We start from the raw sequence: 57,671 nt of genomic DNA, 5'->3' as shown, positions 1-57,671 counted from the left end.
TGTGAAGCTTTAACTATGGTAGCTGCACAGGTAATGGGAAATGATGTAGCAATAACGATCGGAGCCACACAAGGACATTATGAACTAAATGTCTTTAAACCTTTGCTTATTGCTAATTTCTTACAATCGGCCCGATTACTGGGCGATGCTTGTTTATCGTTTACTGAACATTGTGTTAACGGTATTGAACCCAATTATAAAAGGATAGATGAATTATTAAAAAATTCACTGATGTTGGTTACTGCTTTAAATACTAAAATAGGTTATTATAAAGCAGCAGAGATCGCGCAAACAGCACATGCGAACGGAACTACTTTAAAAAAAGAAGCTATTCGGTTAGGATATGTTTCAGAAGAAGATTTTGACCGATGGGTCGATCCGAAGAAAATGGTTTGATTAATTTATTTTTAACATGGAGTGAAGAGCCTTTTATTGCATCAAGGCTTTTCATTTTTATTTATAGAATTAGAATTCTCAATCTTAGCTATAATATCATTCATCATATCAATTTGAATTTTCTGAATTTCCAACATAGATTGTTCCTGGTGTAAAATTAAATGGTCGATCTTTTCATGCAACATCCGAATCTCTAATTCAGATTTCAAATTAATCATATAATCATTTTTGGCCCGTTCACGGTCTTTTTCTTCCTGACGATTTTGGCTCATCATAATGATGGGTGCCTGTAAAGCCGCTAAACAAGATAAAATCAGGTTCAGTAATATGAACGGATATGGGTCAAATCCTTTATTCAGTAAAAAGAAAACATTAATTAGTATCCATGCAAATAGAAAAAACATAAAAGACAAGATAAATGTCCAGCTGCCACCAAATTCAGCTACTTTATCCGCTATTTTTTGTCCAAAAGTATATACCGTCTGTTCTTCTATCAACTGACTCAAATTACTTCTATTAGTCATCGAATCTAATACTGTTCTCTCTAAACCGGATAACTCTCCCTCTTCATTTAATAATAAGGACCCTATATACTTTTCGCGATAATAATTCAACTCAGATACAGAAATAACACTACTCTTGGTAAATGTCGGATATTCCCCTAAGATCAGATCAAATATAGGTTTACGAACAGATCTTCCATAGACTTTTTCACTTAAAGGAAATTCTTTATGTGAAATAGAGCTGGTAAAAATATCTTTTTTGGACATGACTAATCAATTAAAACCAACGTTTCTTTTTAAAATAACGAATCATTACGAATACTAACAAAGCCATTACAGTTAGTACTACATAATAACCATAACGCGTGCTGAGTTCCGGCATATTGTGGAAATTCATTCCATACAAACCTACGATAAATGTCAAAGGCAAAAAGATAGATGATATAACCGTTAATGTTTTCATCACTTCATTCATCTTGTGATTTTGTGTAGTGTAATAAAAATTACTGGCACTATCAAGCGAGCTCATATCGTATTCTATCTGATCTAAAAGTTCAATTGTTTTTTGATGCAACCTGCTAAAATACACAAAATTACTCTCCTGTATACTGTTAAAATCATCGTCTTCCTTGATCGTCTTGATCGTAAATAAAGCTTCTTTTAATGGTATTAAAGAACGTTTTAAGAAGTGAAATACTTCCCGTAACTGTTCAATTTCTTCTACTATTTCAGGTTCATCTGATGTCTTGGATCTTTGTTGCAGGTTTTCAATTCTTTCTTCCTTCTTCTCAATAGTGATGTAAAAGTTCTCTATTACGGCGTCGAGCAACAGAAAAAGTAAATAATCTACTTTCTTTTTGCGTACCACACCACTATTCGTTCGCAGCCTTTCCCTGATATGAGTAAAAAAATCTCCTCGCTTTTCCTGAAAGGAAACCACTAACCCTTCCTGAATTAAAAAACTGATCTGCTCTATGGAAATGCTTTCATTGCCTTCAGATGGCAAAATAGATTTTATACTGAAAAACAGAGACTCATCAAGCTCATCAAGTCGGGTTCCCCGAGTTATATTTAAAATATCAGAAATAATAATACTGTTGAGCTGTAAATAATCTGTAAGTTCCCTGATCGCTTCTACATTCGTTAACCCGTGTAAATTTAACCAATTACATTGCTCCGAATCTCTGTTTTTTATAAAATCAGCTACGGAAACATTCTGGTACTCCACTATATTGTTCTCATTGTACACAAACAACTGCATTTCAGTTTTTCTGTCAGTGTAAATACCATTGTATTCCAGTGGTTGAAAGTTAACTTTTCGTCCTTTTTTATATTTTAATTTTCTCAAAGTCTCAATTTTTGTCTCTATAAAGATAGGAGTTTTTAAAATTCGGGCTTATTTTTACCCAAAATATTTTCTATGCTTATACTATTCAAAAACATAAAAGAACTATTACAAGTAAGAGAAAGTCATATTGCCTATGTCGCAGGTGAAGAGATGAAAGAACTTCCTAAGATTGATAATGCTTATTTATTGATCGAAGATACTATTATCAAAGATTTTGGCCCTATGACCCAATGTCCGAATCCGGAAAATACCACTGTTGTAGATGCAAGCGGTTGTGTTGTTCTGCCTACCTGGGTTGACAGTCATACTCATTTGGTCTATGCCGGAGACCGGGTTCAGGAATTTGCCGATAGAATTAACGGTTTGTCCTATGAAGAAATTGCCGAACGAGGCGGCGGAATCCTTAATTCAGCCAAACGATTGAATGAAACTTCAGAAGATGAAATTTATGAACAATCAAAAAAACGTTTGGAAGAGATCATCAAACTCGGTACCGGAGCAGTCGAAATAAAATCAGGATATGGTTTAACTACAGAAGGAGAATTAAAAATGCTCCGCGTTATAAAACGTCTAAAAGAAAACTATGATCTTCCTATTAAAGCCACTTTTCTGGGAGCACACGCTTTCCCTGCCGAATATAAAACAGATCATCAGGCTTATATTGATCTAATGCTCAATGAAATGCTACCTGAGATTGCCAAAGAAAATTTAGCCGACTATATTGATGCCTTTCTTGAAACCGGATATTTTTCTGTTGACGAAACTATTCAGATCATGAAAGCCGGTAAACAGTACGGCTTAACTCCTAAAATTCATGTGAACCAATTTACAGCGATAAACGGTATTCAGGCTTGTGTTGAAAACGGTGCTTTAAGTGTAGACCATTTAGAAATAGTAACTGACGAAGATATTGCTGTTTTAAAAGAGAGCAACACTATGCCGGTGGCTCTGCCTAGCTGTTCTTACTTTATCAGTATTCCTTATACTCCTGCCCGAAGAATGATAGATTCCGGTTTGCCGTTAGCATTAGCTACCGACTACAATCCCGGTACTACTCCATCAGGCAATATGAACTTTGTAGTAGCAACAGCTTGCATAAAAATGAAAATGACACCTGAAGAAGCTATTAATGCTGCTACATTAAATGCTGCTTATGCGATGGGGATCGAGAACGAAACCGGAACTATAAGCAGAGGAAAAAAAGCGAATGTAATGATGACAAAACCTGTTACTTCATTTTACCAGATTCCTTATGAATTCGGGTCGGTGTTAATTGACAAGGTTATGATCAACGGAATGTTTATCGAATAAAAAAAGCGCTTAGTAAGCGCTTTTTTTATTTTTATAAATCGAAGAGTTTTATCTCAAGTTAAAGCTTGTTTTAGAAACATTTTCTCCGGATGCAGTAAATACATTTACAAAGTAAGTTCCTGCCTGAAAATCTTCACCTGAAACTTCTTCATTTACCTGAACCGTTTTATTTTCATATTTTACTGTTGTAGTGAAACTATAGGTCAGTGTTTTATCACCTACAGGAATTGTTTGTTTCTCACCTAAAATATTGTTTTTGCTATCAATTATCTGAACATAATAGGTTTTATCTTCAGATTTCGCTATTTGGTTTTCAGCAATTAAGAAGCTTACTTTTAACTTATTAGCTCTGCTTGCCTTATCTGTTTCAACTTGTTTACCTGAACTTTTTTCTTTAACGGCTAATACATTTAAGTTCAATACCGCTAATTTCGACCCTTTTTCTACTGTTTGAGCCAAACCTTCATTTTGCATTAACAAAGTGTCAGAATATTTTTTAGAAGCATTTAATTCCGTTTGAGTACTGTCTAAACTCGATGTTAGCGCAACATTCTGCTCTTTTAGTAATTTATTTTCTGCAACTAAGTTATCCATCTCTCTTTTCAAGCGGAAATATTCATTTTTATAACGCGATAAATCCCCTTCTGATTTTTTTACCTGCTCTAATAACTTTTCCATTTCAGCTTTCTGATCTTTGATCTCATCCTCCAGTCCGTTTTTTTCCTTAGACATTACGTCTAATTCTGCAATTCTGGCTTCTAAATCATTAGCAATAGAATCTTTTTCTGTTAAAACTTCGGTTTTTTCTTTTTTCAATCCGGAGATATCCGAACTTAATTTAACAATGTAACCAACACTGGCAATTAGTAACAATATCAATACTAAAAAGACTGCTTTTAGCTTTGAATTATTAGGCTTGTTTTCCATAGAGATAAAGGTTTTAATTATGATTAGATAATAGCAAATCTACAATTTATTAAGTATTTTGTCAATTTATTAGGTAACTAATTTTAAAATAGTAATTTTGGTTATGGAATTACTATAAAAGCGCAATGGAAAATATCAAATTGTTAACCTCACAGGAGTTAGCTAAAATTACCCATCACAGAAGCGGTGAAATAAAATTCGGAGAACGTATTCAAGTGGTACCTGAAAACACTGATATTCTTGACTTTATTAAAAATTCTACAGCCTCTTTTGTCCTTTTAGGCTTACCGGAAGATATCGGTGTAAAAGCAAACTTCGGGCGAACAGGCACTGCTTCTGCATACGAAAATACCCTTAAAAGTCTTGTTAACATCCAACACAATAAGTTTTGTAAAGGGAGTGATCTGTTGATCTTAGGGGCTTTGAACCTCGATCAGGAAATGCAGGAAGCACAAAATTTATCCATCTATTCTAAAGAAGAAAAAAAACGTTTATTTCAGTTAGTAGAAAAGATTGATAAGGAAGTATCTCATATTATTCATCAAATTATAAATACCGGTAAAACGCCTATCATTATCGGTGGTGGTCACAATAATGCTTATGGTAATATTAAAGGTTTGGCATTAGCCAAAGGAAAGCCGGTAAATGCTATCAATTTTGATGCCCATACTGATTTCAGAGTCTTAGAAGGTCGTCATTCCGGAAATGGTTTCAGTTATGCTTTTGAAGAAGGTTTTCTGAAAAATTATTTTGTATTCGGTTTACATGAAAACTTTGTCTCTAAGAGTGTTTTCAATACGTTAAAAGAGTTGAACGAGCGTGTTCGCTATGTTACCTATGAAGAGATTGAAGTCAAAAGAGTAAAAGAGTTCAACTCTCAGATGGCAGAAGCTTTGAATTTTATAAAGAATGATCCTTTCGGAATTGAATTGGATCTGGATGCTATTCCGGGAATCTATTCCAGTGCTATGACGTTAAGCGGTTTTAATGTACAGCAAGCCCGGGAGTATGTGTATTACTTCGGCAACCATAAAAATGCTTCTTATTTGCATATATGTGAAGGAGCTCCTGACCTGGATCATACAAACAACAGTCACCTTACAGGGAAGCTGATTGCTTATTTGGTTACTGATTTTATGAAAAGTAAAATGTGACTTTTTTGACGGAAATTCGCAAAAAGGTTAGCTATGTCTTATAAAACAATAGAAGCATTATAAAGAACTTATTTTAAAAGGCGAAACGGTTAGGAATCGCCTTAATTTTAATTACATTTTATAAATTTAACAATATCATTTTCATTCAAAATCAATTTAATTTCCATTCTATCACTTTGATTGTAAACTTCATTATCATCATTATAACCTGATAAAGTAAAAAAAGGAGAACTTAATTTTAGTACATAGTTTCCTTTTTCAATTTTTGATAAACTAAAAACAGAGCTTTTAAATGTTCTTTTTTCATCAAAGTTTATTTCTACAACTTCTATTTTTTTAGAAATTTTCTCTAAGTCTTCTTTTTCACTTATTAGTAAATATTAACAGATCTGGTCCAGGACCATCTAATTCTCTTTCAAACTGCATATTTAAAATGCAATTACTTGGTGATTTGCAATTTAAAAACAAAAGAACGAAACTAAGTAAAATCACTTTAGTTGTCTTCATAACTATTTCTTTTAAATGTTTTTAAATTATTTATTCTATTTCAATAGGTTAGAATTCTGAAATCTTATATCACTAAATCTGAAACCTTACCTTAAAAATCATTTATTTCATCAAAAAGAAAATCATACCCTTCAGTTTTTCCTAATTCCCCTATTTTAAAAAAAATTATTTTAAAATTGTCTAGTTCTAAAGCTTCTTTTACAAATTCTAAAATACTTCTCTTACTTAAATCTTTTATAATAACCATATTATCTGCCCAAAAAAAAGAGAGTAAATTTTTTTTCATTAAGAAGTCGATATTTTTTATAGTAAAGATTGTACAGAAAAAAATTTCTCCATTTTCTAAGATTACATTTATATCTAAATTATCATTATCTTCTTTTTCAATCTGATAACCTGTTGGTAAAAATACTTTAAACTTCATAATTATTTCCAAATTTTCATTAATTGATTAATCACTGTTTGTTGGTTTGCCTTATTAGAATATGCTAAAATTTCTACTGTATCACCTATTTTCCGAAAATAAACTCTAGCACCACCACTTGACCTTGCTTCAAAAATATTTTTAAATATATTTTTTGTTCCAATACCAGGATTCATATTGCCCTTCGAAAGTTGTTCAATCAAAGAATTAGCCTCTCTAGTTAAAGTCTTATTACCATTAAAGGTTTCTTGTGCAAGTTTAAACAGTTTTGAATCACCTTTAACTAAAGAAAGAAGTTTTATTGATGAAGCCCCTACATTAGCATACCCCAAAACTCCTAATCCATATAAAGGTCTTAATCCGCTAATTGTCCCATCTGCATTAACTTGGTAAACTAATCCAGTTTCAGGGTCAGTCCACTCTCTTTTTTGTAAACTCCCCCAAAGTTTCCCAAAAAATGTTTTTTTAGCTTCAAGTACTTTTTCACCTGTCTTATCAACTGATTTTAGATTTTTAGGATCGCCTTGTTCCTCTTCTTCCTCATCATTTCCCCTTTTTGGAGTTTCATTTGAACTTGAAATACTTGCCTGCAGTTGACCAAAAAAACTTTGAGCCTCTTCTCCAGTATAACGAGTTCCCCAACTATATTCCTCAACTGCCATTCCATCGGGATCTATGAAATAAATTGGATTATCCATTGCATAATTATATGGCGTCCATTTTCTCGATTGCTCCGCCAGCGGGTCAATATTCATCCAACGCCCTAAAGCAGAATCATAATTCCTTGCGCCGTAATCATACCAGTTTAACCCCAGTTCATCTTGGTACTCCTTCCCATTATATTTCATTTGGTAGAGTTTTCTACTACCGGCAGCTACCGGGTCTATCCCTACATAATACCCGTCTCCGGATTGCGAATTGGTTACTATAAAATCATAGGTGTCGCTGTTGTATTTGGTATGCTTCAACCCAAAAGGATAGTAATGGTTTTCTTCCATGATAACCGGTACCGTACCGGCTCCTTTTGCATAGCTCAATCGTATATTTCCCAAATGGTCTGTGTAGTTAAACACATAATTGTACGCATTGGCACCTGATTTTGTAGGTTGTGTTACGTTAACATAACCCTCTGCATGCGGAAAAAAACTTAGCTTAGCCCCTGTATACTGAAATCCCTGAAGATAATCCGTAGCCGTATTCAAATAAGATACAAAACTGATCACATGTTTTTGTACCTTTTGTCCTGCTGCACTATAAAGGTATCCAATTTTTGCACTAGTTCCAAATGTAATTTCTACCGGAAGGTTTAAATGATTGTACGTGATATTGGTTATACCTTTGTTGGCATCTGAGGTCATGTTTCCATTAGCATCGTATGTAAAATCATCGTCAGTGTCGTTGATTCCGTCACTATCGTCTTTCAGTCCGAACGGGTGGTTGGAAGCGTCAAAAACTTTTACCAGTTGGTTCTTATTCTGGTTGTGATAGGTGTAAGTAAGATCATCTACCTCAATCGCAAAATTGTCGGCATCTAAATCTCCGTTTCGTTTAAGGGTTTGAATGTTCCCGTTTTTATCATAGGTCATGTTCTCCCAATAGCTGTTAACGGAACTGGTTGCTTCCGGTTTAAGGTAATCTGCATTGGTCAATCGATTCAGCTCATCATACGAATAGTTGTATTTTCGCAAGACGTTATCGTTAGCCGTTCGCCAATACGTAGCCGAGATGTTTCCGTTATACAAAGCATTGGGTGCAGTGTCATTGGTTCCCGAAGAGGTAAAATCATTATAATTGATCTTGAACGCAAACAAATCGTTTTCCGTAGCCAGGTCGTTTATATCATTGATGCTTTTAAGCCAACCGCGAACATTATAGGCGTAATCGATCTTTTGTAAACTGGCTGTTCCGGTAATTACATCATCTCCACCAACTTTTTTACTTACCAATTGCCCCAGTTCGTCATAGGTATTTTTACTGATCAATTGTTCGGGTAACTGGTTAATTTGTTGTTTGTGTAGCAACAAGCGGTCTTGGTAAGTATAGGTATACATATCTTTAACCGTTACAGGAGTTGCTCCGGAATTGTACTGATGCGTAGTCAGGGTATAGTCTACTTTTCCTGCCCAGTCCAGTTTGGTGTCTACCTGGGTATAACCACCTAAAAGATTGGTTGTATAAGTCCGTACCGGTCGGTATCTGTCATCGTATAGGGTATAGGAAGTCTCTGCGGTAGAGCTTCCCGGTGTGTCTAAAACCCGTACCCATGTTCCGGTGGGTAATCCTTTGACATTAGTCGCCAGTGTTTGCCCTTCTACGTCATTAGGTAAAGTAGGGGCTCCGGCAAAGGTATAATCGTCGTAATAATTCTCTGTTAAAACTTCATTTTGTGACAACGTAAATGGGGTACCGCTACTATTAATACTGCTTTGATTGGTGTATCGGTTATTCGCATCGACCGTCATTTGTTTCCATCCGGTTTTAGCCACTCGTCCGAATACATCGTATTCCGTAATTAACCAACCGATGTCGGTTCCTCCGTAAGGCGTAAATGCCGGTCCGGTTGCTACAGGTCGGTCCAGTTTGTCATAAATGATAAATTCCCACTGTTTACCAGGTAATTTTTTTTCTGCCATTCGGTTGCGATCATCGTATTTGTATTGGTAACATAAGGGATCTAAAACAGTGCTATCGGTTGAAGGAGTATAAATCGTTTCATAACCTAGATTAATACTAATAGGCTGAGTCAGGTTTTGGGATATTCCGGGCAGTTGTGTAAAATATAAAGTGGGATCATTTGGTGTATAATCTTCAAAAAATAATTTATTATTTTGAATTTGAACTATAAATTGATGATTCCCATTATAATAAAAATCCACATAACCAAGAGTCATGTCCGGAATAGGTTCAGGGGCATTGATTTCTAATTGTTTAGTTAAATCAAAAGTTGCTGAACTAAAACCGCCGCTAAATTCTAATCTTATCGTATTATTCTCAATGATCAATCCCATACTCCCCCACCGGAAGTAACCGGATCTCCATTGGTATCAATTAAAAATTCTGATATATAATAACTTTGACTATAATATGTAACCGGATCTTGTGTAACGGTAACATTTGCTACGGTATCAGAGGCTAGTGGTGGAATAACATAGATCAGGTTTCCTATTTTATCATAAACATAATTCGTGTCATATTTTTGCCCGTTATTATACGTTCTTTTTAAAATTACTCTTCCTAAATCGTCTATATATTCTTCTATGGTATTGTTTACACCTGATGTCCAGTTTTCATTTTTGGTTATATTTTTATAGAGTGTTCCGGGAGCATAGTATCCTATACAGTTTAAAGAATAAGCATATAGTTCTGTGCTACTAACATAGCTTCGGTTGACTTCAAATTGAAATACCTCGTCTGACGTTGAATTAAGATCATAAGCAAACTGAACTTCATGACCATTGTCTTTTTTCCAGATCTCTCCGGGAGCAGCTTGTTTTAACAATCTATTCAAAGGAGAATCATCAAATGTTTTTTCACTAAAAGGATAATCCGTCGTTTCAAAACCGGGGTCGGGATTACTACTGTAATAATTTGCCTGATTTATATCGGAACTTAAATCGAAATCTAAACTGGCTGCCTGACTGACATAAGGCAAAAATTCTTTCGTTTGCCTGCCGAACTCGTCATAGGTTATGTATGTAATGATATCTTTTCCTGTACCCGATTGTTTGTGACTAATCTGTTGTATAGGATACCCTAAACCATTGTAATAATTTACCTGAATAGTTGCCACATCTATATCCGGGTTTGCTACCTGATTTTGGTTCGCTTGTTTATATGTGGTTTGCTTGATGTAATTCTGATCCTGACTTTGTCCTAGAGCAAGAACAGGAACCATTGCAAGAATAAACCCTAACTTTTTAGCCATAAGTTTATCTTGTATCTTTTTGAACTTGTGTATCTTCGTTTTCATTTGTCCTTGCTTTAGTTTTGAGGTCTATAGTGATATTCATATTCGTTTAAGATATTTCCGTCTTTATCTTTTACATATTCCAATCGGTTATTAGTGTCGTAATAATACATTATTTTATCTCCTTTTGAATCTGTAATACAACTGATGCCAACAAGTGGTTTATGAGTATACGTGGTAACCATAGCATCAGGAAGGGAATTTCTTAAGTTATCCAGAGCTATCTGTAGTTGAGCTTCGGTACCTGTGTCCGAAGCACTTTGAACAGCCTGAATCAATGACGATTGAATTTGTGAATATTGTGCATTTTCTATTTTAGCAACAATCAAGGTTTTATTATATCCCCAGATGACAGAGGTATAAATATCATTTTCTCTGTGAAACTGGATTAGATTACTTTTATCATCATATAAATCATAGAATGTATTTATCTTTTTAGACGGGTCAGGGTTACCTCCCGGTAATTCTTCTATCGTGCTAGGCAAAGTAACCGTATTAACCTCTTGGTATACATAATTAAAATGTTTTTTAACAGATCCGTTTTCTGAAATTGAGGTACTTGACGGTAGATCTAATATATTTTTATTGATTAAATCTGTTGTAGACATCATATTTGTTGATTCATTGTAAATGGTACTCCCGTTAGCATCATTTATAGTCTTTCCTGTTGGAATATTATTGCTGTTATAACTGTAATACGTTTTTAACTCTTTATTTCCTGAAGGAAGATATTGTGTTGAATTTTCTTGAGATAATAAATAAGTATTAGCGAAAATAGGATATGAGGTCAATAAAAACCTAGGGTGTATGAACTCTTGATCTCCGGTTGAAGTTGTATGTGGCATAAAAAAATAGGTTTGGGCAAAAAAAGAAAAATTAACCCCATATCGTTGAATATTTGACGTTCTTAAAGAATAATAAAATTGTTTTTCTTCCTTAAGCTGATTAACACTATTATAAACTTTTTCACTTTTTAAAGTGCCATTAGGAATATAATCTCTATCTCTATAAAATGAAGGTCTAAAACTTAGTTTTTGGTATGGAAAAATTAAATTATATGGAACATTCACAAATTCTTTTTCTGTTTTCCCTATATTCTCCATATTTCCATGTTCTTTGATAACGACTCTGTCGTAACCTATATAATCATCCATTTCATCTATAAAAGTTTTCCCTAAATTACCATTGCTCAGATTGGCTTCTATCAAAGTTGTATTGTATTTATATACGTTGACAGACGGAGTATTTAAGCCCACACTTTGTACCGATTTAACTCCGGTGATCTGTCTTGCTAATCTCTTTTTAAAAATTACTTTACCATTATAATATTCGTAATCAACCTGTTTGAAAAGATTTCCCGAAGACGAAAAACTTTTCGTTGATTTAACTCTAAGTCCGCCACCACTGGTTATTAATGGCGTATAATTATTCATATTAGAATGTAAAACCAAATCATCAAAACTATGCAGTTCATACTCAAATTCTGTATACCCTCCGGTCGGATAAAAGATTCTTTCCAAAGAACCTGCCTTACAAGAAGACAAATAGCTGTTAAAATCGTTTTGAGAATTATCGTTATAATTAGGAAATCCTAAATGACTCAGATTGGGTAAAAAACTGGTATTTGGTTTTCCGTTATAATACCCCAATAATCAATTGAAAAAGAATCTTTTGCCGGTAGTTCGGTGGAGTTATATTCAAATTGATAGGACGTATCAGAATTAAAAGTTACTGAATTTAATTTTAATCTTTTGTTTAAATAATCAGAAACATTTCCAAAATAAGTATAACCAAAATCAATAGCTTTAACGACATCTCCTTTATTATTATATACTGAGATATTGTCCAGTTTTCGCATTCCTTCATAATCTATCCTATTACTATAAGAAAGACTTACAGTTTCTTCAGAAGTAGTTATAGAACTTAAAAAAGAATAGGTCTGTGTTTGTTTTTCGGTTGTAAATGAATTTAACGATGCCTGATTAGTATTAAAGGTTTGCTGGTTTATCCCTTCTACATCTTCAGGAGCACTATTATAGCTACCACCACTTTGAAAAGAAGTTGTGGACGTGCTTATGTTTTTATAATAGACATAACTTTTTTTCTCCAAATCTTTAACTGTATCATTAAAATAGCTAAATAAGATTTCCTTATTTTTATGTGTTATGATTTTACTTAATCTGTGGATCTTTGAAACGATCGTATTAGCGGGATCACTACCTTGTAAAAAACCATTACTGGATACTGTACTGGTTATTGAATCAACTGCTCCAAAAAAATATTGGTTCCCTTTATAATCTGTAATCTTAATACCTTCAGCAGTTCTATCTACCTTATATCCCGAATGACCGTTAATAACCTTAAGAGGCAATGTAACATTATCAATGGCTCCGGGAGTATTCAGCCCTATGTCATCACGAATTATAATCAAATTATCTCCGTTGATATTTACGCTAAAAACATCCGGCTCTGTATCAACATAATTATATGTCATTTCAGAAAATTCGGAACCACAAGGATAATTACCGTCTTTATCGATTAAAAAGTAACCACTCGAAACAAAGTATTGCGGTAGATTATTATATCCAACGGAGGCTCCCGGGTCACAAGAAGGTGCTATTATTGATGTAGCTGAAAAATAGCTCGGACTCCAGTAATCAGGATTCAATCCTCCGACGCTTGGTAAAACCGTACCTCCGGTACTACCGGGTAACGTTTGAAACTTTGTTGATGATTTCAAATCATCTTCATCTTTTATATTTTGTATTATTGTAGGAAGATTCAAACTCCAACCAAGTCCCACTATACCGGCTTCTTCAGCTACTTTTATTCCTCCTGAATAATAACTTAAGGTTAAAGGTATTTCAACACCGTCTAAACTAAGGTTGTATAGTGGGATGTTAATATTAGCGATTCCCCTGTATTCATTTAACGGCACATTACCATATTTTGTAAAATCATACATCGTAGGATTGGTGGGAAAGCTTAAATCCTTTTTTGTAGCTTCTAATTTAGTAGGTACAACTTGTGAAAAACAATAAAAACTGTTTAACAGTAGTAATAAATATTTTATTTTCATTTCTTATCCGTATTTATTTCTTAATCACTTTAACCCCGCCGGTTTCGGTATCGGTCTTTATTTCTACTACATAGATCCCGGTTGGTAGGTTGGTCAAATCTACCGGTATCGTTTTTTCGCCTTTGATCTCCGTACGGCTGATCGTTCTTCCGCTCAAATCGTATAAAGTTGCTGTTCCTTTGCTGTAGTCAAAGCTTACAATTACATTGGTAAAATATTCCGTCGGGTTCGGTACCGCTTCCAGATCAATTCGGGCTTTCTCTTCCTTGTCCTTGTCTTTGAGCTTTACCACCCAAAAGTCATTACCGCCTTTGGCTGTCTTTTTGTCTTTTGAGGCAGTGCCGTTTGAGGTACCTGCCAAAAGATACCCCCATCGCGGGTTTCCAACAAGCGTTTCATCACCTCATCGCCTTTGCTTCCTACCGTTTGACTCCAAAGTTCCTCTCCGTTAGACTTGATCTTTAAAGCAATATAATCGTTGATCCCTTCTTTGTCTTTCCTGATGGTTTTAACAGGTGTTTTTTGTCCGCTTTTGTCCGCTTCACTCTGGGCGTAACCGCCAATGATAAACGTACCGTCTTTGTTCTCTACCAGTGAGGTTAAGATATCGGCTTTACCATAGTTATACGTTTGCTGCCATTCGATCTCACCCGACTCATCGAGCTTTAACACCCAGAAATCGGTTCCTTCACGGTTGGTCTTTGATTTGGAATACGTCGCTCCGGAATTGGAGTTCCCGCCTAACAAATAACCGCCATCCCGAGTGGGGATCAAAGCATTGAGATTATCGTCCTTTTCCCCTCCGTAGGCTCTTTGCCAGTCGATCTCGCCCTGCGCATCGAGCTTCACGATCCAGTAATCTCCCAAACCGTAGTTCTCTTCTGTTTTATCGCCCGAAGCCGGAGAGTTGGAATAACCTCCTAAAATATAACCGCCGTCTGTAGTTGGTTGAATGCTGCGCAATTCGTCCACATATTTTCCGCCGATGGTTCTTTGCCATTCGATCGTTCCGGCTTCGCTGAGTTTTACAACCCAAAAGTCCAGATTCCCTCGCGAATCTTCTGATTTACCATACAAATCGGGAGTTTGTCCTTCCGGAGTTATCGTTTTATTGGAAGAGGAAGTTCCGCCTAAAATATAGCCGTTGTCTTTGGTCTGGGCAATGCTTAAAAGCTTTTCCATTCCGCTGCCGCCAATGGTTCTTTGCCACAGTTGTTGGCCTTTAGCATTGAGCTTGATGATCCAGAAGTCTTCTTTACCTTTGCTATTTTCGGTTTTGTCGGAACCTTTATCGGAAGCGGAAGTACCGCCGAGGATAAATCCCCCGTCACCGGTAAGGGCTATGCTTTGCAACAGGTCTTCTTTGTTGCCGCCAAAGCTCTTTTGCCAGTCCAAATTGCCGTGCTCGTCCATCTTCCAGACCCAGTAATCCAGATCGCCTTTGTTCTTTTCGTCTTTGTTGCCGTTTTTTCCGGAAACCGAACTTCCGGCCAGGATAAATCCGTAATCAGGCGTCGGTATGGCATCGTATAAGTATTCGGCATGTTTGCCTCCATAGGTCTTTTCCCATAGGATATCCTGCGCTGAAGCGATGGCAGGAATCAATAATGCAGGGAAAATAGCGGTTAAGCGTAATTTTATTCGCATTGCATTTTATTTGTAATTAAATATGGATAAATGTATATTTTTTTTGTAATACGAAAAGGCAAATAGTTGTTTTTACGGTTTTTTCAGTTTTAACCGACTATTTTCAAATTTTTGAAGGTTTTTAAGATTTTATATCTATTAATTTTCTTTAAATTGTAATTTTTATCTAAAAAAATGTAATGATAAAAAATTAACACAGTGTCAAAATCCTACGCAAAATTGTTTTTTTTCGGCATTTTGTGTCAATTTTTTTGATAGATTTTTTTTTGACACAACAATTGTGGCATTTTTTTGAACACAAAAGTTGTAGCAAATTTTTCATAGTAGTTTTTTCGCTACGGTTTTTTGAAAAAATCTATTTATCTAACTGTTTCTGAAGTATTTTTAAAAAAGTTTTGACATCAAAAGGTTTTACAATAATATCATTGATCTGTGCCTCATGAATCTTATCCATGATCTCATCTTTTTCAAAAGCTGTTACAGCGATAATGGGCAATGTAAATCCTTTTTCTCTGATTAATTTTGAGGTTTCAAAACCATTGATCTTAGGCATATTGATATCCATAAGAACTGCGTCAAAATGCTCCTGTTCTAAACTCTCTAAAGCCGTAAACCCATCGTCTACAATTTTACATTTAAAGTGATTGTTCTCTAAAAGATGGCGGGTTACCAGTTGGTTTATCTTATTGTCTTCTACAACTAATATATAATATTCTTTTGTAGTCTTCTCTTCACGACGAGCTACAGGAATACTTTCTTTTTTAGTTGCATCTTCTTTTTGTCCTTCTTTTAAGGGAATTGTAAAAATAACTTTAGTTCCTTGATCCTCTTTACTTTCCAAAGAAATGGTTCCGTTAAACAATTCTACCAATCGTTCAACAATGGTTAATCCTAATCCGGTTCCTTGATAGTCTTCATCTTTTCGGTCAATCTGTACGAACTTTTCAAATACTTTCGCCTGATATTTTTCAGGTATTCCTATTCCGTTATCCTCAACAGTAAACTGAATAAATAATGTTGTATCTCTTTTCTTTTTTAATTTGGCTTTTATAAGGACTTTGCCTTTTTGCGTGAATTTGAGAGAGTTGCTCATTAAATTAAAAATGATCTGTGAAAGCCTTACGTTATCGCCATACAAACATTCCGGAATCGCTTCGTCAATTTCAATAGCAATTGTATTTTTATTCTTTCGGGCAATAGTTTCAAGAGAATTTTTGATCGTAACTAAAGTTTCTTTTAAATGAAATGTTCTGTTATCCAACGTTACTTTATTCTCTTCGATCTTATTCAGATTCAAAATATCATTTACAAGAGATAATAAGTATTTTGCTGAAAATTTCAAAGATTTCAAATACGTACTACCTTCCAGTTCTTTGTGCTCTTCTTCTATGATATCTGTAATACCTATTACACCATACAAAGGTGTCCTAAGTTCGTGTGTAATGGTTGAAATGAATTGAGACTTTACATTGGAAGCTTCTTCGGCTTTCTCTTTGGCAATACGCAACTCTTCGTTGATCTCAAGAAGTTTTTTATTTACTTTTTTACGCAATTTATTGTTTCGAACCGTAATTAAAAGCAAAACAAAAACAAAGGCAAAAAACAGAAACAATGCAATAATGAATACTTGTGTGTTTCGCAGTTTTTGGTCTTGCACTATTTTTTCAGCTTCCATTTTAACCAACTGCATTTTGGCTTCATTATTTTCTATTTCCTTACCGACACTCTTTACTTGTTGTATTCTTTGCTTATTATATACTTTATCTTCCAGAGAGTCGTGTTTCTCTAAAAAAAGATAGGCATTGTCATCATCACCTATCTTATGATAAAAATCCGAAATATTAGAATATGCTTCTACAATATTCCCTTCCAGATATTCTTCAGTATTTTTACTACAAAGCTCAGCTGTTTTCAGAAAATACGCTCTTGCTTTAGGAAAGTTTTCATAAAAGCTATAATATTCTCCATAAAGTGAATTCAAGGTCAGGTTAGCTTCCAGATCATCGGATTGGCTTACATAATCCTTTGCTTCATTCAGGAATACAATTCCTTTATCAAATTCTCCGTATGTAAAATAAGCAGATGTTAAATTCAGTTTTGAGAAAGCGATTTCTAATTCGTCTGAAAATTTCTTTGAAAACTCCAAGCCTTTTAAATAGCTCTCTATTCCTTTTTTATAGTCAATTTTATGATAACAGTAAACATTTCCCAAATTATTATACAACCATGACTTTACTGTATCATTCTTAGTTTTGCTTGCATGGATTATTCCTTTATTAAAGAAATCTACAGCCTTTTCCAATTCTGCAAATTCCGTATAATTCAGACCGATGATATTGTAAGCTTTGGCTGCATACTCGTCCTCATCATACTGTAATGCCAATACAAGCGCCTTGTTTGCACAGTCCATTGATGTTTCCACCTTATAATCCATAAAGGAAACAGAAGCATCATGAAGTAATTTTTTTAACTCCTGTTTAGGTTGAATAGTATCTTGCCCGAAAAACAAGATCGTGCAAAACAAGGTTAAAAAAGGAAAGATCTTTTTGAGAATCATACGTACAAATGTATAATACTAAAATAAAAAAATCCTGATTTTATCAGGATTTTTTTTAAACGCTATTAACGAATTAATTTTTTATACTTAATACGTGTAGGAGTTACTTCTTTTCCTAGACGTTTCTTTTTATTTTCTTCGTATTCAGAGAAACTTCCTTCAAAGAAATACACTTGAGAATCTCCTTCAAAAGCTAAAATGTGCGTACAAACTCTATCAAGGAACCAACGGTCGTGAGAGATAATTACGGCACAACCGGCGAAATTCTCTAAACCTTCTTCTAAAGCCCGTAGTGTATTGATATCCAAATCATTTGTTGGCTCATCCAGTAACAGTACATTTCCTTCTTCTTTTAAGGTCATGGCCAAATGTAAACGGTTACGTTCACCTCCTGACAATGTGGAAACTTTTTTGTTTTGATCGCTTCCGCCAAAATTAAAACGGGATAAATAAGCTCTCGAATTGACCTGACGACCTCCCATCATAATCAATTCTTGTCCGTCACAGAAATTTTCCCAAATTGATTTCTCAGGATCAATATCTTTATGCGATTGATCTACATAAGCTATTTTAACAGTCTCTCCGATTGTAAACTCTCCGTTATCCGGTTGCTCCTCTCCCATTATCATTCGGAATATTGTCGATTTTCCGGCTCCGTTCGGACCTATAATCCCGACAATACCTGCCTGCGGCAATGTAAAATTCAAATCTTCGTATAACAATTTATCACCAAAGGCTTTAGCAACATGTTTTGCCTCAATAACGTTAGTTCCTAAACGTGGTCCATTCGGAATATAGATCTCTAATTTTTCCTCTAATTGTTTTTGATCTTCATTCAGCAATCGATCATAGTTTTGTAAACGTGCTTTTTGTTTGGTTTGTCTTCCTTTTGCTCCCTGACGAACCCAATCCAGCTCACGCTCTAAGGTTTTTCTTCTCTTAGAAGCTGTTTTTTCTTCCTGCTCCAATCGTTTTGCTTTTTGGTCTAACCAAGAAGAATAGTTCCCTTTCCATGGAATTCCCTCTCCTCTGTCTAATTCCAGAATCCAGCCTGCTACATTATCCAAGAAATAACGGTCGTGCGTTACGGCTATTACTGTTCCGGCATATTGTTGTAAATGTTGCTCTAACCAAAGAACCGATTCTGCATCTAAGTGGTTTGTAGGCTCATCCAGTAATAATACATCAGGTTGTTGTAACAACAAACGGCATAAAGCCACACGACGTTTCTCCCCTCCTGACAGAACATTGATAGGAGTATCAGAATCCGGCGTGCGTAAAGCATCCATAGCTACTTCTAACTTATTATCGATCTCCCAAGCACCGGCAGCATCAATCTTATCCTGTAATTCAGCCTGACGATCCATTAATTTTTGCATCTTATCAGCATCTTCATAGACCTCAGGTAACCCAAAATCGTCATTGATCTTATTGAATTCATCTAAAAGAGCATATATTTCTGCTGCTCCTTCGCGAACCACTTCAATTACCGTTTTACTCTCATCTAATTGCGGCTCTTGTTCTAAGTACCCAACAGTATAACCTGGTGAAAAAACAACATCGCCCTGATAATTTTTATCGACACCGGCAATGATCTTCAATAAAGAAGATTTTCCGGCTCCGTTTAGACCTAAGATCCCGATTTTAGCTCCGTAAAAGAAACTTAAATAAATATCTTTAAGTACTGTCTTATTTGTAGAAGAGTACGTTTTACTTACTCTCGACATCGAGAATATTACTTTCTTATCGTCTGACATATACGATTACAATTTAAAATGTTTTTGATTTCTGAATAAATATAAATTATACTCTCCCTTTGAGAGCATTAAAAACCCATGCAATAGCAAAGAAACCTATTCCGACAGCGCCAAATCCCCAACCGGCTACATCATCATATCTGTAGATAGCCAAACCTATGATCAATAACCCCATCAAAATCATAATAAAAGTTGCCCAAGCTAAAACAGTATTTTTATTCATCCTCATCTTATGAAATTTTATAACAAGCCGCAAAGATATAAAATCTTTATCTCTTATCCTTTTACATCGAGGAAAAACACAAATAGCAAGAGCAAGCTTTTAAAAGTCACTATATAAATTTAGCCCTCAAAAAAATATTTTTTAAGCATTTTTTTCTTACGTTAAAATACCTATTTAACATTTTTTACAGAAAAAACGTATCTATTTTAACATTTTATTTATTAGTTTTAGACAAGTTTTAGAATTCTTTAACACAAAGCCCCAAGATCACAAATAAAACTTAATTCTTCTAAGCGGTTGAAAACTAATGTAAACTAATGCTTATGAAAAATCAAAGTTACACCCTGAAGACAGGTAGGGAAAGGTATTTCCTTTTACTTGCAATCATGCTATCTTTTAGCTATTTAAAGTTTTATCATGAAACTTTTGTAAAGACCATTCCTTCTTCAATCGAAGAAAATTACTTGAACCTGTTTGCTCATCATGTTTCATACATTGATCCATGCAGCACTGGTTACCCCTATTTACAAAAACAAACATGTAAACTTTTAAACTTATGAAAACTGTTACAATTCCTTCTTTCTTAAAAATAAAAAATGCATTTTCACTATTTTTTATTATTTTGATGGTTTCCGGTCTGCAGGCGCAATGTCCCGGCAGTACCGAAAGAATTTATGCTACTAGTGATAACTGGACGTCCTTAGGGGGCTTCTTATCAAATGGCATAAATGGTTTTGATCATAACCCCTCAACAGCCTCAGAAATAACCACCCTAGTTGGTTTACTTGGCATGGGAGGCGGTAACTATGATCTCCATTTTGATCAAACATTCCCTGCCGGTACTCCTGTAAGTATCAAGATGGGAAAACAATATAGCGGACTTAGTCTTATATCCGGCTTTTTAGTCTACGGGTTAGACGACAATGGTAATACAATCGGTAGTGGTACATCCGTTGATGCCGGGCTTATCAGTTTATTATCAGCTGATTCTGCTTTTGAATTTACTTTTATTCCTAATAATACTTCCGGCGACCAACCTTTTGCAGGAGTACGGATCTACTTCGGAGGTGCTTTGGCTCTGGCAGATACATACAAAGTGTATGAAGCTTATGTAAAACAACCCTCAACTACTATGGATTGTACTTCATTTCAATTTGATTCATACGATGATGACAATAATGGTGTTGATGACTTAAACGACGGCATTCAACCTACTGATCCTTATGTAAAAAAAGGAGTAATGGATCTCTTTTACGGGTCGAAGTCTTAGCCGGATTAGATGCACTGAGCGCCACAGCTTCTGTAGTACATCCGTATCTTGCCGCTGATGAGGATCTGGAAAGTTTTGCTTTATTGAATCGTGGTGTAGCATTATTAAATAGCGCTCAAATTGAAGTTGACTTTAAGAATTTAAGTGAACCCGACGATTCTTTGCATATCATTTTTTCGAGACCGGATAACGGCTTGTTACAGCTCGGAGCTATTAATGGTCTGCAAATTACGTTATTCAACGGAACAACTCAAATAGGGGCACCTATAACTAATACAGATCCGGTCTTAAATTTAGCGCTTTTAAACTTAATAGGAAGCCCTGACCCGTTAGCAGCTATTACTATGGTTCCTCCGGCTCAATTTGACAGAGTAGTTATTAGTTACGGAGGTGTTGCTAATGTTCTGGATGCTATTCGAATACATGACGTTGATATTAAGCCGGTAATTGAAACCGTAATTGCTCCGAATGTAAACGGAGAAGTCGAACTTTGTTCTACTGATCTTCTGTCTTTACAGTTACACGATAATTGTACAACTTATCAGGTTTATGACAGTTCGGACAATCCTTTGGCAACAACCAATCATCTTGATTTTGAACTACCACCGGGGTTAACGGAAGGTAATTATACTTTTTATGTTCAGGCTATACGACAAGGATGTGAATTTGGTGCACGGGAAGAAATAACCGTACATATCAATCCGAATGCAACAACAACAGATTTTGGCGATATCCTTGTCAACGGTACTATTCCTTCAGGTGATTTATGTTTGGTAACCAATCCCAATGTAACTTTAAATGCTCAATTGAGTGCTTCAAGTACCATAACAAACCCTGTTTATTCTTGGTATGACGAAAATGATACTCCCATTACAGGAGGTTCAAACGGAATACTAGATTTAGGAACTCTTGCTGTAGGGACTTATACATACGGAGTAAGGGTAAGTGGTGATGCAATATGTGAAAATGTTACGCCTGTTGAGATAACATTTACAATCACTGACGAAGCTACTCCTACTGCTGCTGAAACAGCTCAGGAATTTTGTGCTGTCAATAACCCGACAGCTGCTGACCTACAAGTCAATGAGTCTCCTATTGTGTGGTATGATGCACCTACCGGCGGAAATATTGTAGATCCGTCTACGGTGCTTACAGACGGTGCTTCTTATTATGCTGCTCATCAGGGAGCAAATTGTGAAAGTAGCGCTCGTTTGCAAATTGATGTAACGATCTTAGATGAGCCTACTCCTACTGCTAACACGACTTCACAAGAATTTTGTGCCGCTAACAATCCGACAGCCGCTGACATGCAAATCAACGAGACTCCTATTGTGTGGTATGATGCTCCTACCGGCGGAAATATTGTAGATCCGTCTACGGTGCTTACAGACGGTGCTTCTTATTATGCTGCTCATCAGGGAGCAAATTGTGAAAGTAGTGCTCGTTTGCAAATTGATATTACGATCTTAGATGAGCCTACTCCTACTGCTAACACGACTTCACAAGAATTTTGTGCCGCTAACAATCCGACAGCCGCTGACATGCAAATCAACGAGTCTCCTATTGTGTGGTATGATGCTCCTACCGGCGGAAATATCGTAGATCCGTCTACGGTGCTTACAGACGGTGCTTCTTATTATGCTGCTCATCAGGGAGCAAATTGTGAAAGCAGTGCTCGTTTACAAATTGATATTACGATCTTAGATGAGCCTATTCCTACTGCTAACACGACTTCACAAGAATTTTGTGCCGCTAACAATCCGACAGCCGCTGACATGCAAATCAACGAATCTTCTATTGTGTGGTATGATGCACCTACCGGCGGAAATATCGTAGATCCGTCTACTGCACTTACAGACGGTGCTTCTTATTATGCTGCTCATCAGGGAGCAAATTGTGAAAGCAGTACTCGTTTACAAATTGATGTTACCATTTTAGATGACGGAATTGCTTCTCTAAACGGAGAAACCCAAGCCGTATGTTACAGTAATAGTTATACTTATACAACTGATGCTAATATGTCGGACTATCAATGGAACGTTACCGGAGGAACTATCATCAGTGGTGGTGGAATTAACGATGATTTTGCAGAAGTTAACTGGGATAGTTACCCTGACGGAACCATTAGTGTAAGCTACCCTAATAGTGCCGTATGTAATGGCTTTGCTGCCGAAAGCTATGATATTGACATCGCTTCATGTTCTGATTTAACAATTACTAAAACAGCTGATAAAGAAAATGTTGCTGCCGGAGAAACTGTTGTGTTTACAATTACGGTTGAAAATAACGGAACCTCAACACTTAATGATCTGGATATCTCCGAGAATTTACCATCCGGTTATACTTATGTGAGCCACACTACTTCAACAGGAACATACGTCCTTGCAACCGGAAACTGGAACATCCCTGAGTTAGCTTCTGACAGTTCTGCGACTTTAATGATCACAGTTACGGTAAATTCTACCGGTGATTACTTAAATACAGCTACCGTTGTCACGTCTACACCTTTGGATACTGATCCCGGAAATAACGATGCTTCAGCAGAAGTAAATGTGATTTGTTTAACAGTTTACAATGAGTTTTCTCCTAATAATGACGGAGAGAACGACTACCTTATCATTGATTGCATAGAAAATTATCCGAACAACAAGATTGAGATCTTTAACCGATACGGAAATGTTGTTTACGAAACAGCTTCCTACAACAACAACTGGAATGGTATGGCAAATGTAGGCGGTGTTGTAAGTAAGGGAGAATATCTTCCGAACGGAACCTATTTCTATGTCTTAAAAATTGATGAATTGAACTTTTCTAAAACAGGTTGGATCTATCTGGCTCGTTAATTCATTGTAATCTAAAAAATAAACACCATGAAGCATAATAAATTTATTATAGGGATTGCTGTATTCGTTTCTTTCCTAACCGGAAATGAAATTGTAGCACAACAACAACCTCAATACACGCAATACATGTATAATACTATGAGTATCAACTCAGGATATACCGGAACAAACGGAAAACTGGAAGCAACGCTACTACATCGTTCCCAATGGGTAGGACTAGACGGTGCTCCCAGAACACAGGTCTTAGGAATACACGGTGAAACAGGAACCAGAACCGGATTAGGCTTAAGTGCCGTAAATGACAGAATAGGTCCTATGAGTCAGCAGTATATCAATGCTAATTTTGCCTATAGGTTAAATATAAGCCAAAATACAATCTTATCACTCGGAATAAATGCCGGAGTCAACATTATGAACATTGATTGGTCTGAAGGTATGTACCAAAGTCAGACCGATAATGCCTTCAATGCAAATATTAACAGCTCTAGGTTGATCATAGGTTCCGGAGGTTTTCTATACGGTGAAAAATGGTATGCAGGACTTTCCGTTCCCAATTTCCTGATAACAGAATCTTACAATGATATTGAAGAATCCGTTATAAGAAGAAAGGTTCACTACTATTTACAAGGGGGTTATGTATTTGACATAGGAGAAGATTTTAAATTTAAACCGGCTTTTCTCATCAAAGCTGTTGAAGGTTCCCCCGTAACTTATGACGTCTCTGCTAATTTTATGTACAAAGAAAGATTCGTTTTGGGAGCCGGTTATCGATTTACGGATGCCTTTTCTGCTTTGGCAGGATTTCAGATCACTCCTTCTATTTTCTTAGGCTATGCCTATGACAGAAGTATTACGAACCTCCAAAAATATAATGACGGTTCCCATGAAATCATTCTGAAATTTAATTTACAGAGCAAGTCTAAATTCGCAAAATCTCCTAGATTCTTCTAAAACCTAATCCTATGAAAAATATATTATTTATTTTATTCTTTTTTTCCGGCAGCTTGCTTTTTTCGCAATCGCTATTGGAAAAAGCAAACAAGCATTTTGAGGCAATGGAGTTTCAGGATGCCATAGAAAAATATGAAAAGTACCTTGAGAAAAACTCAAATGCAGGACAAAATACTTACTTGAAACTAGCTGATTCCTATTTCAATTTAACGGAATATGAAAAAGCACTCAAATGGTATAGCAAAGTCTATGAAATTCAACAAAATACAATGAGTGAATATAACTTTTTAAAATATGTTGAATGTTTAAAGGCAAATAGAGACAACGAAAAAGCAAATGAACTTTTAAAAAATTATTTTAAAAATGATACTGAAAAATTAAAGTTATTGGCTTATCAAAAAAAAGAACTGGATTCTTTAGATAAAAAAGATCCGTTGTTTAAAATCAAACATTTAGAGATCAATACTAATAAATCTGATTTTGGAACGGTAAAATACACCGAAAACAGAGTGATCTTCTATTCCACAAGAGATACTAGCAACTTATCCCAAAAAATGTATTCGTGGAACGACCAGCCTTATCTGAATACATATATCGCTGAACGTAACTTGACTACTAACGAGTTGCATAATGAAAGTTTGTTTTTGCAAAACCTGAAAACGAATTTTCACGACGCTACACTAACCTTCTCTCCTGATTTTAAACTGATCTACTTTACCGAAAACTATCTTAAAAAATCGAATAAGATAAAAGTGAACAAGGAAGGTTTTTCAAACATGAAGATCCTTAGAGGTAAAATTGAAGAAGATAAGGTTACAGATATTGAAGTATTACAATTCAATGATGTAAGTTACTCTTGTGCCCATCCTTGTTTAAGTGATGACGGAAAGTATTTATTCTTTGTTTCTGACATGCCGGGCGGATATGGTGAAACTGACATCTACTATTGTGAAGTATTTCCAGACGGCTCCATTAATACTCCTGTAAACGCAGGTCCTTACGTAAACACGGTAGGTAGAGAAATGTTCCCTTACTTCGAAAAGAACATCTTGTATTTTGCCTCTGACGGTCATTTCGGCTTAGGCGGTTTAGATATTTTTGAAGTAGAGATGAAAGGTAAGAACAATTTCTTACTGCCTAAGAACCTCGGAGCACCTATCAACAGTAACCGCGATGATTTTGCTTTTTCCATTTATTCAGACGATCACTATGGTTATTTTTCATCCAATCGCTCTTTAGGAAAAGGTGATGATGATATCTATTTCTTTACCAAAGAAGAAATAAAATCAGAACAATACTATTCCGGAACCGTATTAGACAAAACTACCGAACTTCCGTTGCCCGATGCTACGATAAGCGTTAAAGATGTTTTTGGTGATGAAGTTCAATCCTTACAAAGTGATGCCGAAGGTAATTTTAATATTGCGTTGCCATGTGATTCTAACTTTACCGTTACATTCAGTAAACCGAATTACACAACTGAAACTGTAACTGTTACAACAACTTCAGAACCTATGAAAGAGATGAGCAATAATAAAATTTACCTGACCAATTATGACAGTTTGGTAGAAAAAGACGGAGATGTTGAAAAGGTTAAAGTTAATCCAATCTATTTTGATTTAGACAAATACGCCATCACTCCTAAAGCCGAAATTGAACTGGATAAAGTAGTTTATACGATGGAAAAATTTCCGAATGTTAAGATCAAGATCGAATCACATACTGACTCCAGAGGTTCAGATGCTCATAACCTGATCTTATCTGATAACAGAGCCAAATCAACACAGGCCTATATTCTTTCCAAAGGAATCAGTCCGGAACGAATTGAAAGTGCTATTGGTTACGGAGAAACACGATTAAAAGTAAACTGTCCTAATGGCGTAAAATGTTCAGAAGAACAACACGCTATTAATCGCCGATCCGATTTTATCATCATCAGCAAATAATATTTACAGGCACCGGCTCTCTAAAGCGTTAGTTTAAATGAGTCGGTGTTCTTTAAAACTTATAACAAAATGAAAACAAAACTACTCAACAATCATGTACAAACTACTGCTAAGCTATTTTTATTAAGTTTTTTGTTCTTCTTTACAAAAAGCTGGTCACAAGTTGGTGTCAATACGATTACGCCTAATGCTACTTTAGATGTAAACGGAGATGTCATTATTCAGGATGTTCCTAAAGCCGATAAAAGTACTACGGATAAGGTTTTAGTTCTGAATAGTACTGACAACCGGGTAGAAGCTATGAACTTTCCCAAATCTTTTGTAAAAGGTGTCGGCGGTTCCGGTTTTTCTATCTTGTCTCTTAGTCTACTAAGCGGTTGGAACAAGGTTAGTTTCCCTGCTTTAGAATTTGATGAAAATTCCGATTTTGATACTGTAAATCAATACTTCACGGCTCCTATGGACGGTATTTACCATATTAGTGTGTATGTTAAAATGACATCTTTAATCAATATATCCAGCTTTGGCGTAGGAATATTCAGAGAAACGTCAGGTATGACTACACTTGTAGCTGATGAAACTTATGAGGCTTTATCGGTTTCTCTGTTAGGGATCGGCATAACTTCTCCGCCAACCAGAAGTGCACAAACTTTGGTAAAGCTAAATCAGGGAGATCGGATCTATTTTGGTATCCAAAGTAGTAATCTGACCATTTTTAATAATGCAGAAGCTCAGTTTTCGATCCATCAGGTTCATTGATCTAATTGAATATCTTAACTAACATTTCTTTCATCAGATCATAATCTGTAACAGAATTAGCTCCCACACCCTTACTTTTCACATCAATTGACCGAAGTGTATTGACTATGGCACTGACTTTTTTCATAGGATAATTTCTGAAAGCAGTTTCATAGTCGCTTACAAAGTAAGGGTTAATCTTTAATACTTTGGCAACATTAGCTTTTGATTTGTCTTTAAGACCATGATATTGCAGCAATTGTAAAAAGAAACTAAACACTAAACCATTGGTTACTACTAGAGGATTGTCTTTAGGATTTTTAGCAAAATAATCGATGATCTTATATGCCTTTAACTGATTGCGCTCGCCTATAGCTTTTCGTAGCTCAAAAACATTAAAATCTTTACTGATCCCGATATTTTCTTCAATATCTTTCGGTGTTATGGTATGACCTTTCGGCAATATGATCTTTAATTTGTCCAGTTCATTGCTGATCTTTGACAGATCAGTTCCTAAAAACTCGACCAACATAGCTGCTGCTTTAGGCTCAATGGCATAACCTTGTCCGTGCAAAACCCGTTTTAACCAATCGCCTACCTGGTTTTCGTATAATTTTTTACTTTCAAAAACAAGTCCGTTCTTCTCCAGAACTTTGGTTACTTTCTTTCTCTTATCTAAGGTTTTATATTTATAGGCAAACACTAAAACAGTGGAAGGTTGCGGATTTTCGGCATAGGCTTCTAATTTATCGATCGTTCTGGAAAGCTCTTGCGCCTCTTTTACTATCACCACCTGCCTGTCGGCCATCATCGGGAAACGCTTCGCATTAGAAACTATTTCTTCAATTGTTGTATCCCTTCCGTACAAAACCATCTGATTAAACCCTTTTTCATCTTCCGTCAATATAGAATTTTCAATAAACTCTGTTAATTTATCAACATAATACGGTTCTTCTCCCATAAAAAAATAAATGGGTTTAATTTTTCCGGCTTTAATATCATTGGTTATTTGAATAACTTGATCCATTTTTCAGTATTCAGATGTTAGTTGACTGTTGGCAGTTCTTTTTTATTACTTAATTTTGCTCTATGCAAAAATTAAATTTCCCGACATACTCCTTCCGGTTCAAAAATAGTGAAAATAAAACCTATATTTTTGACGTCATCCGAAAAAAGTTTTTGGTTTTCACTCCTGAAGAATGGGTTCGTCAGCATGTTTTACAGTTTTTTATCCATCAACATAAATATCCTGTTTCCTTTATTAATGTTGAAAAATCAGTAAAAGTGAACGGAACTTCAAAGCGTTATGATATCGTGGTCTATCGCAAGGATGGTAGTATCTTCCTTTTAGTGGAATGCAAAGCTCCGGAAGTTACTATTACACAACAGACATTTGACCAGATCGCCCGATACAACCTTACGCTAAATGCCTCATATTTAATGGTTACAAATGGAATAAATCATTATTTTTGTCAAATGGATTTTCAAAATGAAAAGTATCTTTTTTTAACAGATTTACCTAAATTTGAAGTTCCTAACCCATAAACTACAACTACTTTGAACAAAATCGCAATTGTAATTCTCAATTGGAACGGAGGTGAACTGTTACGTACTTTTCTGCCATCCATCATCCAATATTCACCCCAGGCAACTCTTTATGTTGCAGACAATGCTTCAACAGACAATTCTATAGCAATTGTTCAGCAAGAGTTCCCTACCGTAAAGATCATTCAAAACAAAGCCAATTATGGCTTTGCCAAGGGTTACAATGAAGCTCTTAAATTTGTAGAAGAACCTATCTGGGCATTGGTCAACAGCGATGTTGAGGTTACTGAGAACTGGCTCACTCCTATTGCAGAACTATTTGAAAGTGATGAGAACATTGCTATCGTCCAACCTAAAATACTGGATTTCAAAAATAAATCAGCCTTTGAATATGCCGGTGCAGCCGGCGGTTTTTTAGATAAATACGGATTTCCTTTTTGCAGAGGTCGGGTTTTTACCAGCGTTGAAAAAGACAACGGGCAGTTTGACGATATCTCAGATATTTTTTGGGCTTCCGGAGCTTGTTTTTTTATCCGTAAACAAGTATTTTGGGAAAAGAACGGATTTGATGAAGATTTCTTTGCTCATCAGGAAGAGATCGATCTGTGTTGGCGCGTAAACAGTAAAGACTATAGTATTAAATATTGCGGTTATTCAAAAGTATACCATGTGGGCGGTGCAACATTACAAGTCGAGAACCCGAAAAAAACATTCCTTAACTTTCGGAACTCATTATGGATGCTGACGAAAAACCTTCCCAAAGAGAAATTATTCATTATTCTTTTTTCCCGTTTGGTTCTCGACGGCTTAGCCGGAGTCCGCTTTTTCTTTCAGGGACACTTTTCTCATGTGTGGGCAATCTTAAAAGCTCATTTTTATTTTTATAAAAATTTACGCAAAAACCTCCGAAAAAGAAAGAAAAGTAATTTAAAACACTATTATAAAATAAACTCGGTTATTTACAGTTATTTTATTAAAGGAAAGAAAACATTTGCTGAATTATTTTAACAATAGTTTAGCTTATAAAATTTTAATTTTCCGCCTATTTGTTTATAATTTTGTATTGAATTTAATCTCATTAACCAATTATGAAAAAAGCAATTGTTTCCATTTTAGTCTTATCACTTTCTTTGACTTCTTGTGTTTCAAAGAAAAAGTATGCAGATTTAGAAGCTAAACAAAAACAGACTCAGGATTTGTTAAACTCAGCGACCATGAAGTTAAACTCTTGCTTAACGGAAAGAGAGGCTTTAGCAAATCAGGTTGATTATTTAAAGAAAAATAATAGTGACTTGATCGACAGTTCTAAAGAATTGACCGTTTTAACTCAAAAAGGAGCTGAAAATCTTGAAAAATCATTAGAGAGTTTAAAAGAAAAAGATTTAAAAATATCAAGGTTACAAGACGCTTTAACGAAAAAAGACAGTGTAACACTTGCTTTGGTTACCAGTTTAAAAAGAGAAGTAGGTATTGACGATCCGGACATCAATATTAAAGTTGAAAAAGGAGTTGTAATGATCTCTATTGCTGATAACTTATTATTCAAATCAGGAAGTTATGAAGTAAGTGATAAAGCTAAAGGTGTTTTAGGAAAAGTCGCTAAAGTGATCAACAGTAAACCTGATTTTGAATGTATGATCGAAGGACATACGGATAATGTGCCTATTAAAAATGCTGTTTTATTAGACAACTGGGATCTTTCAGTAAAAAGAGCGACTTCGATCGTGAGAGTTTTACAAAACGATTTTAGCGTAGATCCTAAACAATTGATTCCTGCCGGTAGAAGTTTCTATATTCCGTTAGTCGATAATGATACTCCTGCAAACCGTGCTAAGAACAGAAGAACTCGTGTAATCATCATGCCGAAAATTGACCAATTCTATGACATGATCGAAAAAGAAATGAAAAACATGAGTGAAGGAAAATAAACAAATTTAATTTTAATATAATTTAAAATTGAAAAGGGCTGTGAGTAATCACGGCCTTTTTTCATTTCAAAAAAATAAGATCTTGCTCAAAGTAACTATACCTATCAACAAGACCAAGATCAATGAAACCGACTTAAACTTATCCTGAGGAATAAAATTAAGGAAATATTTCCCTATATAAGTTCCTACAAAGCCTATTACAACTAAAAAAGGAACATAAATCAAATCATGAGTATGTATGTATCCGTTACCGAAATACACAAAAGTCCGGGTAAAATCAATACTGAAATCAATTGCAGCCGAAGTGGCTATAAAAATCTCTTTCTCCAGATTAAAAGCAGCCATCGTTACTCCTCTGATAGCTCCTCCTGTTCCTAACAGACCGGCTGTAAAACCCGAAAGTGAACCTCCTAAAATAGTTTCTTTTCTATCTGTCCTGATTTCAAAATCCTTTTTCCACAATAAAAAACTACTAAAGATAATCAGGAAAATACCTAATATGATCTCTAATGCTTTAGCATTGATGAATTTGGTTAACATAGCTCCTACGATCACAAAGATCACGGACGGTAGCCCTAAACGCAATAATAATTTTTTATCTAAACCTTTCCGGAAGAGGGATATCTTACTGATGTTACTAGCTAAATGAAAAATTGCCGTCAAACCTAAAACCGATTGAAAATCAAAAAAGAATCCGGCCATCGGTACAAAAAAAACGGAAGAACCGAAACCTCCGACCGTTCCTACGATTTCAGCAAGAAGAGTTAACAGTAAAAAAAGATAACTGATTTTATCCAAAATTTATAATTTTTCAATTCCTATAAAAATAAAAAAACTCCTGTAATGAGGAGTTCTTCTTTAAAAAATATTTTAATACGCTACAGCTTATTCATATTTGCAGCCAGAGTTTCGATAAATTTCCCGATAGGTCCTTTTACCATCATAGCCATCATAGGATTAAAATCTCCTTCAAAATGCAATTGTACTTCACTGTTGTCTGCATCAACTTCCTTGATATCTCCCGTTAATGTAAACGGTAGTTTGCTCGAAGCCGCACCTAAAACCACTTTAGTATTAGGGTTGCCTCTTTTTTAACCAATTTGATCTCAGGCATCCCTTTTAAACCGAATTCAAAACAATTTTCATCGATCACTTCAAATTTAGCAATATTTTCAGGCATTAACTTCTCGAAATTCTTAACGTCAGTCAGTGCATTAAATAAATATTCCGCAGATTTAGGTACATTTACTTTCGGACTTTCTAAATTCATTTTTCAGATATTTTTTTAATTATTGATTTCTATTTCCATTCAGACGGACTCACTTGCCATGCCTGTAGGGTTGACAATTCTACCTCATCTACATACTTCTTATCAATTGCTTTTTGCAACAAAGTTTCATAATTACTTAAGGTAAATACCTCAATATTTGCCTCTGCAATTTTCTGTTTAGAAACTTCAAAGCCATAAGTAAAGATAGCTGCCATTCCTTTAACTACAGCTCCTTCCTTTTTTAAAGCATCAACTGCCAGTAAACTACTTCCTCCGGTACTGATCAGATCTTCTACAACCACTACATTCTGCCCTTTTTGCAGAAAACCTTCTACCTGGTTTTGTCTTCCGTGCTTTTTAGGTTCCGGACGAACGTATACAAAAGGCAATCCCATATACTCGGCAACCAGTATTCCGATGCCTATGGCTCCGGTAGCTACCCCCGCAATCACATCGGGTTTACCGAATTTTTCTTCAATTCCTTTAGCAAATTCTTCACGAATATAATTTCGAACCGCTGGAAATGAAAGAATTAATCGGTTATCACAATAAATCGGAGACTTCCAGCCTGAAGCCCATGTAAAAGGATTTTTAGAATTTAATTTAATTGCGTTTATTTGTAAAAGCAATTCGGCTGTTTTTTCGGCGGTGTTTCTATTAAAAACCATATTGCAAATGTATAAAGTTTTTGTTAACGATAAACCACTTTTTTTAACTAACGAGGTACAAAAAGAAACGGATTTCCAGATTTTTCTTTTGGAAAGCATTGATATTAAAAAGCTTATCATAAAAATGTTTCAGAATAAAATTCAGAAAGCATTTTTATATCATCCGGATGAAAAACTGATCATGAAGACCTTAAAAGCTAAAATTCCGGTCGTAAAAGCCGGTGGCGGATTAGTTTTTAATGCCAAAGGCGAAGTTCTTTTTATCTTCAGGAACGGAAAATGGGATCTGCCTAAAGGCGGAACGGAGAAAAAAGAAACCATTGAAGAAACGGCAATCCGGGAAGTAGAAGAAGAAACAGGAGTAACCGGACTTAAAATCTCGCACAGGATCGCAAAGACATATCATGTCTTTAAACGCAACGGACGTTATAAACTGAAACAGACCTACTGGTTTGAGATGAAAACCAAATTTGACGGTATTCCAGAAGGGCAAATTGAAGAAGGCATAGAAAAAGTAGCATGGGTAAAACCAGAGGATATCCCTACTCTATTGGAAAATTCCTATGAAAATATTAAATTGCTTTTTGAAAAAGAAAAGATGAACGTTTAACAGCTTGTAATTCCCTCTGCATGAAAAAGAACATAACTCTCGTACTTTCAGGTGGCGGTGCCAGAGGAATCGCTCATATAGGTGTTATTGAAGAATTACTGCAAGCCGGATACATAATCAGCTCTATATCCGGAACCTCAATGGGAGCGTTAGTTGGAGGTATTTATGCCGTTAACAGGTTAAGCGAGTTCAAAGAATGGCTTTACAAGGTCAACAAACAACGTATTTTTCAATTAATTGATTTTAGTTTTTCTTCACAGGGGTTGGTCAAAGGCGAACGCATCTTCAGAGAAATGAAAGCTTTTATTCCGGATGCTAATATTGAGGACCTGTCTGTCAATTATACGGCTACTGCTTTTGATATTGCGAATTACAGAGAGGTCGTTTTCAGACAAGGAAGCTTATTTAACGCCATCAGAGCATCGATCTCTATTCCAACCGTATTAACACCTGTTGTTATGGGAAACGCGGTTCTGGTCGACGGCGGAGTTGCTAATAACGTTCCGATAAACAATGCTATCAGAAGTGAAAACGATTTATTGGTAGCTGTCCATGTTAATGCAGATGTTCCCGACAGTAAAATTTCCTTAGCTCATGAAAAGGATTTAAAAGCTTTACACCTAGTAGCAGAACACGATTTACATCCTACAGGAAAAGAACGTACTAAAAAATTCAATTATTTCAATCTAGTTAACAATACGATCGTTACCATGACCAATCATATTTCAAGTATGATGATGGATCAGACCCCTCCGGATGTGCTAATTGAAATATCAAGAACCTCCTGTGGCGTTTTTGAATTTTACAGAGCAAAAGAACTGGTCGAGATCGGCAGACAAGCTTTCCACTCCCAAGCTGAAAAAATAGAAAAGCTAGCTACTACGAAATGACAAGCCTTTATTTCTCATTATTTTATCCTATAGACCGGATAGTGCCTATGGGCTTTTTCGTAATAATCAGAATGCGTGTAAACCCAATCGAGTTGAGCCGAACCACTAGCTGCAAATTTTTCATCTACTTTCTTTTTAGCTTCAAATTCTTCTTTTAGTTCCGGGTCAGAATCTAATAAATCTTTCGCTAAGTCTTCAAAAACGTAAGCAGAAAAATATTCTTTTTGCTGCAAAATAGGATCGAAAAAGTTCCAGTTAAAATAACTATCCACTGCTTCCGGTTCTAATGTTTCTAATAAGAATTTAACCCCTTTTTGCTGTGTGTCGATCATAAAATCTCCCTTTCGGAATTTTAATTTCTCTGCCTTTGATGTTACTGTTGTATTGTAATGCCCGTAATGTCCCTCATAAGGATATTTAGATGTTTCAAAAGAAGTTATGCTATAGCTTTCTACCTCAATTTCTGTATCTTCAGCTAAAGGCTGCATCTTAATTCCGTTTAGTTTCAACAATTCAACTACCGGCCATTGTGATTGCGGTACAATATAAAAACGAGGAATAATTATAGTTTTAGTTCCTTTATAATCAGCATAAAACGGAATCTCTTTGGTAAACGGTTGTTTTCTATCATAATACAAACGATCGTTACCCGAAACAGCACTTGGCTTATACCCGCCTTTATATCCTTTAAATTCTATAGATGAAACTTTTGTTGAATCCAATTGCCATTGCAAAGGATATTCTTTACCCGCTTTATAATTGGTCAAATTATCTTCTCTTAACTTTTTGATCTTTTGACGATTTTCATCTACATACTGAATGGTTTCCACCATATATTGATAGGTAACCGCTACCCTTTCTTTAAAAGGTTTTAGCATGTGTGTTTCCGGCACTGATCCCAAAGTATTGAACAACGTTGTATATCCCGTAGCATAACGTGGCGTATCCATAAATTGGGCAAATCCGTTATCAGGCATATCGCCATGAATATTTACATACGGAACACTTTCTATTTTTTTCTTTTTCAATTGTGCCATAATAGCCGGGTGCATCTCTTCTTTATAAAAAGTTCCTAATGCACCTCCCAACCGCTGATGTTGTGTCGCAATACAAGTAAAAGTATATTGGTAATCGGCACCGTTAGAAACATGATTATCAATAAACATATCCGGATTGACCTGATGAAAAATCTCCTGAAAACTCCTGGAGTTTCTGGAATCAGACTTTATAAAATCGCGATTCAAGTCATAATTGCGGGCATTCCCTCTGAAACCGTATTCTTCCGGCCCGTTCTGATTGGCTCTGGAGTGTGAGTTCCGATTTAACATTCCTCCGATATTATACACCGGAATAGCAACTACAATAGTATGCTCAGGCACTTTAATTTTGGCTGTAGCCAAATCGCGCATCAACATCATCGTAGCATCTATACCATCAGGTTCTCCGGGATGGATCCCGTTATTTATTAAGACAACCGCTTTCTCCGAATTAAAATCAAAGTTCTTATCCTTTGAAAAACAAACGATATGCAAAGATTCTCCACAATCTGTTAGACCCATTTCCCGTATTTGAATGGTTTCAAACTGATGCTCCAAATTCTGATAATAATTAATACACTCCTCGTAAGTAGTAGATTGATTCCCGTTGCCTTTTTCAAAAGGTGTTTGTAAATTGTTTTGAGCCAAACTGAATACAAAATTCAACAAGGCTATATAGAAATATATACGCATAAAAAAAGCTTTACAATGCTGTAAAGCTAATTATTTTTCAGGAATTATAGATTCTTAATTATTTCCCGGCATAACATTATACGTCGGATCTTCTAAAATATTAACGTCAATTACAGCTTCTGCATTTTTAAGCAGGTTTACACAATCCTGGCTCAAATGGCGCAAATAAACTGTTTTTCCTTCTTTTGCATATTTACCTGTTAAAGAGTTTACGACTTCAATAGCACTCATATCTGCAATTCTGCTTTCTGCAAAATCAATAATGACTTTTTCAGGATCATTCGCAATATCAAACTTTTCGGCAAAAGCGGTTGTTGAACCAAAGAATAAAGGTCCGTAGATCTCATAATGTTTCACTCCGTTATCGTCCACATACTTTCTGGCTCTGATGCGCTTAGCATTTTCCCATGCAAAAACCAAAGCAGAAATGATTACACCGATTAAAACGGCCAGCGCTAAATTATGTAAAAAGATGGTAATTGCTGTCACGACCAACATAACGATAATATCTGATTTCGGCATTTTATTCCAGACCTTGAAACTGGTCCATTCAAAAGTTCCTATAGCAACCATGATCATTACCCCTGTTAAAGCCGCCATCGGTAGTAATTCTATAACCGGAGCAGCAAATAAGATAACTGCTAAAATGGTTAAGGCTCCTACAATTCCGGCTAAACGAGCTCTGGAACCGGCTGATAAATTTACCAAAGTCTGAGCGATCATAGGACAGCCTCCCATTCCGAAAAAGAAACCGTTAGCAATATTAGCTGTTCCCTGCGCTAAACATTCCCGATTACTGCTTCCTTTTGTTCCGGTAATCTCATCTACTAAATTCAGTGTTAAAAGACCTTCCGTCAACCCTACTCCCGCCATAACTAATCCATACGGAAAGATTACTTTTAAAGCCTCCCAGGTTAAAGGAATCTGAGGAATATGAAACGGTGGTAAAGTTCCACTTACGGAAGCGATATCTTTTACCTGACGAGTATCGATCTGAAAAATGAGAACAATCGCAAAAACGATCATAATAGCTACTAACGAAGCAGGGATAGCTTTCGTAATTTTAGGCAAAATATATACAATTGCAATAGTTAAGGCTACTAAGCCTAACATCGTCCATAAAGGTGTTCCCGAAAGCCAAACAGACTCCCCGTTCAGAGTTGTTTCAAACTGTTTTAACTGTGACATGAAGATAATAACCGCCAAACCGTTTACAAATCCGTACATTACAGGTTGAGGAACCAATCGAATAAACTTTCCTAATTTAAAGATTCCTACAACTATTTGAAGAATTCCGGCTACAATTAATGCTCCGAACACATAATCCAATCCGTGAGATTTCATCAAGGCAATCAAAACAATTACTGTTGCTCCTGCTCCTCCTGAGATCAATCCGGGTCTGCCGCCGAATATTGCAGTTATGATTCCCATTAAAAAGGCACCGTACAAACCTACTAGTGGCGGAAAATCAGCCAAAATAGCAAATGACAAAGATTCCGGTATCATGGTCATCGCAACGGTTAATCCGGCCAGGATCTCTGTTTTATAGTTTACTTTCTGAGAAAAATCGAATAGATTAAAAACTTTTTGCATAATGAAAACCTCTTTTTGGCTTAAAAAGCGGCAAAGATAGGGATTTCAAAGTTAACAGGAGGTTAAGCTACAGCAATCGTTCTAAAACTCCTTTTCGCTTAACGATATTTTTATAATCCCACTGAATCGTTTTTGATTTGTTCAGCCATCGGGTCAGATCTTTTGTATCTACCTGAGAAATGTCTGTATAGCGTATTTCAGCAGCTTTAAATTTGCCTTCACTTTGCAATTGGTCTTCTTCAAAAGATTGACCACTCCAAAACAAAAGTCGGATACAACCTTTAAGTTTACTATATCCTGCTACAGGATTTCCATTGATAAACCAAACAGGATGCGCATGCCAGATCTTACTTTGTGCCTCCGGTAAAGTTTTATCTATTTCTTGTGCCAACAAAAAACAAATCTCTTTTTCCTGTTCTATTTGTTGTTCGTTATAGGCTTTTATTCCGAAATTCATTTAACTTCCGTACTTATTAATGATTGCCATTTGCCCGGCATGATATGCTGTATGAGAAACTATTCGTCCGAAAGCTTCCGCTTTAGTTTTGGTACCGAATTCAGCAGTAGTAATAACTGTTTCCCAATCTTCATCCGTTTGTTGTCGGACAATGTTTAACAAGGTCTTAAAAGAATGATCCACATATTCTTTCAATTCATTTAAGTTGGTCCATTGACCGGTATCTCTTTTATCAATAACTGTTTTGGCAATAACCTTTACACTACTATCGCCAAAGACATTTTTACTGAACAATAGCTCCACATCGCCAATGTGTCTGATGAGAAAACCGACAGAATTTTGCGATGGTAATAATCTCTTTGTCAGATCGCTTTCTGATAAATTCTGAAGTTGATTTGTAAACCGAGTTCTGGATTCTATCCAAAGCGCTATTAATAATTCTGTTTTAGTTTTCATATTTCAGGCTATTTATGTACTTGTACCGATTCCGGAACTAACTTAGAAACATCGCCGCCGTTTCGCAATACATCGCGAACAATACTGGATGAAATAAAGGAAGTTCGTGCTGCGGTTAATAAGAAAACGGTTTCTATCTTAGACATGACACGGTTGGTATGCGCGATAGCTTTTTCAAATTCAAAATCGGCAGGATTGCGCAAACCTCTTAAAATAAAATCAGCTTTTTCCTTTTTGCATAAATCTATGGTTAAACCATGATAGGTTATTACTTTTACTTTAGGTTCGTGTTTGAATGCTTCTTCAATAAATCGCTTACGGTCTTCCAATGAGAACATATACTTTTTTTCAGCATTCACTCCTATTGCTACAATTACTTCATCAAACAAAGAAGCTCCTCTTGTAATAATATCAAAGTGTCCGTTAGTTATGGGATCAAAAGATCCCGGGAAAATAGCGCGTCTGTTCATATCTTTTATTTAAGTCGTTGTATCATATTAGTAATGGTATACTGGTTGTACTCACCTCCTTCTACCAGATATTCTCCTTTTTTATTGATAACCATAACCCCGTAACAAGTTCCTTTTCTGTTAAAGAAGTGTTTCAAAAAGTAATGTCCCACATCGTCATAATGGGTTTCAAAATCTAAAATAGGTTTGGCATATAATTTATCGGCATAGATGTAAATATTACGGCAATTCGTGAGATCCACATTCGGATAGACTTCATTATCAAACCAATCCTGTGTAGCCTGTAAACCATCGTAAATACTAAAAGGGCATTCGTCTTTAAGCCCTTTAAAATTGATAACTAAGATCTCTTCTTTGGTCCAGTTATAAGTTTCTTTGATACTTTTTAACTGATCTTTAGGCAAAGTTTGTACTTCTTGCTGAATCTTTACTTCTTTTTTTGCTGTTTTAATTTCCTTATTCTCGACAGAAGAGGTCTTTTTCAGCATTTGAATTTGAGACCATGATTGCTGTACGAACAAGCACATTACAATGAGGGTCAATTGGATTATTTTTTTCATCACAAACTAATTTTAAGAGCTAATTCTATTGCATTTTCAAAGAGTTGACCTAATGAAATTCCGGCTTTTCCGGCTTGTTGCGGCAAAATACTTTCATTAGTCAATCCCGGAATAGTATTCATCTCAAGCATGTAAGGTTCTCCGTTTACAATAATAAATTCGCTTCGTGAAAACCCTTTCATTTTCAGGATTTCATAAGCTTTTTTAGCTGTTTCCGCTACTTTTCGATGGACTTCCTCCGAAATTCTGGCTGGTGTTATTTCCTGAGATTTCCCTAAATACTTTGCTTCGTAATCAAAAAAATCATTTTCTGATACGATCTCCGTCATAGGTAAAACGGTAATTTCTCCTTTATAGTTTATCACACCCACAGAAACTTCTGTTCCGTCTAAAAAACTTTCTATAATGATTTCGTTGTCTTCCCGGTAAGCATTCTCAATGGCAGAAAGCAATTCACTTGATTCCTTTACTTTAGAAATCCCGAAACTAGAACCCGATTTATTAGGTTTTACAAAGCAAGGCAAACCTACTATTTCCATAATTTTTTCCTGATTAATTGCATCTCCCTGATTCAAATAAAAAGACTGAGCCGTTTTAATTCCGTAAGGTTTCAATACGGAAAGTAAGTCTCTTTTATTAAAGGTTAAGGCAGCCTGATAATAATCACAAGATGTTTGCGGAATTTGTAACAACTCTAAATATGCCTGCATCAAACCATCTTCACCCGGAGTTCCGTGAATGGCATTAAAAACTACATCAAAAGTTATTTTCCGCCCTTCTTTTTCTACAGAAAAGTCATGTTTGTTAATAGGAAATTCCTGTTCGTCTTCATCTACATACACCCATTTTTCTTTCAGAATATGAATCCGATACGGTTTGTATTTTGTTCGATCTAAATTTTGAAAGACCACATTTCCGCTCGTTAAGGAAATTTTGTATTCACTGGAATAACCGCCCATTATAATGGCAACATTTTTCATATAGAATCGTTATATAGTATAGCAAAATTACATTATTTATTCCTAACTATAAATGTTTTGTATTTTATATCTTTGCCAAAATAACATTTTTTATTTATGAGCTTACGTAAGTTTTTAACAAGTAAAGTTTTTTTGATCCAGATCGGCATTGCCTTGGGTATTTCCATTGTTCTTATCTTCCTATTAATGAAGTTTCTGGACATCCAGACCAAACACGAAGAAGAAATCAAAGTACCTGATCTTTCTAAAATGCAATTAAAAATCGCTGAAGAAAAATTAGCTGAACTCAATCTTGAACTGATTTTATTAGATACCGTTGATTTTAAACCTGATATGCCGCCGTATTCAGTTGTGGAACAGGATCCGAAAGCGGGAAATAATGTAAAAAGCGGTAGAAAAATTTACATAAAGTTGAACTCCGGAGAATATGACGACGTAACTATTCCTGATTTTAAAGATAAAACATATCGTCAGATCAGTGCAAATATAAAATCCTTAGGCCTGCACGAAGGCAAAAAAATATACCGTCCGAGTATTGCAAAAGACGTTGTTTTACAACTCATGCAAAACGGTAAAAAATTAAAGAAAGGCGATAAAGTAAAGAAAACATCTAAAATCGATTTCGTCTTAGGAGACGGTAAAGAACTCTTTAACGGTAGTAATATAAATACTGATAATGAGACGTCAACGACTAATGATAATGAAAACCAACCTTAATGAGTAATCAGATTAACGATAACGAACCGGAAGACGAATTATACGAACACCATAGATTTGAAGTTTCTAAAGGACAGCAACCGCTTCGGGTTGATAAATTTTTAATGAACTTAATTGAGAATGTTACCCGAAGTAAAATTCAGAAAGCAGCTGATGCAGGAAATATTCTGGTAAATGATGTTCCGGTCAAATCCAACCATAAAATAAAGCCGAATGATATCATTAAGGTCATGTTTGAACATCCTCCTTACGAACATTTGTTGAAAGGAGAGAATATTCCTTTAGATATCGTATATGAAGACGAACAGCTGATCGTTATTAACAAACCTGCCGGAATGGTGGTTCATCCGGGACACGGAAACTATTCCGGAACTCTGGTCAATGCTTTGGCTTATCATTTTGACAATTTACCCATGAATAGTTCCGAGCGTCCGGGCTTAGTACACCGAATTGACAAAGACACATCCGGATTATTAGTTGTTGCTAAAACGGAATTAGCAATGGATTACCTGACCAAACAGTTTGCCGAAAAAACATCGGAACGAGAATATGTTGCTTTAGTTTGGGGAAATATCGAAGAAGATGAAGGAACGATTGAAGGCAATATTGATCGCCATCCGACCAACAGAATGCAAATGGCAGTTTTCCCGGACGGAGAAAGAGGAAAACCGGCTGTCACTCATTATAAAGTTTTAGAACGATTAGGTTATGTTACTTTGGTTTCCTGTCGATTAGAAACCGGAAGAACACACCAGATCAGAGTTCACATGAAACACATTGGTCACACTCTATTCAATGACGAACGTTATGGCGGTAATGCTATTTTAAAAGGAACAACTTTTACTAAATACAAACAGTTTGTCGATAATTGTTTTAAAGTATTACCCCGTCAGGCGCTTCATGCCAAAACGTTAGGTTTTGAACACCCAGTCACTAAAGAATTCATACGTTTTGATTCTGAAATCCCACAGGATATGGTAGACTGTATTGAAAAGTGGCGTGTATATTCCAAAGCTCAGCAATTTGAAGAAGAATAAAATAAATAAAAAAGCCGGAAATTCCGGCTTTTTTATTTATAGTACGATCTGAAAATCTTATTTTGACCATTCAGAGATACTATCTTTATTCATTTTGATATAGTCATTATTCCCTGCCTTAGTAGCTCCGTCAAGAGAATACTTAGCTGTTTCTATTGCTCCTGTTTTATCTCCTGTTTTAGCCTGAATAAGGGCTTTTAATCTCAAATACCAAAACGGAACATCTTCTCCTGTCGGAGTCATAGAAATTGCATTATTGATCCACAATAATGCTTTTTTCATATCACCATTAGACTGATAGTAATATAGAGCTGCAGAATAATAATCATCCATTGAAGGTCCGGCAAGAACATTTTCTATACTTGACATGGCAATTTCATTCGTAGGAACTGAAAACGGAATTGAAATGGAAGTACGCTCCCAAGCCAGATCTAAAGTCCCGGAATCATTTGTTAAATTATTAATAGAAATTGTGAACGATTCTACAGGTTTTCCTATAGTAACCGGTTTTACACTGGTACGCAAAGCGACTTTTTTCTCGTCCCACTCTTGCGGTAAGCCCCAATTGCTTGTATCCGTATAAAAAATCACATCCCAACTATCAGCTCTGGGTGTTGTATAAAGGGCATATTTCCCTTTTTTTAATTCTTTTCCATTAATCACCACATTATCACTAAAACTTATTGTTGTATTTGCATTCGCTCCGGTTCTCCAATTTTTTCCATAAGGCACTAACTCTCCGTAAACAATTCTGCCTTTGGCACTCGGGCGACAATATTCTACTTCAATTTCTGTTAATCCTACAGTTTGATCAACTTTGGCAAACGGGCTTGCCTGTGGTGTTTTAACTTGTGCATTCGATAAAGCTGCTGTAAGCGTCAAAAAAGCAACAACAATAAATTTTCTCATCCTAATTATTTATTTTAATCATTTGCTACGAAATTACTAAAATTAAAATTTTCATTTGTTAACCATTTCCTAAAATTATTTTTTATTTTGTTTAATAAAATTATTAATTTTGTTAAACAATATTGTTATGCAAATTTACCGACTACATAGAACGCAAAAATTACCCATCGCTCTTAACGATGCATGGGACTTTTTTTCAGACCCTAAAAATCTAAAACGCATCACACCTGATTATATGGGTTTTGAGATCATAAGCGGTGCTGAAAAAAAGATGTACCCGGGACAGATCATTCAATATTTAGTTTCTCCTGTTTTAAAAATAAAAACAAAATGGGTCACTGAAATTACACATGTTGTTCCTCAGGAATTCTTTGTAGATGAACAACGCTTTGGCCCTTATGCTCTTTGGCATCACAAACACTTTTTTAAATCAATTAATGGGGGTGTCGAAATGGAAGATATTGTAGACTATAAATTACCTTACGGATTTATAGGACAATTAGTCCATCCTGTATTGGTTAAACCTAAACTGGAGGAAATTTTTAAATATCGCGAACGAAAATTAAACGATTTGTTCGGAACATATAACGACAAGCTATGAGAATATTTTGGTTTAGGAGAGATCTGCGCTTAGAAGATAATACCGGATTATATCATGCTTTGAATTCGGAGGAAGAGGTCTTGCCGATTTTTATTTTTGACCCGAATATTCTGTCTCAATTGCCTAAAAACGATGCCCGAGTCACTTTTATTTACCAACAATTAGAAAACCTCCGGAATCAACTCGAACATGCAGGAAGAAGATTAGCTGTCTTTTCAGACGATCCTTTACAGGTTTTTGAAAAACTGATTGAGGAAAATCCTATTACTACAGTTTATACCAATCACGATTACGAACCTTATGCCCGAAAACGGGACAAAGCCGTTTTTCAACTTTTACAGCAACATGCCGTTTCATTTAAAACGTGTAAAGATCAGGTTATTTTCGAAAAGGATGAAATTACAAAAAGTGACAGATCGCCTTATGTTATATATACACCCTATTCTAAAAAATGGAAAGAAGAATGGCTTCATAAAACTATTGTCCATCACCCGTCAGAAAAATTATTACACAAGTTCGCAGTCCACTCCTACCCTTTTTTACAACTGAAAGATATCGGTTTTGAATACTCAACTATTACAGTTAGTCCTTATGATCTTTCTGAAAAGCTGATTGCAAATTATAAAGAGACCCGAAATTTTCCGGCGATCCACGGAACTTCTTTCCTTAGTACACATTTACGTTTCGGAACGGTTTCTATTCGTAAAATTGTTCAAAAAGCAGATACTTGTTCTGACAAAACATTTTTGAATGAACTGATCTGGCGGGAATTTTTCATGCAGATCCTTTGGCACTTTCCGCACACTGTTCATAAAAGTTTCAAACCACAGTACAACAATATTATCTGGAATACCCACGAAAAAAATTTCCAGTTGTGGTGTGAAGGAAAAACCGGTTATCCTTTTGTAGATGCCGGCATGCGGGAATTAAATACTACCGGACACATGCACAACAGGGTTCGCATGATCGTGGCAAGCTTTTTATGCAAGCATTTATTGATCGATTGGCGCTGGGGCGAAACCTATTTTGCTCAAAAATTATTAGATTATGAACAAGCCAGTAATATAGGGAACTGGCAATGGGCAGCCGGAAGCGGAGTTGATGCAGCACCTTACTTCAGGATTTTTAATCCTACGGAGCAGATCAAAAAATTTGATCCTGATCTCAGATACATTAAAAAATGGATCCCGGAATTGGAAACCGATTCCTATCCGAAACCTATCGTAGACCACAAAGAAGCGCGGATAAGATGTCTTGAGACCTATAAAAAAGCATTGGAAAAAATTTAATCCTTACATTTTAGATATCCTGTCAAAATCCAAAAGACCAAAGTCTTCTACAATATAATCTGCATGTGATAGGTCTTGTAATTTTGAATTTTGACTATGGTAACCAATACATTTCAACCCGGCCGCTTTTGCTGCTGTAATTCCGTTAGTACTGTCTTCTATAACGATACAATTTTCATCTGCAAAAGCAGATAAACCAGCTGCATGTATAAAAATTGCCGGATCAGGTTTCGATTTCGGAAAGTCTTCTCCACTGACCCTATGCTTAAAATACGGATTCAAACCGAAACGGTTAAAAACTCTTGTTATTGTTCCTTTTGAGGCCGAAGAAGCTAAAATGAGTTGCATGTCATTTGCATGTAAATTTTTAATCAACGCTTCCACACCATCGATTAAGAATAAATCTTTTTTAGTGTCAAAGGCTTCATTAAATAAAAAGCGTTTTCTTAAGATCAATTCTTCTACTTCATGAGACAAATCGAAACGCTCTTTTAGTTTCTGAAAAACATTTCGTGTAGAATTCCCTGTAAAAGAAGCATATAACTCTTCTGAAACATCTATACCTAATTCCTTAAAATGAAGATCATAAGCGTATTTATGAACAGGTTCTGTATCTACAATTACCCCATCCATATCAAAAATAACAGTTTTAATCATCGTTGTGTTGCAATTTTATGCAAAGGTAGTACTAAATTTCGATTTCAAATTAAACCTTTTTGCTTAACTTTAATCTAAAGTATAAACGAAAGACTTGGAAAACGAAAAAGTTTTTATTGAAGCTTTATTGAATCCTAAAACGCAGCAAAATGCTTTTAGAGAGCTTTTGCATTTGTACCAAAAGCCCTTGTACTTTCACATACGAAATATTGTTTTAAACCATGATGATGCCGATGATGTCTTACAAAATACATTTCTGAAAATCTATCAGAACCTGTCGAATTTTAAAGGAGAAAGTAAATTATATTCCTGGATGTACCGGATTGCTACTAATGAAGCTTTAAATTTCATCAATCAAAAAGCCCGAAAAAACGGTACAACTATTGAAGAATGGCAAAACAAAGCTATTAACAGCCTTGAAAGCGATACGTATTATGACGGAGATGAGATTCAACTAAAATTACAAAAAGCCATTGCCGATTTACCGGAAAAACAGCAATTAGTCTTTAAAATGAAATATTTTCAGGAAATGAAATACGAAGAAATATCTGAAATCGTAGATACTTCTGTAGGAGCCCTTAAAGCCAGCTATCACATAGCGGTTAAAAAAATTGAAGAATATTTGAAAAACAATTAAACCAAACGACTAAAATTTTGTCTTAACAATATGAAAGACTTTGATTTACATAATAAAAAAATAGCATCAGGCTTCAAAGTTCCGGAAACCTATTTCGAAAATTTTGAATCCAAAATGATGGAGACCATTGATTTTAAAGCTCCTGAAAAAGAGCCTAAGGTCGTTTCTCTTTTTCATAGAAAACAAATTTGGATTTCGGCAATTGCTGCTATTTTTGTAGCGCTTTTAGCGATCCCTGTTTATTTCAGTTCAAATACAACAGAAAATATTGAAAGTCAAACACTGGAAAATTATCTGACAACTGAATATTCAACTTACGACCTGATCGATAAACTGAGTAATGAAGATCTTCAGAATTTAGAAACCTCTATTAGTTTAAATGAGGATGCCGTTGAAGATTATTTATTACAAGAAGACAACCTTGATTATTACCTAAACGAATAAAAACCATGAAAAGAAAAATTCTAATCCCGTTATTTTTACTGATAGCTTTCATTGGCTTTTCTCAAAACTTTAAAGATAAGAAAGAAAAGATAAAAGCCTTAAAAATTGCTTATATCACTGAAAAATTAGAACTTACACCGGATGAAGCTCAAAAATTCTGGCCTATATACAATGCCTTTGACGATCAGGAATTTGATATCCGCCACAATAAAATGCGAACACTGATCCATAAAATCGGAGACGGAGGTTTTGAGTCACTTTCAGAAAAAGAGGCTGCAACTTTGCTCAACCAGATGGAAAGTTATGAAGATCAATTGTACACTCTGCGTAAAAAATACTTTAAAGAGCTGCAGAATGTTCTCTCTGCTAAAAAAATTATTCTTCTGAAAAAATCCGAAGAAGAATTCAATCGCAAATTACTGCACCAATTCCGGGAAAACAGAGATAAAAGAGATTAACGACTAAAGCCTAACTTTAAAAACGTTAGGCTTTTATTTTTTCATTAACTTTTTTTTAACACTTTTTTACACAAACCTGATTTTTGTCATTTTTTTTCGTTCTATAGGGTCTTTACTTTGTCCTATCTTAAATTATTAACACAAAAACTTTAGGTATGGAAGCACCAACAAGACCAACTCCGATTGACAAAGAAGTCATTTGGGACAAAACAAGAACTATTATGAGTAAAACCGACAAATACGGTACTATTGAGTACGCTAATGAAGTATTTGTTGATGTATGTGGATACGAAGACTATGAACTAGTAGGGCAACCTCACAACATTATCAGACACCCTGATATGCCAAAAGTTGTTTTTAAAGTATTATGGGATAATTTAAAAGCCGGAAATAACTTCCACGCGGTAGTTAAAAACATGGCTAAATCAGGTAGATACTACTGGGTAATTACTGATTTTGATATCTCAAGAAATGAAGATGGAGAAATCACACATTATTTTGCCAGAAGAAAAGCTGTACCGCAAGAAGTAGTTTCAAAAATTGAGCCTTTATACAAAAAATTACTTCAGATTGAAGAAGCTGCAGGAATGGAAGGAAGTGAAAAGTATTTAACAGGGTTCCTTGAAGAACAAGGACAAGATTATGTTGAATTCTTAAAAGGCTTAATGTCTGAATATCAAAAAGAACAAGCGGCTAAAGCTGCTGCTGCAAATGCTGAAAACAATAAACCTGTCGAAAGCAAAGGATTCTTTGCTAGATTTTTCAGCTAATAGTTTTTATTGAGTTTTTTTGAAAAAAGCAGTCTTATAGAGACTGCTTTTTTTATTTCATAAATTCCATTTTAACTATCGTATTCCGACCGGCTGCATAAGCAACAGAATCATTTTGAAACCGTAAAGTATACAAATCAGTATCTTCAGCCATTTTTGTCCAATGTTCACCAAGGTCTGAAGAATAATAAACACCTGTTGCCCCTACACTCACAATCCCTTTCCTATCCGATTCGGGTACAAACTGTACACAGGAAGCATAGCCGAATGAACTATTTTCGGCAACTACTTTCCAATTTTTCCCTCCGTCAGTTGTAATAGCCTTGTTAGCCGCATTATAATCCGGCTTCTCATAATCTCCACCGGCAACAATTCCAACGTTTTCATCATAAAAATCGGCTGTAAAAATGCCGGTCATTATTCCACCCTGAATTATAGGTGTATCATAAACTTCCCAGGTTTTCCCTTTATCTTCACTTACCAAACATCTGGCTTTTTTCCCTCCGGTTACGATAAACACCTTTCCTCCTCTTAAAATAACATTAGTGTTACTGGCTGCAAAAGCAGCTTCTCCTTCTACAATTTCCGGTAACGCATCGCAAGGAATTTTAGACCAGTTTTGTCCAAAATCTTTAGTAAGCCAAACATCTAAACAATTTTCGGTCGGATCGCCCATTACTACTCCAAAGCCTTGTTTATCTATTTGCATACTGTCAAAAAACACATTCTCATTTTCATTCGAATACACATTCCTCACTTGTCTTTTATCTGAACTGATATGATACATTAAAGCCGGTGAAGCCACACTAAGGATACAAACTCCGTTTCGGGCTTTAGCTATACTTCTGAATTCCGGTAAAAGCGAATCTTTTACAACATGTCCGTTAAAGATTTTTTGCGTCTCCAAGTCAATTGCACCATACTTACCGTTGTTTCCTGCAAACCATAATTGATTACTGTCTATCAAAATTGCCCTGATACTGATAGAATCTTTATAAACAGGAGTAATAATTACTTTTTCAAATGGTCTTTTCAATTCTTTTTCAGACTCACAAGAAACAAATAAAGCACTGATAATCAAAATATAAAAAACATAACTTACAAACTTTCCTCTTCTTACAAACATCATAAAAATATTTTTTGGCACAATAATTGGTTTTACTAAAATGAAAAACAAAAATACCGGAGAATATTATGAAAACAAAAATTTTTACTTCAGTAATAATCGCTTTGCTGGGAATATTTTCGGCAACTGCACAAGATAAAACAACAGTAAGAGCCAATAGCAGTGATATTAGCGACAATCTGGACTTAAGAGCTGTGGCTACAATTTTCGGAGACAGTAAAGACCTCGAAGATTTTGAACGCAGATTAAATGACCCGGAACTTCAGATCTCTAATTTAGACTTGAATAATGACAATTATGTAGATTATTTAAGAGTGGTAGAAAGCATTGAAGGAAATGCCCACATTATTGTCGTTCAAGCTGTTTTAGACAAAGATCTCTATCAGGACGTTGCCACTGTAGAAGTTGAGAAAGACCAAAACAACAATGTAACCGTACAGGTTGTAGGTGATGTTTATATGTATGGTGCCAACTATATATATGAGCCGGTTTATGTAACCCGACCGGTAATTTACACTACTTTTTGGGTAACTAGCTATCGTCCTTATTATTCTTCATGGTATTGGGGCTACTACCCGACCTATTATACTGTATGGCATCCGTATCCGATATTCAGATATAGAAATAACATTGTTCTTCATATCAACTTCGGGCATACTTACCATTATGTAACACACAGAAGATGTGCTTATGCGTACAATGCTTACTATGGCAGAAGAGCTAACGGTTATGAAGTTCGTTATCCGAATCGTTCATTTGCTTACAGAAACTCAGGATACAGCAACCGATACGAATTAGATCAAAACAGAACCGTTAAAACACGTACACCGGGTACAAGACAATTATCCGCTTCAGGAAACAGCAGAAATTCCTATGCTTCATCAAGAAATAACAGCAGTTATTCTACCAGAAATAATAATAGTACAAGAAATAACAGTACAAGAAGTTATAATCAAGGTAGCAATACAGCTACTACCCGAAGTAATACAAATACAACAAGAAGTAACAACAGAACGTATGCTGAAAACCGTTCCGCTAACTATCGCAGTTCCGGAAGTTCAGCAACAAGAAATAGCTCTACAAGAGCAACCACAAACAGAAGTTATACACCAAGCAGCTCTTCAAACCGTAGTAATACCAATATGAGCAGAAGCACTAACAGATCAAGCAGCGCTACTCAAAGTCGCTCATCATCTGGAGTTAGTCGCCAGAGCGGTTCATCGACCAGAAGTACAGGAGGAAGTCAGTCAAACGGACGTTCCGGAGGCGGAAGAAGCGGAAGAGCATAAAAACTTAACTTTAAAATTACATGAGCCGTATAGTTTATACGGCTCATTTCTTTTTTATTACTATCTTTGTAGGCTTATTTATTTAAAAATGAGATTACACAGAAATTTAGTTTTTGCCGTTATTGATGCCTTGTTAGAAATTTTTAATGAAGGAGAATATGCTGATAAGGTTGTGGCCAAAGTTTTAAAGCGTGACAAACGCTGGGGAAGCAAAGATCGAAAGTTTGTTGCCGAAACCATCTATGAAATTGTCAGATGGAAACGTTTATATGCTGAAATAGCAGAAGTAAAAGAACCTTTTACACGTGATAATGTGTGGAGGTTATTTGCTGTTTGGGCTGTATTAAGAGGTATTGCACTACCCGACTGGAAATATTTTGAAAATACCCCGGTTCGCCGTATTAAAGGTAAATTTGATGAACTATCAAAAACCCGAAAATTCAAAGAATCCATTCCGGATTGGATGGATGAATTAGGTGTTAAAGAATTAGGGGAACCTGTTTGGTCAAAAGAAATTCATGCTCAGAACCAGCAAGCTGAAGTAATTTTGAGAGTGAATACCTTGAAAACGACTAAAGAACAATTACGTTCCATTTTAATGGATGAAAATGATATTGAAACTTCATTCTTAAAAGACTACAATGATGCTTTACTTTTAAAAGAACGTGCCAATGTTTTCTTGACCCGTGCTTTTAAAGAAGGATTATTTGAAGTTCAGGATGCCTCCTCTCAATTAGTAGCTTATTTTCTAGATGTAGAACCGGGTATGCGTGTTGTTGACACTTGTGCCGGAGCCGGAGGAAAAACCTTGCATCTCGCTTCTTTAATGAAAAATAAAGGGCAACTAATTGCTATGGATATTTATGAAAGTAAATTGAAACAATTAAAGACAAGAGCTAAAAGAAACGGTGTTCACAACGTAGATTTCAGAGTAATTGACTCTACTAAAGTCATCAAAAAATTACATGAAAAAGCGGATAGAGTTCTGATTGATGCTCCTTGTAGCGGATTAGGTGTTTTAAAACGTAATCCGGATAGTAAATGGAAACTTCAGCCTGAATTTGTGGAAAATATCAAGAAGACTCAAGCAGAAGTATTAGAGAACTACTCTAAAATAGTAAAACCCGGCGGAAAATTAGTTTATGCTACTTGCTCAGTTCTGCCTTCAGAGAATCAAGAACAAATTAAGCATTTCTTAAACTCGGAAGCCGGTAAAAATTTTACTTTTGTCAAAGATCAAAAAGTATTGGCTCACGAAAGTGGGTTTGACGGATTTTATATGGCCCTATTAACTCGTAAAAATTAACTCATGAAAAAAATTACTTTATTTGCCTTATTTGTAGCCCAAATTGCTTTAGCACAAGCTCCTGCCGGATATTATGATTCTACTGTAGGATTAACCGGTTATGCTTTAAAAACCCAACTGAAAAAAATTATTGACGATAATACTGACGGTTTAACTCCGGAGTATCTGCATACTGATCAAGGTTATAGTTCTTTATGGACTTTGTTTGCTAACAATAATGCGTTCCATGATATTTATGACGAAAACGATAACACTTTATACGACATGTATTCAGAAGTTCCGGGCGGAACTGATCCTTATAATTTTACATTAGTAACCAACCAATGTGGTTCTTATTCCGGTGAAGGAGATTGTTACAACAGAGAGCATTTAATTCCGCAGTCGTATTTTGATCATTTTGCTGTAGCTCCAATGAAAAATGACCCTTTTCATGCAGTTCCTTCAGATGGTTATGTAAATGGTCAACGTAATAATCTGCCTTTCGGGGAAGTAAGTTCAGCGACTTATACATCACAAAACGGTTCTCAAAAAGGAAGCAATATTACAGATGCTTACTCTAGCTACAACGGGACGGTTTTTGAACCGCTTGATGAATTTAAAGGGGATATTGCTCGTTGCTTCTTTTATTTTGCTACACGTTATGAAGACCTGATGGATGATTTTTACAGCGGAGCGAATGCTTCTACTTGTGAAGCAAAAAATATGTTTGACGGTTCTACAGACAAAGTATTCTCTGACGCCTTTATCTTTCGATTGATCAAATGGCATAAGGAAGACCCTGTTTCTGCAAAAGAGATCAATCAGAATAATGTTATTTTCTCATATCAGAACAACAGAAACCCATTTATAGATAATCCTGATTTTGTATGTGAAATCTATCCGACGCAGTGTGCTGCTGTTGATGCATTAGAAGCGGAAAGCTTTGCCTTAAATAGTGTCTCTCTTTTCCCTAATCCTAGTGCAACCGGTGAATTTACGGTACAGTCTCAGACTCCGTTAACTTTAGTTACGGTTTATACCATTAACGGACAAGTGATCCAACAACTTAAACCTCAAAGTGAGATATTCAAAATCAATAACTTGTCTAAAGGCTTTTATTTGATTAAATTAGATACTGATGCTGCTTCTACGATACAAAAAGTTATTGTGAACTAAAAAATATTCGAATAGTATAAAATTAAAAAAGCATCAAAGTAATTTTGATGCTTTTTTTTAATCCAAACCAATTAATAATCAAAAATAAAAAATCTTTATAATCAGTGACAGTTTGCTTCACTTTGCACAAACAAACTAACATTACCGGGAGAAATATAAGGGATACTTAATCCCAAACCTCTCATGATAAATAAAATTCCTATACAAACTGCAATAACAGGTATTGCTTTTTGCAATTTACTTCTAAAAGAAACAGTAAGCAAATTTGATACATAAACTACCAAACTCATCATGGGGATAGTCCCTATTCCATAAAGAACCATATACAGAACGCTAAGATCTAACCGATTCATAGCTAAAGCTCCGAATAAAGCCACATAGACCATCCCGCACGGTAAAAACCCATTTAGCACTCCAATGGTATAAATAGACCCCATGGTTTTCTTCTTAAATTGGTTGCCCAATGAAGATTTAACCCGAGAAATTATTTTGTATACCGGTTTAGAGAAATTGTATTTCGCAAATTGTTTTTCAGGAACAACAGCAATCACGATCATTATAACTCCGACCACAATTGACAATTGTTGTTGCATTCCGGCTAAATAAAAGCCTCTCCCTAGAATTCCGAACAACAACCCCAAAGAACTATAGGCTGTTATTCTCCCCAAATGATACAACAAGATCTGTATCGTCTTAGTAGCCTGATTACTTCTGTCTACCGGCAACATCATAGCTATAGGTCCGCACATGCCCACGCAGTGCAGACTACTTATTAAACCGAATATGACAGCAGTATAAAGCATGTAAATAATTTTTTATGTCACAAAAAACTAGCTACTTTTAAAAATAAATAGTTTCTTTGTTAAGATAATCTGTTGATTGGTATGTCCAATCAACAGTAATGTCCCAAAGACCGCCTACCAAACTACTTTTAGGTATGAGCAAATGTGGACTAGAAAGTGAAATTGGAATTTCAAAATCTAATTTTTGGTTAGACGGTCTGTATAGGGACACTTTTCCACTAATGTTTTGTGCCTCAAAATTTTCAGGAAAAATCACTAAAATTCCATCATCTGTTTTTTTAATAACCAGTCTATGCTCTAAAGCATTAGCTTTTTCCTGTTTGTTAATATCGTTCTGAACAGTCGCTTCTTTTTTATAGTATTCTTTAGTTACCAATTCATTATCATACTTTGGATTAGATTGTACTCTGAATACAAACGACAAAATGAATACTATAAATATACCGAAAGCTATAACTATACCTGTTCCCCAATTAAATTTCATCTGTTCTGATTTTTATAATTATCAAAGATAGAAACAGGTCAAACAAAATTATTATTCAATTAAATTCGACCTGCCATCTTATTTTTTAAAAGCTTCTTGGTCCAAGGAAATTTGAAGTCGTTTTCTCTATTCGTTCCTTACCGCTATAGACTTCAATTTTAATTTTAGTTTTATCTCCTGTCAAGAAAGCTTGATTAATTTCAATAAATAAGGTTCCTTCGGCTAAGCCTTCTTTAGGAACTTTAAAGTATTCGTTCCCTACTACTTTTACTTCACCTTTCGGATTAACCAATTTAAAATGAACACTATCTAATTCCTTAACTGTTTTGTTCACGATCTTATACGTAAACACATTACTGATCTTGTCTCCCTTATGCTCATATAATTGACCCGGTAAACGTAAAACCGTAGCTTCTACTTCACCTCGCAGGAATAACAAGCCTATCAACAATCCGATTAAAATGGTTAATACTGCTATATAACCTTTCATTCTTGTAGTCAAAGAAAATTTTTCTTTATTTACAATTTCAGCTTCACTTGCATAACGAATCAGACCTTTCGGCAAACCTACTTTTTCCATAATGGTGTCGCACTCATCGATACAGGCCGTACAGTTTACACATTCTAACTGAGTACCGTTACGAATATCAATTCCGGTAGGGCATACAACTACACATTGTTTACAATCAATACAGTCACCATATCCTAATTCTTTTCGATCTTCTCCATTACGCCATTTTTTTCTACCGTTTTCACCTTCTCCTCTCACATGGTCGTAAGCTACAATAACGGATTTATCATCCAGTAGTACTCCCTGTAAACGTCCGTAAGGACAAGCAATGATACATACTTGCTCTCTAAACCATCCGAAAACAAAATAGAAAACTCCTGTAAATACTAACAAAGCAACTAATGTACTTAGATTTTTTGCCGGTCCTTCAGTGATCATTTTGATCAACTCGTCGCTTCCTACAAGATACGCCAGAAAAACATTGGCAATCATAAAAGAAATAACAAAGAAAATAAACAGTTTTATTACTCTCTTTCTTATTTTTTCAGCATTCCATTCTTGTTTTGCCAAACGTATTTGTGCTCCTCGATCTCCGTCAATCCAAAACTCAATTCTTCTGAAAACCATTTCCATAAAAATAGTTTGAGGACAAAACCAACCGCAAAAAATTCTACCAAAAGCAACCGTAAACAAGGTTAACCCTACTACTCCTATTATCATTGACATTACAAACAAATGGAAATCCTGAGGCCAGAAAGGGAAACTGAAAATATTAAATCTTCTTTCCAAAACATTGAACATCAAGAACTGATTTCCGTTGATCTTAACAAAAGGAGCTGCAAACAAAAAAGCTAATAGCAAATAGCTTAATAATTTTCTCTTATCATAAAATTTACCTGATGGCTTTTTAGGATAAATGAAATTTCTTTTACCTTCTTTAGTGATAGTACCTATACTATCTCTAAAACTTTCGTCTGGTAAATTAGTGTTAGACATGATATAAATTTGGTTTTTTTTAAAAAAGGATTCGGGCAAATGCCCAAATCCTTTTTTATTATTTTTATTCTGTTTTTAGAGAATCAACAACAACCGTTGCCACCTCTGTAGAATCTGTAACTGCTGTAGCATCTGCATCAGCTGCCGGTGCTGCTCCTTCTTCTATCCATTCATCCCCTTCAGACGGTTTCGGGTCTTTTGGATTTGAACCTTGTAAAGAAAGTATGTAGCTGGCTACTTTTTGAATCTCTGTCGGTTTTAAAGTTTCTTTCCAAGGCACCATACCTTTTCCGGAACGTCCTCCCTCAGTAATAGTGTTGAAAACGTTTTTAATACCACCGCCTAATATCCAGTATTTATCTGTTAAATTAGGTCCGATTGCGCCCCCTGCATCCGCACGGTGACAAGCAACACAGTTCGTTTTGAAGATGTTCTCCCCTTCAGACAAAGAGGCTGCATCTGTCAATAAAGTAACTTTATCTTTTGTCATTAAGTCCGGTGCAGTTTTCAAATATTCCTGAACTTCTTTATCTTTTTGTTCCATTTCAGCAATGAACTCTTCTTCCTGAGTATAATCTCCTACAATGTGGAAACGAACCAGATAGACAATTGCAAAAACGATACAGGCATAGAACAATCCAACCCACCAAGGAGGCAATACATTATCAAGCTCCTTAATACCATCGTAGTCGTGATCTAACATTACATCTGCCTCTTGCTCAATATCTTTTGAGCGGGTAAGCATTTTCATCAATTTACTATCAGCAAAAGAAACACTTTGAGCCTCAGCTAATTGTTTTTTCTGTTCATCAGATAGTAAGCTATACGTAACCTTATCTACAGCATCTACAACGATCTCGATTGCTATTAATAAGAATAAAAATACTCCTAAAAATAATGCTACCATCGGATACTTGATAAATGCAGGCTTATCACCTGAATCTATAAAATATTCCAAAGCGCCCATTACTATGGCAAAAATCAATGGAACTCTTACATATGCCGGAATTATTTTTTTCATCTTGAATGTTTTTAATTATTATCTTCTTTAAATGGTAATTCGCTCAATTCATTAATTTTCTCTTTACTATAGGTCATTGCCCAAATAAAGAAGGCAACAAACACGACAAAGAATATGGTTAACGATATGATAGGATATATCTCTACTCCAACGATAGTTTCCAGATTGTGTTTAACGAATTTCAACATGACTTACAATTTATTTTGTTGGATTTTTCACTTTAATATCAGTTCCCAAACGTTGTAAATATGCTATCAACGCTACAATCTCTCTGTCTTTCATAGGAACGAACTCATTACCTCTTGCAAGTGCATTTTTCTTACTTTCTTCATACGCTTTTACAAAGTCAGGATCAGAATGAAGATTTTTCTCAATCTCAGCAGATTGCTCATCCATACTTTTTCTAGCATTGGTTACATCTTCTGCTGTGTAAGGCACTCCTAAGGTTTGCATTACTTCCATTTTTTTCTCTATCAAAGAGTGATCCATAGCCTTGTTATCAAACATCCATTTATAACTTGGCATAATTGAATTAGGAGAAGTACTTTGCGGGTCATACATGTGGTTAAAATGCCAGTTGTCATTGTATTTACCACCTACTCTGTGTAAATCCGGACCTGTACGTTTTGAACCCCATAAGAATGGATGGTCATATACATACTCTCCTGATTTTGAATATTCTCCGTAACGTTTAACTTCTGAACGGAACGGACGAACCAATTGTGAGTGACAGTTGTTACATCCCTCACGGATATA

General features: G+C 35.5%; 55 protein-coding genes and 2 pseudogenes (2 of these 57 cut by a window edge). 24 read left to right on the top strand and 33 right to left on the bottom strand.

Annotated elements, in window-relative coordinates:
- A pseudogene (gene fumC / locus DI487_RS14195) lies at window positions 1–396 on the top strand (class II fumarate hydratase) (it extends 983 nt beyond the left edge of the window).
- A 41-nt stretch (window positions 397–437) separates the two neighbouring features.
- Here fumC and DI487_RS14190 read toward each other — a convergent pair.
- Window positions 438–1,166, bottom strand: a complete 729-nt coding sequence (locus DI487_RS14190) for a DUF1003 domain-containing protein (RefSeq protein ID WP_109570229.1) — start codon at window positions 1,164–1,166, stop codon at window positions 438–440.
- A 10-nt stretch (window positions 1,167–1,176) separates the two neighbouring features.
- The gene (gene corA, locus DI487_RS14185; RefSeq protein ID WP_109570228.1) at window positions 1,177–2,247 is read right to left on the bottom strand and encodes a magnesium/cobalt transporter CorA; all 1,071 of its coding nucleotides are present in this window, start codon (window positions 2,245–2,247) and stop codon (window positions 1,177–1,179) included.
- 72 nt (window positions 2,248–2,319) lie between these two features.
- On the opposite strand from corA, the gene hutI reads away from it, so the two are divergent.
- A complete protein-coding gene (gene hutI / locus DI487_RS14180; protein ID WP_109570227.1) occupies window positions 2,320–3,558 on the top strand; it encodes an imidazolonepropionase in 1,239 nt (412 codons plus the stop codon).
- Between the two features lie 48 nt (window positions 3,559–3,606).
- On the opposite strand, the gene DI487_RS14175 is transcribed toward hutI, so the two are convergent.
- Complete coding sequence (locus tag DI487_RS14175) at window positions 3,607–4,485, bottom strand: hypothetical protein (RefSeq protein ID WP_109570226.1); 879 nt, start codon at window positions 4,483–4,485, stop codon at window positions 3,607–3,609.
- 125 nt (window positions 4,486–4,610) lie between these two features.
- Here DI487_RS14175 and DI487_RS14170 point away from each other — a divergent pair, with 125 nt between their 5' ends.
- Entirely contained in the window at window positions 4,611–5,639 is a 1,029-nt protein-coding gene (locus tag DI487_RS14170) for a formimidoylglutamase (protein ID WP_109570225.1), read from the top strand.
- A 598-nt stretch (window positions 5,640–6,237) separates the two neighbouring features.
- On the opposite strand, the gene DI487_RS14165 is transcribed toward DI487_RS14170, so the two are convergent.
- From DI487_RS14165 to DI487_RS16115, 10 genes are all read right to left on the bottom strand, one after another.
- Complete coding sequence (locus tag DI487_RS14165) at window positions 6,238–6,570, bottom strand: hypothetical protein (protein ID WP_109570224.1); 333 nt, start codon at window positions 6,568–6,570, stop codon at window positions 6,238–6,240.
- 2 nt (window positions 6,571–6,572) lie between these two features.
- A complete protein-coding gene (locus DI487_RS14160) occupies window positions 6,573–9,578 on the bottom strand; it encodes an RHS repeat domain-containing protein (RefSeq protein ID WP_109570223.1) in 3,006 nt (1,001 codons plus the stop codon).
- Window positions 9,569–10,540, bottom strand: coding sequence for a DUF6443 domain-containing protein (locus DI487_RS14155; RefSeq protein ID WP_109570222.1), 972 nt, complete (start codon window positions 10,538–10,540; stop codon window positions 9,569–9,571). The genes DI487_RS14160 and DI487_RS14155 overlap by 10 nt, the downstream gene beginning before the upstream one ends.
- 11 nt (window positions 10,541–10,551) lie before the next feature.
- Window positions 10,552–12,186 carry a hypothetical protein gene (locus tag DI487_RS14150; RefSeq protein WP_109570221.1) on the bottom strand — a complete coding sequence of 545 codons (1,635 nt, stop codon included), beginning with the start codon at window positions 12,184–12,186 and terminating at the stop codon, window positions 10,552–10,554.
- Window positions 12,138–13,616: a hypothetical protein gene (locus DI487_RS14145; RefSeq protein WP_109570220.1), complete on the bottom strand. Its 1,479-nt coding sequence runs from the start codon at window positions 13,614–13,616 to the stop codon at window positions 12,138–12,140. Before DI487_RS14145 ends, DI487_RS14150 begins: the two co-directional genes overlap by 49 nt.
- A gap of 13 nt (window positions 13,617–13,629) precedes the next feature.
- The gene (locus tag DI487_RS16400; RefSeq protein ID WP_245896313.1) at window positions 13,630–13,908 is read right to left on the bottom strand and encodes a T9SS type A sorting domain-containing protein; all 279 of its coding nucleotides are present in this window, start codon (window positions 13,906–13,908) and stop codon (window positions 13,630–13,632) included.
- Window positions 13,902–15,263, bottom strand: a complete 1,362-nt coding sequence (locus DI487_RS14140) for a T9SS C-terminal target domain-containing protein (RefSeq protein ID WP_245896428.1) — start codon at window positions 15,261–15,263, stop codon at window positions 13,902–13,904. The genes DI487_RS16400 and DI487_RS14140 overlap by 7 nt, the downstream gene beginning before the upstream one ends.
- 355 nt (window positions 15,264–15,618) lie before the next feature.
- Complete coding sequence (locus DI487_RS14135) at window positions 15,619–17,820, bottom strand: ATP-binding response regulator (RefSeq protein WP_109570219.1); 2,202 nt, start codon at window positions 17,818–17,820, stop codon at window positions 15,619–15,621.
- A 65-nt stretch (window positions 17,821–17,885) separates the two neighbouring features.
- Window positions 17,886–19,577 carry an energy-dependent translational throttle protein EttA gene (ettA, locus tag DI487_RS14130; protein ID WP_109570218.1) on the bottom strand — a complete coding sequence of 564 codons (1,692 nt, stop codon included), beginning with the start codon at window positions 19,575–19,577 and terminating at the stop codon, window positions 17,886–17,888.
- 46 nt (window positions 19,578–19,623) lie between these two features.
- Entirely contained in the window at window positions 19,624–19,800 is a 177-nt protein-coding gene (locus DI487_RS16115; protein WP_170108217.1) for a CAL67264 family membrane protein, read from the bottom strand.
- A gap of 556 nt (window positions 19,801–20,356) precedes the next feature.
- On the opposite strand from DI487_RS16115, the gene DI487_RS14125 reads away from it, so the two are divergent.
- The 5 genes from DI487_RS14125 to DI487_RS14105 all read left to right on the top strand — a co-directional run bounded on the left by DI487_RS14125 (window position 20,357) and on the right by DI487_RS14105 (window position 27,569).
- Window positions 20,357–21,070 carry a hypothetical protein gene (locus tag DI487_RS14125; RefSeq protein ID WP_109570217.1) on the top strand — a complete coding sequence of 238 codons (714 nt, stop codon included), beginning with the start codon at window positions 20,357–20,359 and terminating at the stop codon, window positions 21,068–21,070.
- Between the two features lie 83 nt (window positions 21,071–21,153).
- Window positions 21,154–23,913: an Ig-like domain-containing protein gene (locus DI487_RS14120; RefSeq protein ID WP_109570216.1), complete on the top strand. Its 2,760-nt coding sequence runs from the start codon at window positions 21,154–21,156 to the stop codon at window positions 23,911–23,913.
- 27 nt (window positions 23,914–23,940) lie between these two features.
- Complete coding sequence (locus DI487_RS14115; RefSeq protein ID WP_109570215.1) at window positions 23,941–24,864, top strand: PorP/SprF family type IX secretion system membrane protein; 924 nt, start codon at window positions 23,941–23,943, stop codon at window positions 24,862–24,864.
- A gap of 11 nt (window positions 24,865–24,875) precedes the next feature.
- Window positions 24,876–26,810, top strand: coding sequence for an OmpA family protein (locus DI487_RS14110; RefSeq protein WP_109570214.1), 1,935 nt, complete (start codon window positions 24,876–24,878; stop codon window positions 26,808–26,810).
- Window positions 26,811–26,879: 69 nt separating this feature from the next.
- Window positions 26,880–27,569: a C1q-like domain-containing protein gene (locus DI487_RS14105; protein WP_109570213.1), complete on the top strand. Its 690-nt coding sequence runs from the start codon at window positions 26,880–26,882 to the stop codon at window positions 27,567–27,569.
- A gap of 1 nt (window position 27,570) precedes the next feature.
- On the opposite strand, the gene holA is transcribed toward DI487_RS14105, so the two are convergent.
- Window positions 27,571–28,575, bottom strand: a complete 1,005-nt coding sequence (gene holA / locus DI487_RS14100) for a DNA polymerase III subunit delta (RefSeq protein WP_109570212.1) — start codon at window positions 28,573–28,575, stop codon at window positions 27,571–27,573.
- A 62-nt stretch (window positions 28,576–28,637) separates the two neighbouring features.
- Here holA and DI487_RS14095 point away from each other — a divergent pair, with 62 nt between their 5' ends.
- The 3 genes from DI487_RS14095 (at window position 28,638) to DI487_RS14085 (ending at window position 31,021) form a co-directional block, all read left to right on the top strand.
- Complete coding sequence (locus DI487_RS14095; protein WP_109570211.1) at window positions 28,638–29,093, top strand: type I restriction enzyme HsdR N-terminal domain-containing protein; 456 nt, start codon at window positions 28,638–28,640, stop codon at window positions 29,091–29,093.
- A 12-nt stretch (window positions 29,094–29,105) separates the two neighbouring features.
- Window positions 29,106–30,101, top strand: a complete 996-nt coding sequence (locus DI487_RS14090) for a glycosyltransferase family 2 protein (RefSeq protein WP_109570210.1) — start codon at window positions 29,106–29,108, stop codon at window positions 30,099–30,101.
- An 80-nt stretch (window positions 30,102–30,181) separates the two neighbouring features.
- Entirely contained in the window at window positions 30,182–31,021 is an 840-nt protein-coding gene (locus tag DI487_RS14085) for an OmpA/MotB family protein (protein ID WP_109570209.1), read from the top strand.
- A gap of 66 nt (window positions 31,022–31,087) precedes the next feature.
- Here the strand turns inward: DI487_RS14085 and DI487_RS14080 are convergent, their stop codons facing one another.
- From DI487_RS14080 to pyrE, 3 genes and pseudogenes are all read right to left on the bottom strand, one after another.
- Window positions 31,088–31,819 (bottom strand): sulfite exporter TauE/SafE family protein, encoded by a 732-nt coding sequence (locus DI487_RS14080; protein WP_109570208.1) that lies wholly within the window; start codon window positions 31,817–31,819, stop codon window positions 31,088–31,090.
- 80 nt (window positions 31,820–31,899) lie between these two features.
- A pseudogene (locus DI487_RS14075) lies at window positions 31,900–32,291 on the bottom strand (SRPBCC family protein).
- A gap of 29 nt (window positions 32,292–32,320) precedes the next feature.
- Entirely contained in the window at window positions 32,321–32,959 is a 639-nt protein-coding gene (gene pyrE, locus DI487_RS14070; protein ID WP_109570207.1) for an orotate phosphoribosyltransferase, read from the bottom strand.
- Between the two features lie 7 nt (window positions 32,960–32,966).
- Between pyrE and DI487_RS14065 the strand changes: the two genes are divergently transcribed.
- Window positions 32,967–33,569, top strand: a complete 603-nt coding sequence (locus DI487_RS14065) for an NUDIX hydrolase (RefSeq protein ID WP_109570691.1) — start codon at window positions 32,967–32,969, stop codon at window positions 33,567–33,569.
- A gap of 20 nt (window positions 33,570–33,589) precedes the next feature.
- A complete protein-coding gene (locus DI487_RS14060; RefSeq protein WP_109570206.1) occupies window positions 33,590–34,459 on the top strand; it encodes a patatin-like phospholipase family protein in 870 nt (289 codons plus the stop codon).
- Between the two features lie 17 nt (window positions 34,460–34,476).
- On the opposite strand, the gene DI487_RS14055 is transcribed toward DI487_RS14060, so the two are convergent.
- The 7 genes from DI487_RS14055 to DI487_RS14025 all read right to left on the bottom strand — a co-directional run bounded on the left by DI487_RS14055 (window position 34,477) and on the right by DI487_RS14025 (window position 40,705).
- The gene (locus DI487_RS14055; RefSeq protein WP_109570205.1) at window positions 34,477–36,189 is read right to left on the bottom strand and encodes a M14 family metallopeptidase; all 1,713 of its coding nucleotides are present in this window, start codon (window positions 36,187–36,189) and stop codon (window positions 34,477–34,479) included.
- Between the two features lie 54 nt (window positions 36,190–36,243).
- A complete protein-coding gene (locus DI487_RS14050) occupies window positions 36,244–37,782 on the bottom strand; it encodes a SulP family inorganic anion transporter (RefSeq protein WP_109570204.1) in 1,539 nt (512 codons plus the stop codon).
- A 67-nt stretch (window positions 37,783–37,849) separates the two neighbouring features.
- Window positions 37,850–38,239, bottom strand: a complete 390-nt coding sequence (locus tag DI487_RS14045) for a DUF1801 domain-containing protein (protein WP_109570203.1) — start codon at window positions 38,237–38,239, stop codon at window positions 37,850–37,852.
- Complete coding sequence (locus DI487_RS14040; protein WP_109570202.1) at window positions 38,240–38,695, bottom strand: DinB family protein; 456 nt, start codon at window positions 38,693–38,695, stop codon at window positions 38,240–38,242.
- 8 nt (window positions 38,696–38,703) lie between these two features.
- On the bottom strand, window positions 38,704–39,165 hold the full coding sequence (coaD, locus tag DI487_RS14035; protein WP_109570201.1) for a pantetheine-phosphate adenylyltransferase: 462 nt from the start codon (window positions 39,163–39,165) through the stop codon (window positions 38,704–38,706).
- A gap of 5 nt (window positions 39,166–39,170) precedes the next feature.
- Window positions 39,171–39,725 (bottom strand): hypothetical protein, encoded by a 555-nt coding sequence (locus tag DI487_RS14030; protein WP_109570200.1) that lies wholly within the window; start codon window positions 39,723–39,725, stop codon window positions 39,171–39,173.
- Window positions 39,725–40,705, bottom strand: a complete 981-nt coding sequence (locus tag DI487_RS14025) for a D-alanine--D-alanine ligase (protein WP_109570199.1) — start codon at window positions 40,703–40,705, stop codon at window positions 39,725–39,727. Before DI487_RS14025 ends, DI487_RS14030 begins: the two co-directional genes overlap by 1 nt.
- Window positions 40,706–40,801: 96 nt before the next feature.
- On the opposite strand from DI487_RS14025, the gene DI487_RS14020 reads away from it, so the two are divergent.
- Both DI487_RS14020 and DI487_RS14015 read left to right on the top strand, forming a co-directional pair.
- Entirely contained in the window at window positions 40,802–41,422 is a 621-nt protein-coding gene (locus tag DI487_RS14020) for a PASTA domain-containing protein (protein WP_109570198.1), read from the top strand.
- Window positions 41,422–42,459, top strand: coding sequence for an RluA family pseudouridine synthase (locus DI487_RS14015; RefSeq protein WP_109570197.1), 1,038 nt, complete (start codon window positions 41,422–41,424; stop codon window positions 42,457–42,459). Before DI487_RS14020 ends, DI487_RS14015 begins: the two co-directional genes overlap by 1 nt.
- Window positions 42,460–42,516: 57 nt before the next feature.
- Here DI487_RS14015 and DI487_RS14010 read toward each other — a convergent pair whose 3' ends face one another.
- A complete protein-coding gene (locus tag DI487_RS14010; protein WP_109570196.1) occupies window positions 42,517–43,368 on the bottom strand; it encodes a DUF2911 domain-containing protein in 852 nt (283 codons plus the stop codon).
- 127 nt (window positions 43,369–43,495) lie between these two features.
- Here DI487_RS14010 and DI487_RS14005 point away from each other — a divergent pair, with 127 nt between their 5' ends.
- Window positions 43,496–43,969 (top strand): SRPBCC family protein, encoded by a 474-nt coding sequence (locus DI487_RS14005; protein ID WP_109570195.1) that lies wholly within the window; start codon window positions 43,496–43,498, stop codon window positions 43,967–43,969.
- Complete coding sequence (locus DI487_RS14000; RefSeq protein WP_109570194.1) at window positions 43,966–45,258, top strand: cryptochrome/photolyase family protein; 1,293 nt, start codon at window positions 43,966–43,968, stop codon at window positions 45,256–45,258. Before DI487_RS14005 ends, DI487_RS14000 begins: the two co-directional genes overlap by 4 nt.
- Window positions 45,259–45,261: 3 nt before the next feature.
- Here DI487_RS14000 and DI487_RS13995 read toward each other — a convergent pair whose 3' ends face one another.
- A complete protein-coding gene (locus DI487_RS13995; protein ID WP_109570193.1) occupies window positions 45,262–45,915 on the bottom strand; it encodes an HAD family hydrolase in 654 nt (217 codons plus the stop codon).
- 94 nt (window positions 45,916–46,009) lie between these two features.
- On the opposite strand from DI487_RS13995, the gene DI487_RS13990 reads away from it, so the two are divergent.
- The 4 genes from DI487_RS13990 to DI487_RS13975 all read left to right on the top strand — a co-directional run bounded on the left by DI487_RS13990 (window position 46,010) and on the right by DI487_RS13975 (window position 48,224).
- The gene (locus tag DI487_RS13990) at window positions 46,010–46,552 is read left to right on the top strand and encodes an RNA polymerase sigma factor (protein ID WP_109570192.1); all 543 of its coding nucleotides are present in this window, start codon (window positions 46,010–46,012) and stop codon (window positions 46,550–46,552) included.
- A 30-nt stretch (window positions 46,553–46,582) separates the two neighbouring features.
- Window positions 46,583–46,996, top strand: coding sequence for a hypothetical protein (locus tag DI487_RS13985; protein WP_109570191.1), 414 nt, complete (start codon window positions 46,583–46,585; stop codon window positions 46,994–46,996).
- Window positions 46,997–47,001: 5 nt separating this feature from the next.
- Window positions 47,002–47,454, top strand: a complete 453-nt coding sequence (locus DI487_RS13980) for a sensor of ECF-type sigma factor (protein ID WP_109570190.1) — start codon at window positions 47,002–47,004, stop codon at window positions 47,452–47,454.
- Between the two features lie 155 nt (window positions 47,455–47,609).
- On the top strand, window positions 47,610–48,224 hold the full coding sequence (locus tag DI487_RS13975) for a PAS domain-containing protein (protein WP_109570189.1): 615 nt from the start codon (window positions 47,610–47,612) through the stop codon (window positions 48,222–48,224).
- A gap of 52 nt (window positions 48,225–48,276) precedes the next feature.
- Here the strand turns inward: DI487_RS13975 and DI487_RS13970 are convergent, their stop codons facing one another.
- Entirely contained in the window at window positions 48,277–49,353 is a 1,077-nt protein-coding gene (locus DI487_RS13970) for a sialidase family protein (protein WP_146193484.1), read from the bottom strand.
- 65 nt (window positions 49,354–49,418) lie between these two features.
- Here DI487_RS13970 and DI487_RS13965 point away from each other — a divergent pair, with 65 nt between their 5' ends.
- The 3 genes from DI487_RS13965 (at window position 49,419) to DI487_RS13955 (ending at window position 53,100) form a co-directional block, all read left to right on the top strand.
- Entirely contained in the window at window positions 49,419–50,639 is a 1,221-nt protein-coding gene (locus DI487_RS13965) for a hypothetical protein (RefSeq protein ID WP_109570187.1), read from the top strand.
- An 88-nt stretch (window positions 50,640–50,727) separates the two neighbouring features.
- The gene (locus DI487_RS13960; protein ID WP_109570186.1) at window positions 50,728–51,945 is read left to right on the top strand and encodes an RsmB/NOP family class I SAM-dependent RNA methyltransferase; all 1,218 of its coding nucleotides are present in this window, start codon (window positions 50,728–50,730) and stop codon (window positions 51,943–51,945) included.
- A 3-nt stretch (window positions 51,946–51,948) separates the two neighbouring features.
- Window positions 51,949–53,100 (top strand): endonuclease, encoded by a 1,152-nt coding sequence (locus DI487_RS13955; protein WP_109570185.1) that lies wholly within the window; start codon window positions 51,949–51,951, stop codon window positions 53,098–53,100.
- Window positions 53,101–53,201: 101 nt separating this feature from the next.
- Here the strand turns inward: DI487_RS13955 and DI487_RS13950 are convergent, their stop codons facing one another.
- The 6 genes from DI487_RS13950 to ccoN form a co-directional block, all read right to left on the bottom strand.
- Window positions 53,202–53,903: a sulfite exporter TauE/SafE family protein gene (locus tag DI487_RS13950; protein ID WP_109570184.1), complete on the bottom strand. Its 702-nt coding sequence runs from the start codon at window positions 53,901–53,903 to the stop codon at window positions 53,202–53,204.
- 37 nt (window positions 53,904–53,940) lie between these two features.
- Window positions 53,941–54,387 (bottom strand): FixH family protein, encoded by a 447-nt coding sequence (locus DI487_RS13945; protein WP_109570183.1) that lies wholly within the window; start codon window positions 54,385–54,387, stop codon window positions 53,941–53,943.
- A gap of 85 nt (window positions 54,388–54,472) precedes the next feature.
- Window positions 54,473–55,894 (bottom strand): cytochrome c oxidase accessory protein CcoG, encoded by a 1,422-nt coding sequence (gene ccoG, locus DI487_RS13940; RefSeq protein ID WP_109570182.1) that lies wholly within the window; start codon window positions 55,892–55,894, stop codon window positions 54,473–54,475.
- Between the two features lie 64 nt (window positions 55,895–55,958).
- The gene (locus tag DI487_RS13935) at window positions 55,959–56,915 is read right to left on the bottom strand and encodes a cbb3-type cytochrome c oxidase N-terminal domain-containing protein (RefSeq protein ID WP_109570181.1); all 957 of its coding nucleotides are present in this window, start codon (window positions 56,913–56,915) and stop codon (window positions 55,959–55,961) included.
- A gap of 11 nt (window positions 56,916–56,926) precedes the next feature.
- Window positions 56,927–57,103 (bottom strand): CcoQ/FixQ family Cbb3-type cytochrome c oxidase assembly chaperone, encoded by a 177-nt coding sequence (locus DI487_RS13930; RefSeq protein ID WP_109570180.1) that lies wholly within the window; start codon window positions 57,101–57,103, stop codon window positions 56,927–56,929.
- Between the two features lie 10 nt (window positions 57,104–57,113).
- Window positions 57,114–57,671, bottom strand: partial view of a cytochrome-c oxidase, cbb3-type subunit I gene (ccoN, locus tag DI487_RS13925; RefSeq protein ID WP_109570179.1) — the end only. Its footprint extends 1,635 nt past the window's final position; only the last 558 of its 2,193 coding nucleotides appear in the window; the start codon falls outside the window, past its right edge; the stop codon is at window positions 57,114–57,116.

It is taken from the genome of Flavobacterium sediminis (assembly GCF_003148385.1).
Classification (GTDB): domain Bacteria; phylum Bacteroidota; class Bacteroidia; order Flavobacteriales; family Flavobacteriaceae; genus Flavobacterium; species Flavobacterium sediminis.
Note: the sequence above shows the minus strand (reverse complement) of the source record. Positions and strands in the feature narration are given on the sequence as shown.

What these genes read in the sequence shown, in the direction of transcription:
- DI487_RS13955 (WP_109570185.1), top strand. Translation starts at nt 51,949, where the DNA reads ATGAAAAAAATTACTTTATTTGCCTTATTTGTAGCCCAAATTGCTTTA.
- DI487_RS14145 (WP_109570220.1), bottom strand. Translation starts at nt 13,616, where the DNA reads ATGAAAATAAAATATTTATTACTACTGTTAAACAGTTTTTATTGTTTT.
- DI487_RS13985 (WP_109570191.1), top strand. Translation starts at nt 46,583, where the DNA reads ATGAAAGACTTTGATTTACATAATAAAAAAATAGCATCAGGCTTCAAA.
- DI487_RS14025 (WP_109570199.1), bottom strand. Translation starts at nt 40,705, where the DNA reads ATGAAAAATGTTGCCATTATAATGGGCGGTTATTCCAGTGAATACAAA.
- ccoG (WP_109570182.1), bottom strand. Translation starts at nt 55,894, where the DNA reads ATGTCTAACACTAATTTACCAGACGAAAGTTTTAGAGATAGTATAGGT.
- holA (WP_109570212.1), bottom strand. Translation starts at nt 28,575, where the DNA reads ATGGATCAAGTTATTCAAATAACCAATGATATTAAAGCCGGAAAAATT.
- DI487_RS14020 (WP_109570198.1), top strand. Translation starts at nt 40,802, where the DNA reads ATGAGCTTACGTAAGTTTTTAACAAGTAAAGTTTTTTTGATCCAGATC.
- DI487_RS14135 (WP_109570219.1), bottom strand. Translation starts at nt 17,820, where the DNA reads ATGATTCTCAAAAAGATCTTTCCTTTTTTAACCTTGTTTTGCACGATC.
- DI487_RS14005 (WP_109570195.1), top strand. Translation starts at nt 43,496, where the DNA reads ATGCAAATTTACCGACTACATAGAACGCAAAAATTACCCATCGCTCTT.
- DI487_RS14050 (WP_109570204.1), bottom strand. Translation starts at nt 37,782, where the DNA reads ATGCAAAAAGTTTTTAATCTATTCGATTTTTCTCAGAAAGTAAACTAT.
- DI487_RS14045 (WP_109570203.1), bottom strand. Translation starts at nt 38,239, where the DNA reads ATGAATTTCGGAATAAAAGCCTATAACGAACAACAAATAGAACAGGAA.
- ettA (WP_109570218.1), bottom strand. Translation starts at nt 19,577, where the DNA reads ATGTCAGACGATAAGAAAGTAATATTCTCGATGTCGAGAGTAAGTAAA.
- DI487_RS14030 (WP_109570200.1), bottom strand. Translation starts at nt 39,725, where the DNA reads ATGAAAAAAATAATCCAATTGACCCTCATTGTAATGTGCTTGTTCGTA.
- DI487_RS14125 (WP_109570217.1), top strand. Translation starts at nt 20,357, where the DNA reads ATGAAAACTGTTACAATTCCTTCTTTCTTAAAAATAAAAAATGCATTT.
- DI487_RS14095 (WP_109570211.1), top strand. Translation starts at nt 28,638, where the DNA reads ATGCAAAAATTAAATTTCCCGACATACTCCTTCCGGTTCAAAAATAGT.
- pyrE (WP_109570207.1), bottom strand. Translation starts at nt 32,959, where the DNA reads ATGGTTTTTAATAGAAACACCGCCGAAAAAACAGCCGAATTGCTTTTA.
- DI487_RS13960 (WP_109570186.1), top strand. Translation starts at nt 50,728, where the DNA reads ATGAGATTACACAGAAATTTAGTTTTTGCCGTTATTGATGCCTTGTTA.
- DI487_RS13970 (WP_146193484.1), bottom strand. Translation starts at nt 49,353, where the DNA reads ATGATGTTTGTAAGAAGAGGAAAGTTTGTAAGTTATGTTTTTTATATT.
- DI487_RS14015 (WP_109570197.1), top strand. Translation starts at nt 41,422, where the DNA reads ATGAGTAATCAGATTAACGATAACGAACCGGAAGACGAATTATACGAA.
- DI487_RS13980 (WP_109570190.1), top strand. Translation starts at nt 47,002, where the DNA reads ATGAAAAGAAAAATTCTAATCCCGTTATTTTTACTGATAGCTTTCATT.
- DI487_RS14160 (WP_109570223.1), bottom strand. Translation starts at nt 9,578, where the DNA reads ATGGGATTGATCATTGAGAATAATACGATAAGATTAGAATTTAGCGGC.
- DI487_RS13930 (WP_109570180.1), bottom strand. Translation starts at nt 57,103, where the DNA reads ATGTTGAAATTCGTTAAACACAATCTGGAAACTATCGTTGGAGTAGAG.
- DI487_RS13945 (WP_109570183.1), bottom strand. Translation starts at nt 54,387, where the DNA reads ATGAAATTTAATTGGGGAACAGGTATAGTTATAGCTTTCGGTATATTT.
- DI487_RS13950 (WP_109570184.1), bottom strand. Translation starts at nt 53,903, where the DNA reads ATGCTTTATACTGCTGTCATATTCGGTTTAATAAGTAGTCTGCACTGC.
- DI487_RS14065 (WP_109570691.1), top strand. Translation starts at nt 32,967, where the DNA reads ATGTATAAAGTTTTTGTTAACGATAAACCACTTTTTTTAACTAACGAG.
- coaD (WP_109570201.1), bottom strand. Translation starts at nt 39,165, where the DNA reads ATGAACAGACGCGCTATTTTCCCGGGATCTTTTGATCCCATAACTAAC.
- DI487_RS14105 (WP_109570213.1), top strand. Translation starts at nt 26,880, where the DNA reads ATGAAAACAAAACTACTCAACAATCATGTACAAACTACTGCTAAGCTA.
- DI487_RS14085 (WP_109570209.1), top strand. Translation starts at nt 30,182, where the DNA reads ATGAAAAAAGCAATTGTTTCCATTTTAGTCTTATCACTTTCTTTGACT.
- DI487_RS14190 (WP_109570229.1), bottom strand. Translation starts at nt 1,166, where the DNA reads ATGTCCAAAAAAGATATTTTTACCAGCTCTATTTCACATAAAGAATTT.
- DI487_RS14115 (WP_109570215.1), top strand. Translation starts at nt 23,941, where the DNA reads ATGAAGCATAATAAATTTATTATAGGGATTGCTGTATTCGTTTCTTTC.
- DI487_RS13995 (WP_109570193.1), bottom strand. Translation starts at nt 45,915, where the DNA reads ATGATTAAAACTGTTATTTTTGATATGGATGGGGTAATTGTAGATACA.
- DI487_RS16115 (WP_170108217.1), bottom strand. Translation starts at nt 19,800, where the DNA reads ATGAATAAAAATACTGTTTTAGCTTGGGCAACTTTTATTATGATTTTG.
- DI487_RS14060 (WP_109570206.1), top strand. Translation starts at nt 33,590, where the DNA reads ATGAAAAAGAACATAACTCTCGTACTTTCAGGTGGCGGTGCCAGAGGA.
- DI487_RS14055 (WP_109570205.1), bottom strand. Translation starts at nt 36,189, where the DNA reads ATGCGTATATATTTCTATATAGCCTTGTTGAATTTTGTATTCAGTTTG.
- DI487_RS14175 (WP_109570226.1), bottom strand. Translation starts at nt 4,485, where the DNA reads ATGGAAAACAAGCCTAATAATTCAAAGCTAAAAGCAGTCTTTTTAGTA.
- DI487_RS14165 (WP_109570224.1), bottom strand. Translation starts at nt 6,570, where the DNA reads ATGAAGTTTAAAGTATTTTTACCAACAGGTTATCAGATTGAAAAAGAA.
- DI487_RS14040 (WP_109570202.1), bottom strand. Translation starts at nt 38,695, where the DNA reads ATGAAAACTAAAACAGAATTATTAATAGCGCTTTGGATAGAATCCAGA.
- DI487_RS13935 (WP_109570181.1), bottom strand. Translation starts at nt 56,915, where the DNA reads ATGAAAAAAATAATTCCGGCATATGTAAGAGTTCCATTGATTTTTGCC.
- DI487_RS14010 (WP_109570196.1), bottom strand. Translation starts at nt 43,368, where the DNA reads ATGAGAAAATTTATTGTTGTTGCTTTTTTGACGCTTACAGCAGCTTTA.
- DI487_RS14140 (WP_245896428.1), bottom strand. Translation starts at nt 15,263, where the DNA reads ATGCGAATAAAATTACGCTTAACCGCTATTTTCCCTGCATTATTGATT.
- DI487_RS14170 (WP_109570225.1), top strand. Translation starts at nt 4,611, where the DNA reads ATGGAAAATATCAAATTGTTAACCTCACAGGAGTTAGCTAAAATTACC.
- DI487_RS14110 (WP_109570214.1), top strand. Translation starts at nt 24,876, where the DNA reads ATGAAAAATATATTATTTATTTTATTCTTTTTTTCCGGCAGCTTGCTT.
- DI487_RS13965 (WP_109570187.1), top strand. Translation starts at nt 49,419, where the DNA reads ATGAAAACAAAAATTTTTACTTCAGTAATAATCGCTTTGCTGGGAATA.
- DI487_RS14155 (WP_109570222.1), bottom strand. Translation starts at nt 10,540, where the DNA reads ATGAAAACGAAGATACACAAGTTCAAAAAGATACAAGATAAACTTATG.
- DI487_RS13975 (WP_109570189.1), top strand. Translation starts at nt 47,610, where the DNA reads ATGGAAGCACCAACAAGACCAACTCCGATTGACAAAGAAGTCATTTGG.
- hutI (WP_109570227.1), top strand. Translation starts at nt 2,320, where the DNA reads ATGCTTATACTATTCAAAAACATAAAAGAACTATTACAAGTAAGAGAA.
- DI487_RS14000 (WP_109570194.1), top strand. Translation starts at nt 43,966, where the DNA reads ATGAGAATATTTTGGTTTAGGAGAGATCTGCGCTTAGAAGATAATACC.